Origin of the sequence: Sphingomonas sp. CFBP 8765, assembly GCF_014841445.1 — a bacterium.
Classification (GTDB): domain Bacteria; phylum Pseudomonadota; class Alphaproteobacteria; order Sphingomonadales; family Sphingomonadaceae; genus Sphingomonas; species Sphingomonas aerolata.
Genome location: NZ_JACYTY010000014.1, coordinates 1 through 40,849, shown reverse-complemented (window position 1 = coordinate 40,849; position 40,849 = coordinate 1). Strand labels below are relative to the sequence as shown.

Below are 40,849 nucleotides of genomic sequence, written 5' to 3'. Positions count from 1 at the left end.
GTGCGCTGGTTGTAGCAGGCTGTGCCGTCTGTTCGGGGGGAACCGGTCGCGGGGGCACCTGAGCAAGAGCCACGGAGGGCGCTGACACCGCCCATAGCGCTGCAACGCAGCAGAATGCGGTAGGATCGGACATACGCAACTCTCCAAATATCAGCGACGCGTCGCGCGCTCCGCCTGCGCCCAGGCCAGCGCCATCAACTCGGGCAGCACCGCGACGCGCTGGCGTGCCTCGGCAGACGCCGCCGTACCGTTCAGCACGCGGCCTTTTATTCCGTGGAAGATCGCGGCGAGGCGAAAGAAGTTGAACGCAATGTAGAAGTCGTATCCGGGCATCGAAGCCAAGCCACGCCGAGCACAATAGGCCTGCAGATACGTCTCTTCGGACGGGATCCGCAGCGAAGCTGGATCCACACCACCAAGCCCGGCGACGATATGTGCCGGCATCCGGTACATCATGGCATGATAGGCGAAATCCGCTCCCGGATGCCCGAGTGTCGACAATTCCCAATCGAGCACCGCCAATATCCTGGGTTCGCTGGGATGAAAGATCAGATTGTCGCAGCGAAAGTCGCCATGCACGATGGACGATGCATCGTCGTCGAGGGGAATGTTCGCCGGCAGCCATTCGACGAGCCGGTCCATATACGGGTCCCGCCCTGCGGCATCGTCGGACAGATACTGGCTCGACCAACGCGTGATCTGACGTTCGAAATAATTGCCGGGCCTGCCATAGTCGGCGAGTCCGATCGCGTCTGGATCGATCCCGTGGAGCTGCGCCATCGTCGCATTCATTGCATCGAAATACGCAGCCCGCTCTTCGGCAGGTACGTCAGGGAAGGTCGCGTCCCAGACGACGCGCCCTTCGACCATGTCCATGACGTAGAACATCGTGCCGATCACCGTGTCGTCCACCGACAATCCGTGCACGTGCGCTACTGGAAAGCCGGCACGATCGAGTGCGATCAGCACCCGGGCTTCGCGGTCGACGGCGTGAGCGCCCTTCAGCAACGGCCCGGGCGGCTTGCGACGCAGGACGTAACGTCGCTTCGGCGTGGCCAGATGGTAAGTCGGATTGGATTGCCCACCGCGAAACTGCGTGACGATCAGCGGCCCCTGATAGTCCGCAACATTCGCGCGCATCCACGTGTCCAACGAGGCTTCGTCAAGCTCGAAACCCGGGCGTACTGGCGTGGTCCCCAGATTGGCATCGGAGACCCTCGTCATGACGTGCTCGACCCGCAACTTGCCGCGCCGCGGTAGCGGTTCGCCGGGAAGACCAGCGTCAGTTCGGCGGCGCAACATGCGATCTGGCACCGACCAACCCTGGTATGCCAAACCTTCAAAGCGTCTGTCCGTCGTCGATCGTCATCACCGAACCGGTCAGGTTCCGGCTCGAATCGGACGAGAAATACAGGATCATCGCGTCAAGCGCGTCGCTGTCCATAACGCGCTTTCGCGGAAAGGACGCGAGCAGCCCCTGCCCCGCCGGCTGATCCCAAAGCGTTTCGTTCATTTCGGTGGAAATATAGCCGGGGCAAAGCACGTTGACGTTGATGCCCTTGCGTGCCCAATCCTTCGCCAGCGATCGCCCCATCTGGGCGACGGCAGCCTTTGTCGCGCTGTACGGGGCAATGCCCGCCCCCGGTTGATGCGCAGTGATTGACGATATTATCGTGATGCGACCATGTTCGCGGTCCTGCGATCCGGCTGCCACCATGCGCCGCGCACCTTCGCGTGCCGTCAGGAACACGCCCCGCAGATTGACCGCGACGATCCGGTCGAAGGCGTCGGCCTCCAGCCCGAGAGAACTGCCTGCTACGTTCAGTCCAGCGTTAGCAATGACCGTATCGACCGGGCCGAAGCGTGCTGCGGCTTCGTCATAGGCCGCGATGATCGAGGCCTCGTCGGTGACATCCATCGCCAGCGGCAGCGCTTCGCCGCCATTGTCCGCTATCTCCTGCGCAAGCGTGTCGAGCAGTTCGGCACGCCGCGCACCGATCACCACTTTCGCACCGCTCGCCGCCAATATGGTCGCAAACCGACGCCCCAGTCCCGATGAGGCCCCGGTGACCAGCGCGACCCGCCCGGTCAGGTCGAACGAAAATCCAATCATGCCGACACCAGTGCCGCAACCGCACGCGCGGCCATGGCCTTCTTATCGAGCTTTCCGGTCGCGCCGATCGCCATCTCATCGACCAGGACCAGATGTTCCGGCCATTTCTTACGCGACATTCCTTCGCGTTGGAGATGCGCGATCATCTCGTCGAAACTGATCGGCGACGCCCCATCGCGTATCCGACAGACTGCGCAAGCCTGCTCGCCAAGCTTGCGTTCGGGAACGCCGACCACTGCCACCTCGGCGAGCGCCGGGTGGCGCAGCAGTGCGGCTTCGATCTCGGCGGGGTCGATGTTCAGACCGCCGCGAATGATCTGGTCCTTGATCCGACCCACCACCCGGACATAGCCCTCATCGTCGCGCACGATCTCGTCGCCGGTCAGGTAATAGCCGTCGGGCGTCATCCGCTCCTGTCCGGCTCCCAGATCCTCGGCATAGCCCAGGAACAGCGACGGTCCGCGCACGCCCGCCTGTCCACGCTCACCGCGTGGCAGCGAGCGACCGTGCAGATCGAAGGCTTCCTCGAGCGTTCCCGGGAAGGGTCGCCCATCGGTCGATTGACGCCGCACGAGCGTGTCTGCCGGCACTGTCGAACAATGTCCCATGCATTCCGACATGCCGAACATACGCAGTGCTTTCAGGCCCAGCAGAGTATCGGCATCGGCGATCAATTCAGGCGTCATCGCACTACCGCCAACGGCCACCGCGCGTAGCGGCAATCGCCCCGACCACGCGCCCGTCTTCGTTGCTTCCACCATCGTATACAGGTGCGTCGGCACCATGATCGCCCAGCCGCAGCCATGAACGGTCGCACGTCGCATCGCTGTCACGGGATCCCATGGATCGATCAGCACGAGGTGGTGGCCAAGCGACAGGGCGAAATGCGCGGTGAACGTGAAGCCCGGCGCGCTGTCGAGCGGTACGATCCCCAGGATCGAGTCTCCTGGCTTCAGGCCGGCATTGGCAGCGCAGGCACGTGTCGCGTAGTTCAACGCCGTCGACCCGTGCATCACGCCCTTGGGCACGCCTGTCGTACCGGACGTGAACCCGATCAGCGCGGCGTCGCGGTTGCGAAAATCATTGGAGCGGACTGTCGAAGGAGCGGGATCGATGCGGATCGCGTCGTCGGTATCCACGACGATATGCGCGGCGTGGCCAAGCCGGCTCTCTAGCATCGTGCGGTCGGCTTCGGACAATTTTGGCGAATAGGGGCAGAAGATCGCCTCGCACGCCGATACGGCGAGCGCCACGACTAAGGTGCTCGCGCGCTTGTGCCCGGCGACCAGCACGCGCGATCCTGCGCCGACACCCGCTGCACACAGACGGACCTGCAGGGCTTCCGCCTCGGCACGAAGCTCACCCCGGGTCCATCGTCGATCATGGCACTCGACCAGAGCCGTCGCGGCTGGATCTTCGTCGGCCCTCGCCACGAACTGCGGCCACAGCCGGTCGTCCGACCAGACAAGTCCATCCGCGCTCAGGTCAGCCAAGGGATTGCCCTCCGTCCACGAGGAAAGTCTGGCCGGTAATGAAACTGCCGGCCTGGGAGGCAAGCAGGGCCAGCGTACCTGAGACTTCGTCGGGGCGTCCGAAGCGCCCCATCAGGATGCGTGCCCGGGTCTTGTCCTGAATCGCGGCATCAAGCGTCTCTGTCATTCCGGTCTCGATCGATCCGGGCGCGATCGCATTCACGCGTATGCCGTGTTCAGCCCATTGCGCAGCCAGATCACTCGTCAGGTGGACGATAGCCGCCTTGCTCGTGGTGTACGGCACGACCTGGCCATCCGCTGGGCGGTAGGAGATGAAGGCGCCGACCGAGGCGATGTTGACGATCGCACCACCGCCATGCGCGATCATGTGCCGTGCCGCATGCCGACAAGCGAGGAACGTGCCGGTGACGTTCACCTCCATGACCTTGCGCCAGCCCTTGAGCGGAATGTCCTGTGGGAGCCCCCACCACGAGGCACCGGCATTGTTGACGAGGATATCGAGACCGCCAAGTCGAGCGATCGTCTCGGTCACGGCGGCCTCGACGGAGTCCTCATCCGAGATATCGCAGGACAGTCCGATCGCCTGCGTGCCAAAGCGCTCGGTGATCGTGTCGGCTAACGCAACACATTCGTCGCCGTTGCGGGAGGCGAGTGCTACGGCGCAGCCCAGATCCGCCAAGGTCGCGGCCATCGCCTCTGCCAGTGCGCCGCGTCCGCCCGTGATGAGCGCACGCTGGCCGTCCAGTCGAAAGCCTTGAGCCAAAAAGCCAGGAGAGAGTTCACTCATCTCCATACTCCTTCGACTGAACCTGCGCTTCCAGCAGATCGACCTCCTCGGTGATCAGGATGATCCGCCGACCGCCCATCCCCCGGGTCTGGGCAGTCGCCGCCTTCCATTCGGGCGAGGCGAAGGCGACGTCGAGCGCCGCCTGATCAGCGAAGGTCAGCACGGCGTGCCCGTCCCATCCCGGCGTTTCGGGACTGTCATAGTCCTTCGTCACGACGCCGTGGCGATACGCGACGAGACCAGGCAGTACCCGGGCGGCACCGGCATGGGGCCCGCGCCACCACTCGGTGAAACGCGCCTGCGTCCAGTCCTCGGGACGGCTTGCGAGCACGACCATGCTGACCTTCGTCACCTTAGTTGCCCGTCCAGACCGGCTTGCGCTTCTCTAGGAACGCGGCGACGCCTTCCTTCGCATCGGCGGAATGGTGGACGACGTTGCAGGTCATCGTCTCAAGCGTGATGAGCGTGTTCGTGTCCGCGTCCATGCCGCGGTTCAGCGCCATCTTGGTCATCCACATGCAGAACGGGCTCTTGTCGATCAGCGGTGCGCAGAAGTCGGCGATCAGAGCATCGAACTTGTCGGCGGGTGCAGACGCGTTGCACAGGTTCCACTCGACCGTCTCGTCGCCGGTCAGCAGTTTGCCGGTCAGCATCAGTTCCTTGGACTTGCGCATGCCGATGTAGCGCGGCAGGCGATAAATCGGTCCGGCACCGCCGAACAGCGCGCGGCGGATATGGAAATCGCCGATCTTCGCTTCCGATGCAGCCAGTGCGAAATCGCACGAGATCATCAATTCGAAGCCACCCGCGACGGCATAGCCTTCGACTGCAGCGATGGTCGGCTTCGACATGTTGTAGATCTTGTCGTAGGTCCGCGCCGAATCGATCGCGAGCTGCAGCGAGACCGTGCTCTCGTGCAGCACCGGACCAACCAGCTGGTCCAGATCGGCACCAGAGCAGAACGTGTTGCCGCGTCCGCGAAACACCACGGCCAATGCCTTCTTGTCGGCAGCAGCGCGATCGACCGCGACCTCGAGTTCGCGCAGCAGCTGGGGGCTGACGCAGTTCCGCTTGTGAGGCCGGTTCAGCCAAATCGTGCAGATACCATTATCCGCCAGTTCATACTGGATGACGTCTTTTTCGAGTTCCATGTCGCTCTCCGTTTTTAGTGATGGAAATACTTCTAGAAAGTTCAGTCCGCTGCCGGTTCCAGCAGCGCGCCAACGGCCATCCAGGCGGCAACCCCTGCTGCGGGGATCGCGCAGAGCACCGCTTCGGCGATTTCCTCGTCGCTGGCGCCCGCCCGGCGGGCACCGCGAACATGCGTTGCCGCCATCGGGCTATACCCGGCCGCGAGGATCGCCAGCAGCAGCAGTTCGCCATACTTGGGCGACAGCGGGTTCGCGTGGATGCTGCCGCGACGCATGAGATAATATGCGTCCGCGGCCCGCGGCACGAGCCGCAGCAACTGGGCCAGCGGCGGCGGAATCGTCCCGAAATACGCCTCGAAATTGGCGACTGCTTCGCCAGGTGCGGCGTCGGGTAACGGTTGTGGTTTCGGTAACTCGCCCAACGCCATCGTCTTGGTCACTAGTTCGGCGAATTCCAGCGCCGCACCTTCACCGCGCAGGCTGCTCAAGACGATGATTCCGGCAGTCGCCTCCGTCACGGTGAGACCCAGACCCACGCCACGAACGAGTTCGCGGCGAGCAAGATCGGGATAGCGCCGATCGATCGCCGTGACCGCGACGAACAACGCCTTCAACCGCGCCGGAACGGCTCCGCCCCGATCGATGACGTCGCGAAAGGCCGCATACCCAGCCAGCGTGTAAGGGGCGTGAGACCGCAGCAATACCGCGTCTTCCAGCCCGTTCGACGAACTCATCAGCACTATCCTCTCTCGCCGCCAATTGTGTCGACCGTCCGGTCGGGCGTCAATCTTTTTTCTTGGTTGGCGGTCCGGTGGTCGCGATTACCATCCTGCCGAACCGATACTCCAACGTCAGTGTCTAAGCACCGTCCGACCGGACGGTCGCCTGTCTAATTGGTCAATGGATTTCACTAATCGATATCTGCCGAACCCGGCGATTTTGCGCGTCCATGTTCCGCCCCAGGCGCCACAAGACCGGTTGACAGCCGACCGGTCGGTCGAATAGCTTTATCAGTACACGACCGACCGGTCGATTGAGTGATGATTTAGTTGTTAGGCAGGGGTAGCCGCATGAATTTCGAGCATTCGGATCGATCGCAGGCCTGGATGGGCCGTGTCCGCGCATTCATGGACGAGCATATCATTCCTGCCGTTCCTGTTTATCACGAGCAAGCCGCGAAAATCGATCGCTGGAACGATATTCCGCCAATATTCGAAGAGCTTAAAGCCAAAGCCCGCGACGAAGGATTGTGGAATTTCTTTATGCCCCCTTCGGAGCATGACGACGAATTCTTCACCAGTCCCGGGCTGACGAACCTCGATTATGCCCCGATCGCGGAGCTGATGGGTCGCGTGTCATTCGCGAGCGAAGTCTTCAATTGCATGGCGCCCGACACCGGCAATTTCGAGGTGCTTCACCGGTATGGTACGCCTGCACAAAAGGCACGTTTCATGGTGCCGCTGCGTGACGGGATCACGCGGTCTGCGTTCCTGATGACCGAACCCGCCGTCGCCTCGTCCGACGCGCGCAACATACAGACCGCGATCCGCCGCGATGGCGATGAGTATGTCATCAACGGCCGTAAATGGTGGTCGTCCGGTGCGGGCCATCCCAAGTGCGACTTCTTCATTCTCATGGGCAAGACCGACCCCGACGCGGCGGCCTATAAACAGCAATCGATGATCCTGGTGCCGCGCGACACGCCGGGCGTGACCTTGCTGCGCCACCTGCCCGTATTCGGTTACGATCACGCGCCGCACGGCCATTTCGAGGTATTGCTCGAGGACGTTCGCGTGCCCGTCGACAACATGCTGCTCGGCGAGGGACGCGGCTTCGAGATCGCGCAGGGCCGCCTCGGGCCCGGCCGAATCCATCATACCATGCGCAACATTGCGACGATGGAGGTGGCGCTCGAAAAGATGTGCCGGCGACTCCTGACCCGCCATACGTTCGGCAAGGCTATCGCCGAACATTCGGTGTGGGAAGAGCGGATCGCGCGCGCGCGTTGCGAGATCGAGATGACGCGCCTCCTATGCCTGAAGGCGGCCGACATGATGGACACCGTGGGCAACAAGGCCGCCCGCGCGGAAATCGCGATGATCAAGATCGCCGCGCCCCGCATGGCGCAGCAAATCGTCGACGATGCCATTCAGGCGCATGGCGGTGGAGGCGTCAGTGACGATTTCGGATTGGCCGAGTTGTGGGCGAACACCCGCATCGTCCGTCTGACCGACGGCCCCGACGAAGTGCACGAACGTCAGCTCGCACGCATGGAATTCGACAAGTACCGTGGGGAGTTGGCGGCATGAGTGCTCCCGCTGCAACGATCGGCCAGACCGAAGCAGTCGTGCCTGGTACCCAGTTCGACGAGGCGACGCTGGAGCGTTACCTCGTTGGGGCAGTACCTGGGTTTTCTGGTCCCATGGCCGTCGATCAGTTTCAGGGCGGCCAGTCCAATCCGACATTCCTGCTGACGACTCCGGATGCCAAATATGTATTGCGCCGGAAGCCGGCTGGCGTCCTGCTCGCGTCGGCGCATGCGGTGGATCGCGAATATCGCATTACGCGCGCGCTGTTCGAAGCGGGGCTGCCCGTTCCCGAACCGCTGGTGCTGTGCGAGGACCTCGATGTCATCGGCACAATGTTCTACGTCATGCGACATGTACCCGGCCGCGGCTTCTGGGACCCCCGCATGCCGCAATTGTCCCCGGCCGAGCGCGCGGCGGTGTATGATTCCGCAAACGACACGCTCGCCCGACTTCATCGCGTTGATTATGCGGCGCTCGGTCTTGCCGACTATGGTCGCCCGGGAAATTATTTCGTCCGTCAAATCTCACGCTGGACGCGCCAATACGAGGCGTCACGGACGGTCGATATACCGGAAATGGACTGGCTGGCCGAGTGGCTGCCAGGGGCCATTCCGCCAAGCGACGAACGCACGACGATCATCCACGGCGACTATTCGTTCCACAATTTGCTGATCCACCCGACCGAACCCCGCGTCGCGGCGGTGATCGACTGGGAACTGTCGACGTTGGGGGATCCGCTCGGGGACCTGACCTATCACATGATGGAGTGGTTTCGCCCCGAGGGGGTTGATGTCCGCGGAACGTTGCGCGGCGCCGACCTGACGGCCCTCGGTATCCCGACGCCCGAGGCTTATGCCCGGACGTATTGCGAACGCACAGGGTTCGACGTCGACCCCACGCATCCCTTCTACACCGCGTTCAACCTGTTCCGGGTTGCGGCCATCTTGCAGGGCATCGCCGGGCGCGCGCGAGACGGTGTGCAGACCGCCGCCAATGCAGGCGAAATCATCCAGCGGATCCGTCCCCTCGCCTTGGCCGCATGGCACTCAGCGCGCGAGGCCGGCGCAGGCTGACCTTCCTTTCGCGGCCCGAAACCTACCGTCGGGTCACAGCGACCATCTGACTACGGAGCGAAACAAGCGACCATCAGATCCGACAACAGATCGGACGATATAAAGGAGAGGATTATATGACGCGATCGATGATTCCGTTGGCGCTAGGTGTTTCGACGCTGGCCCTGCTTACTCCGATGACGGCTTATTCCCAAGCCGCCGGCACCACGACGCCCGGGGAACAGGAACCCGTTATTCCGACTACGCCAGCCCCCCCGGCCGGCAGCGTGACGGACGCGGTACCGACGCCGCAGGCAACAGCGGCAACTGGCATCGCCGGCGACATCATCGTCACCGCGACGCGGCGGTCCGAACGTCTCCAGAATGTACCGATCGCCGTCAGCGCGCTGGGGGAAGAGCAAATTCAGGCTCGCAAGGTCGACAATTTCGCCGAGATCGTGAAGATCGCACCTGGCCCCACCTTCGTACCGGTCAAAGGTACATCGGTCGTTACGGTACAAATCCGAGGTCAGGGTACCATCAACGATTCACCCGGTCTGGAAAGTCCGGTCGGGGTGTATATCGACGACATATTCTACGGGACGCTCGCGTCGTTCGACGCCAATCTCTATGACGTCTCCCAGGTGTCGATACTTCGCGGACCGCAAGGAACGACCTTCGGTCGCAATGCCGTGGGCGGCGCACTCGTAGTCACCAACAACATGGCCGAGATTGGCGTCAGCAGCGGCCGCGCGACGTTGACTGGAGTGACCTATAAAGGCGGACGCGGCGGGTTGGAGGCTGACGGATTCATCAACGTACCGATATCGGAAACTCTCGCCGGACGTTTCGCTTACAGCGTGAAGTCGGTTGGCGGATATCAGCACAATTTGATCACCGACAACTACCTCGCGAATAACAAGGTATCTTCCTATCGGGCGTCTGTTCGCTGGCGGCCCAACGAGAAATGGAACATCGTCGCGAGCGGCTCCTACCTACGCCGCGTTGGGTCCGGCGATGGCCCTACCATAGTCGGCGACGGCGCCCTGACGGCATCGGTACAAGAACGAACGAACGGCAATCTTCACAAAGTGCTTCTCGATGACGATGGGTTCACGCGGCGTACGATCGGCACCGCGTTGCTCAATGCGAGTTACGAGACCGCCATCGGACAGATCAGTTCGATCACGGGATACCGATACCTGAAGTCGAGGCTTGCCGAAGACGCCGATGGAGGCCCGAACCCCGTCAACTTTCCTTCACTCAACACGAACGACGAGTGGCAGGTAAGTCAGGAATTCCGGGTCACATCAGACCTTGGCGGCCCCTTCGATTTCGTCGCGGGCGCATATTTCGGCTATGAGGACTTGAACCACAAAATCACGTTCGGTTTCGACGGTCGCGATCCGAACCTCTTCTTCTCGGTCCTCAATGCGGGTCGATATACGCCAGGTCAGACGTTCGAGGGACAGATCGAGAATCGCAGCTTCGGACCGTATGCCGAGGGAAAATACAAGTTCACGGACAAATTGTCGCTGACCGCCGGCCTTCGTTACAGCTACGAGCGCAAAACGGGCTACACGCAGCATATCGGATCGTCTCCGTTCCAGGGCGGTCCTTACTTCCAGCAACTGCCGGCCAATGACGATGCGGTCGACAGCTGGAAAGGTTGGACCCCGCGCGTCATCGCGGAGTATCACCCATTCCGTGGCAGCCTGTTTTACGCATCGGCGTCGCGGGGCTTTCAGGGTGGCGGCTGGTCGTTCAACGTCCGAACGCCGCTGGCTGCTGCTACTCCGCTGCGCGCCCAAACGACGTGGAGCTATGAGGTCGGCACAAAGACCGATCTCTTCAATCGTGCGCTCACCATCAATATCGCTGCCTTCCACGCCGACACGGCCAATCTCCAAGTGCGGTCACAGGTGGACGGCGTGTTTCAAGACTCGAATGCAGGGAAGCTTCGGTCTCGCGGCGTCGAGGTCGAGGCAGTGGTACGTCCGACGTCCAACCTGTCGATTGGCGCCAATTATGCTTACACCGACGCTTTTTATGCAAGTTTCGCCGGATGCACTGCAGCAGGTTTGAATTGTACCGGGAACCAGGCTCCATTCACGCCGAAGCATGATTTCACTGCCCTTCTCGATTATACTGCCGATCTTGCGAGCGGCGCTTCGGTGATCTTTCACTTTGATACGAAGTTCGCCAGCCCGTTTCAGGTTACCTCAACCGGACTTGGCCAGCCCGCAGTACGACTGACCGAGCGCAAGAATGTTGCCAATACTTCTTTGACTTTCAAACCGGCCGCCGCCGACTGGGATATCCGTGTCTGGGCGCGCAATCTGTTTGACAAGCAATATGCCACCAACGGTCTCCAGTATAACTTCTATCATGTGTCGCGCGCCGAAGTTGCCGCTGCAGGTGGCTTGGGCAACCTTGACGTTGAACGGATCACCGTCGGCGCACCGCGAACGATCGGTGCGACCCTGACGATACGATATGGGAAATGATATGATGGGACAGGCCGCAGATACCCCGACGACGGCATCACGACGGATCGCATTGTTGGTGCTGATCGTGGTGTCGGTGTTCAACTATCTCGATCGGACGGTGATCTCGATCTTGCAGGTGCCGATCAAGCGCGACCTGTCCCTCAGCGATGCTCAGCTCGGCGCGTTGACCGGGCTGACGTTCGCCCTGTTCTATTCCACGCTCGGCGTGCCGATCGCGCGGCTGGCCGATCGGTACAGTCGCAGGATCGTGATTGCGGGATCGTTGTTGCTGTGGAGCGCGATGACTGCGGTAAGCGGGTTCGCTGGCAGCTTTGCCATGCTAGTTTTCTTTCGCATTGGCGTGGCGCTGGGAGAGGCAGGCAGCATTCCCGCAAGCCATTCGATGATTGCCGACTATTATCCGCCGGAGCGCCGGGCGACGGCGCTCGGTATCTGGGGGCTCGCACTCCCGATTGGGGTCATGCTGGGGTATCTGTCGGGCGGCTGGCTCGCCCAGGCGATCGACTGGCGGGCCGCTTTGTGGATTATCGGAGGGATCGGCGTCGTGCTGGCACCGATCGTCCTGATGATGCTCCGGGAACCGGTTCGCGGGCGCTACGATGCCGGGCCCGCCCCCGACGCCATGCCGTGGCGCGACGGGCTGGCGCTGATGGCGCGACGGCCGAGCCTTTTGCTGCTGTTCGCCGGTGGCGCGCTGAACAACGTCGTGCTCAGTGTTGCGCTCAACTGGAATGCGCCATTCTATACGCGGCTGCACGGCATGGCGCTTGGTGACGTCGCAACTGCGCTGTCGCTGATGACAGGTCTTGGCGGCGCAATCGGTATTTTCCTGGGAGGGTGGCTGACCGATCGTATCGGGGCCGACAAGCCTCATCTCCGGCCGGTATTGACCGGGATTGCTCTGATCGCGGTCACGCCTGCCGCACTCGTCCAGCTGTTGTCGCCATCGACCACGGTATCGCTGATCGCGTGCGCGATGACGGTCATGCTGCTGTTCTTCTACTACGCGCCGATCATCGCGATGACCCAGACGCTGGTGCCGGCATCGATGCGGGCATTCACGTCGTCGATCCTGTTGCTGTCGGTCAATCTCATCGGGCTCGGTCTTGGACCATGGCTGACGGGCGTCCTGAGCGACGTCATCGGCATGGGCGACCAGTCGTTGCGCTATGCGATGGCGGCGATGTCCTTCGTCGGAATCTTCGCAGGGTCATGCTTCCTTCTCGCCGCCCGCTATTACAAAAAGGATTTGGCAAAATGAGCGATTGGTCGAACGGCTGTGCTGTCATTACGGGTGGCGGCAGCGGAATCGGCGCTGCACTTGCGCGCCATGCAGCGACATTGGGCATGAACGTCGTGCTCGCGGATATCGCGGTCGAAGAGGCGCAGGCGGTCGCCGACGAGATCGGAGTCGATCGTGCGATCGCGCTGCGTTGCGACGTGTCGTCCGAAGCCGACGTCACCGCGCTCGCCGATGCTGCGGAGGCCCGGTTCGGCCGTGTCGGCGTGCTCTGCAACAACGCCGGGATCGTGCCTGGTGGGCGTCATCGACGTGTGTGGGAATATACCGAAAACGACTGGCAATGGTCGCTCGGCGTTAATTTGGGGGGCGTATTGAACGGCATGCGCGTGTTCGTGCCCCGTCTATTGGCGGCGGAAGCGCCTGCGCATATCATGAACACGGCGTCGGTCGCCGGGCTGGTCAGCGGGTCGGGATCGGCCTGTTATGGCGCGGCGAAGCACGCCGTGGTCCGCGCGACCGAGGCCCTGTATGCGGGCTTGCAGGAAATGGAGGCTGCGATCGGTGTCACGCTGCTTCTGCCCGGCCTGGTAGCGACGCGGATCTACGATGCCGAGCGGTCTCGTCCGCAAGCGTTGGCGGGGCCAGATGGTCCGCCCAGCGAGTCCGCCGCTCTGGAAGCGATGCGCGACGATCTCTATCGCGGCGCACTTACTGCCGAACAGACCGCCACCATCGCCTTCGACGCGATCCGACAAAACCGCTTCTACGCGACGACGACCGACGCGTTCGATCCCGCAATCCGCGCGCGTGCCGATGCGATCCTGTCCCGGACGAACCCCCATTTCGAGAGCATCGTCGACATGAGCCGCAAGGATGCCGGATTGGCGGTCACGTCGGCGGGATGAGCTTCGTCGGCCGCTCTGTACTGATATCCGGTGCGGCAATGGGTATCGGCCTCGCTACCGCGGGTCGCTTCCTCGAGCACGGGGCCGATGTATGGCTCGCCGACCGAGACGAACGCGCGCTCGCGTCTGCGTGCGGTGATCTCCCCCTTGCCCGCCGCGATCGTGCCATCGTGCTCGACGTCACGAACGAAGATGACTGGGCGGACGCCGCCAGTCGCATCGCCACGGCCGGCGGGTTGGACGTCCTGATCAACAACGCCGGGCGGGGTCATTTCCGTATGCTCGCCGATACCAGCCTTGCCGAGTGGCGCGAGATCCGCGCGGTCAATGTCGACGCACTGTTCCTCGGCACGCGCGCGGTGCTGCCGATGCTTGCCGCGTCGGGATCCGGTGCGATCGTCAACGTCGCGTCGATCCGGGGCATGACTTCGGGGCCGGGATCGGGTTCGTATAGCGCGGCAAAAGGTGCGGCGCGCATGTTCGGCAAGGCGGCCGCGTTGGAGTTCGCGGCGCTCGGCAACGGCGTGCGCGTCAATACGGTCAATCCCGGCCTGATCGACACCCCGCTATCGCGTGCGGTATTCAACGATCCCGCTGCGTCTGCCAGGCGATTGGCGGACATCCCGCTCGGTCGCGCGGGGACTGCGGAGGAAGTCGCCGACGCTATCGTCTTTCTCGCAAGCGACGCCGCCGCCTATATCACGGGTGCGGAGGTGACGATCGACGGCGGCCAGACCGCGGGCTGACGCGTCACGCCGTGACCAGCAGCGTCCCGTCATTACCTCCGTCAAACAGTGCGACGAACGCTTCGGGCAGACGCTCGAACCCGGCGCGCTGGTCGACGCGGACGGTGAGCCGGCCCTCGTCAGCCCAATCCCGCAACTTCGCGCGCGCAACAGCAGCGCGACCGACGAAATCACCGACTACGAACCCTTCCATGCGAATGCGGCCATAGACCAGCTTCATCATGTCTCGCGGCCCTGGAGCGCCGCCCGCCCGGTCGTAGGATGATATTTGCCCACACAAGACGATACGGCCAAAATCGGCCATCGCGTTCGCCGCAGCCTCGAGTTGCTCGCCACCGACATTGTCGAAGAACACGTCGATGCCGCCGGGGCACAGTTCAGCCAAGCGGGCCGGAACGTCATCGTTGCGATAGTCGATCGCTGCCGTCGCACCGAGTTCTTCGACCAGCTTGCGACATTTGTCGGGACCCCCTGCGATACCGATCACGCGACAGCCTACTATCCCCGCGATCTGGCACACCAGCGAGCCAACCGATCCTGCCGCGCCTGACACGACGACGGTTTCGCCCGCCAGAGGCCGTCCGATGTCCAGCAACCCGAAATAGGCCGTCAGGCTGTTCGGTGAATACAGGCCAAGCGCCTCGATGAGTGTCACGTCGGCAGGTATCGGAAACGGCGGAACGGGCGCTGTATCCGGACGCAGCACGCTCCAGTCCTCCCACCGCGCCATCGCGACCATCCGGGTGCCAACGGGATGATCCGGATGGCTCGACTGCACGACCTCACAGGCTGTCATGCCGGCGATCGTGCCGCCGATCGGGATCGAGCCGCGATAGCTTGCGGGGCCGGCGTTCAGCCAGTTGCGGATCGTCGGAGCCACAGCGAAGATATGGTTGCGGACCAACACTTCGCCTTCGTCCAGCGCGGGAGGCGTGAACGGCTCGGTCAGCATGGCAAAATCGCTCGTCGCGACGCGCCCGTCGGGCCGCTTGGCCAAAGTCCATTTGCGGTTGAACGTCACGCCGCGAGCGCCACGCGCGCCTCACTGGCACTGCCGAATACACGTGCCAATAGAATGACCCGGCGCAGGCCGCGTCCGACTGGAAGTTCGTCGGTCACGCCCATGCCGCCGTGAAGGTGCACCGCCTCCTCGGCAAGCCGCTGTGCGGCGTCCGCGACATAGGCCTTGGCGCCCAGCACGCCACGCACGAACCCGGCATCATCGCGGTCGACGATCGCCGCTTTCAGCATGAGCGATCGCGCCTGTTCAAGCGCGACGAACATCCGCGCCAACTTGTGCTGAACGACCTGAAAGGTGCCGATCGCGACGCCGAACTGCTGGCGCTGGCGCACATACTCCACGGTCTGCTCGTACAGCGTGGACATTGCCCCCACCAATTCGGCGACGTGGCAAAGGCGAATCATTGCCAGGGTCGTATCGCCGTCCCCTTGCGTCAGGGCCAGAGCGGGCGTGCCGTCAAACCGCATCATGCCGGCAGCCGATCCGTCGATCAGCCGCACCGGGTCGATCGAAAGCCCCTCGGCGTCGCGTTCGACGAGCCAGGTCGCACCGTCGCCTATCACGACCAGTGCGGCTGCATCGACTGCGGACAATACAAAATCCGCACGTCCCGTCAGCCGCGGGCCATCGTTCGAGACATCGGCCACCGCGACGGCGAGCACGTGATCGCCCGTCATCGCCGGTGCTACCCATGTCTCGATCGCCGCGGCGTCGCCCCCACGGGCGATCGCATCCGCGGCGCCGACGATCCCCTCGGCTAGTGGCGTGATCGCAAGCGCGCGACCGAATTCTTCCGCAACGATCATCACGTCCTGCGGACCGCCGCCCAGGCCACCCGCTGCTTCGGGCAACAGGAAGCCGAACAGTCCCAGTTCGCCCAGCGCACGCCAGTCGTCCTGCAAGATCGGCCCCTCGCCCGCCGTCGCGGAGTCCGTCCGATCCGCCAGAAAACGGCCGACGGTATCGCGCAACAGGACCTGTTCCTCGCTGGGGGTGATGTTCATGTCACACCCGCTCCACGATCGTGACGTTGGCAATGCCCCCGCCCTCGCACATCGTCTGCAAACCGTACCGCCCACCGCGCGCATGCAGCGCATGAACGAGAGTCGCCATCAGCTTCGTGCCCGTCGCACCCAGCGGATGGCCAAGGGCGATGGCACCGCCATTCACGTTGAGCCGTGCTGGATCGGCACCGAGCGCGGACAGCCACGCCATCGGGATTGATGCGAATGCCTCGTTCACCTCGAACAGGTCGATCTGATCCAGCGTCATGCCCGCACGCTGCAGCGCACGACGGGTCGCGGAGATAGGCTCCTCCAGCATGATGACCGGATCGCCCGCCGTCACGGTGAGGTTGTGGATGCGCGCGAGCGGCGTCAGGCCATGCGTCCGAACCGCTTCGGCGGAGGCGACGAGGACACCGCTGGCACCGTCGCAGATCTGGCTGGCGGTCGCCGCGGACAAGGTGCCCTTCTCGCTCAAGAGCTTGACCGAACCGATCGACTCGAGCGACGCGTCGGCACGTACGCCCTCGTCATGATCATGCACGACCGATTTGCCATCCACATCGATCGTCGTGACCGGAACGATCTCGGCAGCGAAGGCGCCGGACGCGCGAGCGGCTACCGCCTTGCGGTGGCTTTCCAGCGCATAGGCGTCCATCGCAGCGCGGTCGAAACCGTATTTGTCGGCGATCATCTGTGCACCGGTGAACTGGCTGAAGCCCTCGACGCCGTAGCGTTCCAGGATCTTCGCCGAGAAGGGACTGCCACCCATGCCGGCCTTGGCGGCCAGCGCCACGGGCGATCCCATATGGACGCGGGACATGCTCTCGACGCCGCCGGCGATCACCAGATCCTGCGTGCCAGACATCACCGCTTGAGCCGCGAAGTGCAGCGCCTGCTGCGAGCTGCCGCATTGACGATCGATCGTAACGGCAGGCACGCTGTCGGGCAGTGACGACGCAAGGACGACGTTACGGCCAAGTGCGAAGGTCTGCTCGCCGATCTGGCTGACGCAGCCGATGATGACGTCGTCGATCGTCGCTGGATCGACACCGGTCTCGGCGATGATGGCGTCGAGTATCGTCGCACCCAGGTCGGCAGGGTGAATCCCTGCAAGCCTGCCATTGCGACGGCCACCGGGAGTACGTTTCGCGGATACGATGAAAGCTTCTGGCATGAAAATGGTCCTTCGATGGTCAGAGGCCGACGGCGGCCTTGGCAATGATGGTGAGCTGGATTTCGCTGGTGCCGCCGAAGATCGACCACGCCCGCGCATTGAGATAGCGTGCGGCGGCCAAGCTGGCCTCGGGCGGACCGACCAGTGCGGGCGCGTCGGCGGCGTGGAACGGGCGTTCGGCGGGGAGTTGCAAGCTCGCCATGCCGAACGCGTCGATCGCAAGACCCTCGATCCCCTGGCGCACTTCGGAGGCGATGAGTTTCACCGCGAGGCTACGCGCATGCGGTGGATTGCCCTGCTCGATCTCCAGCAACGTGCGCAACTCGGTCATCTCGAGCGCTTCCGCCTCCAGCCGCAGCCGTACGGCGCGATCCGCAAGTTCGCCGGTCAGCGTCGTGGCGCGTGTCAGACGGTCGAGATCGGCCAGCAGTTGCAGCGCATAGCCGGTACCACCGCGCTCGTTCTCGAGCAGGAACTTGGCGATCGTCCACCCCTGCCCTTCCTCGCCGACCAGGTTCGCGACGGGGACACGGACGTCTTCGAGAAAGACCTCGTTGAGTTCATGGTCTCCCGATGCGCTCAGGATCGGTCGGACGGTAACACCGGGCGATGCCATGTCGATCAGCAGGAACGAGATGCCGCGCTGCGCCTTGACGGTGGCGTCGGTGCGTACCAGCGCGAACATCCAGTTCGCGAATTGCGCCTGCGTGGTCCAGATCTTCTGACCCGAAACGACATAATCGTCGCCTTCGCGCACCGCGCGCGTGCGAAGCGAGGCGAGGTCCGAGCCTGACCCCGGTTCCGAAAAGCCCTGCGCCCAGATGTGCTCGCCGCTGCGCAATGCGGGCAGAAACCGCTCCTGCTGCTCATCGCTGCCATAGGTATACAGGACAGGCCCGACCAGCTTCAGTCCCATACCGGGCAGGATCGGTGCGCCCGCGGCCGTGCATTCGGTCTCGAATATCCAGCGGCGCACGGCATCCCATCCCGGACCACCCGCTGCCTTAGGCCAGAAATAGACAAGCCAGCCCTTGGCGTTCAACGCCGCCTGCCACGCGAGATACACATCGGGTTCGGCGAACACGCCCGACGTCAGGGTTGCGCCCTGCCGCATCGCCGGCGTCAGCGCGTCCTGCAGAAACGACCGCACCTCCGTACGGAAAGCCTGCTGTTCCGGGGATAGCGAAAGATCCATCACGCGCGCTCCACGATCGCGACGCCCGAGACGCCGGGGGCGCCATAGACGTGACTATAGCCCAACCGGGGGCTGCCCGGCACCTGCCGCGCGCCGGCCTGGCCGGTCAGCTGGCGGTAATTCTCGTACACCTGCCGCAACCCCGAGGCGCCGACCGGCTCCCCGCACGCGAGGCAACCGCCATCGGTGTTGACCGGCAGCGCACCGCCGATCCGCGTGCGTCCCTCGGCTAGCCATCGTTCCTGCTCGCCGTCGGCGCAGAAACCGTTCTCGGCCATGTGCATGATCTCTGCGCCGCTTTCGGTATCCTGCAACTGCGCGACGCTGATATCGGCAGGACCGACCCCGGCCATCTCATATGCGGCGCGCGAGGCGATCTCGGTGGGCGATGGCCCACGATCGATTGCCAGCGCCGGCGAAAAGACCTCGAACGACCCCGGCGGTCGGCTTCGGACCGCGGCCGCACGAAGCCGCACCATCGGCAATCCCAGTTCGCGTGCGCGCTTGCCACTGGCAAAGATCAGAGCGACCGCGCCTTCGCCGGGCGAGCAGAACATGAACTTGGTCAGTGGATCGCTCACCATCGTCGATTGCAGGATCATGTCCGCATCGACCGGTTCGCGCCGCCATGCATGCTCGGTCAGCGCACCATTTGCGAACGCCTTCTCGGCGACCGCCGCGAGCGTCGGTGGCGTAATGCCGTAAGCTGCCATGTACCGCTGGATCTTCATCGCGAAGAACTGCGTGGTCAGCATCAGGCCAGTCTCGCCATACCATTCGGGCAGGCCCCAATCGGCAGGCTTCGGATCGAAGGCACCGCGCGGATGCTTGTCGAAGCCGACGGCGATACCCAGGTCGAATTCGCCTGACTTGATCGTCGTATACGCGCCGAACATCGCCGAGCCGCCGGTCGCGCACCCGTTCGACACGTTGATGAACTGCAAGCCGGTCAGTCCCAGATCGGAGACCATCGTGTCGGCTTTGCCCGCAGCATCCGATCCACCATACGCGAACTGCACGTCGGGCCAGGCAAGACCCGCCTCGGCGAGTGCCGCGCGCACCGCGAACGCCCCCTGCTGCAAGCCGCTGCGCCCCGGCGTACGGCCGAACGGGTGGATGCCAGCACCGACGATGAAGACGTCGCTCATGCCGCGATCCCCGTTGGCGCGAAAGCGAAGGTCGTACGAACCTCGCCATCCATTCGCGTAAAGGCCTGCGCCACCAGCGTCATCGGCATGTCGATCGCGATCCGGTCGATCGGTGCGCCGGTCAACCGACCCTCGACGATCAATGCTTCACCCAGAGCCACATAGCCGACCGCATAGGGTTCGAACGCTTCGGGTCCCGCATAGGGCGGCGACTTGGGACGGAAGCGCTGCACCGTCCACGACCACAAACGGCCTTCGCGGGGCAAGGTTACCGTTTCAAAACGGTCCTCGTCATCGGGTAGCGGAAAGGCGATCGCGCCCGTCATGCGATCGCGACCCGCCAACAAGGCGACGTCGCCCTCTCGATCGCGGACAAGCAAGCGATCGTCGATCAGGGGCGCATCTTTCTGCGGTGCATCCAGCATATCTCTCTCCTTAGTTCGAGAGACTAGCGGCATTGCCTATGATACGCCGCTGACCTTTGTGTCAGCGCACCTTGCCGAGAAAGCCGAGCTGCGCCGCCTTGAACAGCGCCTGGTCGCGATTGACGGCATCGAGCTTCTGCGCGGCGGAGCGGATGTGAAAGCGGATGGTGGTGCGCTTCAGGCCAAGGATGATCGCGATATCGTCGTTGGTCTTGCCTGCCCCCGCCCAACGCAGACACTCTACCTCCCGCTTCGTCAGGGCCACTCCCGCTAGCTGCTCGCGTGGATGTTCTGTCGCCTTGACGTAGCTGGTGATGAAGATTCTCGCGAGCAGCGCCAGTGCCTCGTCATGCGCGCCGAAGATCGCGCTCAGGTCCTCCACGTCATGATCATGATGGACGAAGCTTGCAGCGCCGATCTGACCGAACGGGAGATGCACCGGCGCCACGATCGCCGCGCGCGTGAACGCCCGCGCCTCAAAATCGGAGAGGTCGAGCGCTTCCAGCGCACGATTGCGCGACCGCGAATAAATGCCGCTTCTGTTGCACCAGAACGGTTCCCCCTCCAGCCGACACGCCTTGGGCAAAGGCGACGTCAGTCCGAGCAGGGGTACTTCCCACCATAACGCCCCAGCCTCGCCCGGCGTGAAGACATCGCCGGCGAGTACGCGGCCGTCCACATCCTTCATCGGCGTCGAGGTGGCGATATTGTGCGTGATGTTGACGAGTAGCCCGGTGCGCTCGCTCACCGCATCGCGCAGCGCCTCGGCAGCCGGACGTATGTCTGCGGACGTCTGTATCCGTACCGCGTCGAGGATATTGTCGTCGATCAGCATGGCAGCGTGGAGGGACTCACCGTCCAAGCATAAACACGGTGAGGATCAGGTCGCGATCGGTCGTACATGGACGGGGTCTAACAGGATCGCCGCCGGCGCGTTACCCCTGCGATGGGTTGGTCTTGAGCCCGTCGAAGAAGGGTTGGCATAGCGCATCCGCGACTTGCTCCGGCGTCTGTGTCGGGGCCAGCGGCGGGTACCATTTATACGCCCAGTTGCACATGCCCAGGAAGCCGTAGGTCGTAATGGTCGAATTGACGCTGCGGAATTCGCCGCTCGCTATGCCGGCCTCGATCAAGCCCTTCACGCGGGCGAAATAATCGCGTCTTGCCTGGCGGATAGCATCGCGCATTTCCCCTTCCAGATCACCGTAATTGTCCATGAAAGCACGAACATAGCCCGGGTGGTTGGCGATCTGAGTCAGGATGCCGACGCACGCCGCGCGTAGCGACGGTACCGGATCGGAGCCCTCCTCCACCGTAAGCCCGGCAAGCAAGGCCTGGATATGCGTATCGTGGATCGCGTACAGAATGGAAATCTTGCTCGGGAAGTAATGGTACAGGGTCGGCTTTCCCATGCCGACCTCGTCCGCGAGCATCTGCATCGACGTATTGTGATACCCGACTTTGTCGAACAGGCCGGCGCAATGCTCGATGATCGCAATACGCTTCTCATCATGCGCTTCCGTGCGAACCTTGGTCGTCTTTGCCGGCATGCGGTGTCGTATCCTGTTGTCTATCAGTTGTCGTTCGTATGCCGTTCGAGCGCGTGCGTCCATGCATCCGAGCAGCCTTGGCCTGTTAACCGCCCTTTGGCGCTTCCATCGCGGTTGCGCCGATCACCCATGCCGACAACCCGGCGACCGGGACCGCGCAGAGGATGGCTTCGGCGATCTGGGCCTCGGTCGCGCCCGCCTTTCGTGCGCCATCGATGTGAACGGACGCCCAGTTACTATAGTCCGCGGCGAGCACGGTCACGAGCAGGAGTTCCGCATGAGCCGGCTCCAATGCGGTCCCCGACAGCGTCCCCTCACGCATGAGATAATAGGCGTCGGCGCCGGTGGGCACGAGATCAAGCAACAGCCGAAGCGATGGCGGCACCGTACCGAAATACTTGATGAAATTGCCTTCCGCGTCTCCCTCCTCGACCTCAACCGGCTGCTCATCGGCCTCGATCACGGCATCGTCGGGATAGGTCACGCTCAGCACTTCGGCGAAACGGAGCGCCGCCCCCTCGCCTCGCGAACTCGACAAAATCGTCATCGCCGCGGCGGCATGCTCGCTCGTCAGCCCAGCGGTCGCGGCCTGCGCCAATTCCCGTCGAGCCATCGCCTCATAGCCTTTCGTACAAGCGGCCGCGGCGACAAACAGACGCTTGAGCGAAGCCGGCAGCGCACCGTCCTCCTCGACCACCTTACGAAACCGCGCATAACCCGCGACGGTCTTCGGCGCGTTGGAGCGCAGTCGCCCGCTTGAAAGCAGCGGATTGTCTTCGGGGGCGTCGCGAGTCACGTCTTTCTCCTTCAAGCAGAAGCCGATGAGCCTTGGTGCGGCCTGTGTACCGCCCTTCTTAACGACCATCCGGACGCTGACAACAGTTGACGACCGACCGTACGGTCGATTATTCGTGACGGCGATAATCGAGAAGGATGTCAGGCTATGACGAACGACCGGCAATCGACGTGATGAGAGAATTGGAAAACCGCGTTGCCCTGGTCACCGGCGCAGCGTCGGGCATCGGGCGCGCTACCGCCCGTCGCATGGCCGAACACGGTGCGACCGTTATTCTCGTCGATCGAACAGCAGACGCCTTGCCTAGCGCGCTGGAAGACCTGCCGGCAGGTGCGCACCGCACCGTCACGCTCGACGTCACCGACGAAGCCGGATGGATCGACGTGGCGCGGACCATTGCCAATGAGATCGGGCATCTCGAAATCCTGGTGAACAACGCCGGCTTCGGGACCTTCCGTTCCATCGCCGATACGACGCTCGATCACTGGCGGATGGTCATGGCCGTCAACCTCGACAGTATCTTTCTCAGCACCAAATATCTTCTGCCCCTGCTTGCGAAGTCGCCGACGGGCGGTGCGATCGTCAATATGTCGTCGATCCGCGGCATCGCGGGCGCCGCCAACACCGGCGCTTACTGTGCGGCAAAGGGCGGCGTTCGCATGTTCACCAAGGCCACTGCACTCGAATGCGCGGCCTTGGGCAACGGGGTACGCGCCAACTCCATTCACCCCGGACACGTCGCCACGCCCCTGACAGCGGGAGCGCACGCGTCGGAGGAAGGACAGCGCGCGCTGCTGGCGGACACGCCGCTTGGGCGCAAGGCCTCGCCGGACGAGATAGCCGACGCCATTGTCTTCTTGGCCGGAGACGGATCGCGTTACATGACGGGCTCCGAACTGGTCGTCGATGGCGGATCCACCGCACAATAGGAGACAGTCTTGAAGATCAACGACATAGCCGCCATCGTCACCGGTGGCGCATCCGGACTAGGCGGCGCCACCGCTGCGATGCTCGCGGCCAGAGGGGCCAGGGTAACGATCGTAGATCGGGATCGTGACGCCGCAGAGTCTCACGCCACAGCAATCGGCGGGCGCGCCGAGATCGTCGACGTAACGGACGACGCCGCCATCGAAGCTGCACTCGCCGAGGCGGAGCAGGCCCACGGCGTCGCCCGGATATTGGTCAATTGTGCCGGCGTAGCGCCCGCGATCAAGACCGTCGGCAAAGAAAACGTTCCGCATCCGCTCGACGCCTTCCGCCGCGCCGTCGAGATCAACCTGATAGGCACCTTCGCTATGATTGCCCGCTTCTCGGCGAGACTGGTCGCGGCCGAGCCGATCGGTGAGGAACGCGGCGTGATCGTCAACACCGCTTCGGTGGCCGCCTATGACGGACAGGTAGGCCAGGCAGCCTATGCCGCCTCGAAGGGTGGCGTCGTCGGCATGACGCTCCCCATCGCTCGCGACCTTGCGCAGCATCGCATCCGGGTGATGACGATCGCCCCCGGGATCTTCCTGACGCCGATGCTCATGGGCCTGCCACAAGCGGCGCAGGATTCGCTGGGAACGCAGGTGCCGCACCCTAGCAGGCTCGGGAAACCAGACGAATATGCCGCGTTGGTCGAAGCGATCCTAACCAATCCCATGCTCAACGGCGACGTGATCCGCCTGGACGGTGCGATCCGGATGGCACCCCGATGAGCGGCACCACCATTGCCGCAGCCGTGGCAGGCTTCGTTCGCGACCAGGTGGTGCCGTACGAACACGATCCCCGGCGTAACGCGCACGGTCCTTCGGACGAACTCGTCCAGGAGTTGCGCAATCTGGCGCGTGCGGCCGGAGTCCTGACCCCGCATATTCTTTCCGACGGCAGCCACCTGTCGCATAGAGATACGGCTAAGGTGCTGCGCGCTTCCGGGTTGTCGCCACTCGGGCCATTGGCGGTCAACGTCATGGCACCCGACGAGGGCAACATGTATCTGCTCGGCAAGGTCGCCAGCACCGAGCAAAAGACGCGCTTCCTCTCGCCGCTGGTGGACGGAACGGCGCGATCCGCCTTCTTCATGACGGAGCCAGCGGCCGATGGTGGCGCCGGCTCGGATCCGTCGATGATGCTCACGACCGCAACGCGCGATGGAAACCACTGGGTCGTCAATGGTCGCAAGGCGTTCATCACGGGCGCCGACGGTGCCAAGGTCGGCATCGTGATGGCGAAAGCCGACGAAGGTGCGACGATGTTCCTGGTCGACCTGCCCGATCCTGCGATCACGATCGAACGCGTGCTCGATACGATCGACAGTTCCATGCCGGGCGGTCATTCGGTTGTCGCTGTCACAAACCTGCGCATCCCGGCCGACCAGATGCTTGGCAATCCGGGAGACGGCTTCAAGCTCGCGCAAGTTCGGCTGGCGCCCGCACGGCTTACCCATTGCATGCGGTGGCTGGGTGCCTGCGACCGCGCGAACGAGATCGCGACCGACTATGCCTGCCGCCGCCACGCGTTCGGCAAGCCGCTGGTCGATCACGAAGGGGTCGGCTTCATGCTTGCCGAGAATCTGATCGATCTGAGACAGGCCGAACTGATGATCGATTGGTGCGCCGACGTGCTCGATACGGGCGCGCTTGGTACCGTGGAAAGCTCGATGGCAAAGGTTTCGGTCAGCGAGGCGTTGATGCGCATCGCCGATCGTTGCGTGCAGGTCATGGGCGGCACCGGCGTGACCGACGACACGATCGTCGCGCAAGTCTTTCGCGAGGTACGCGCCTTTCGGATCTACGACGGTCCCACCGAGGTCCATAAGTGGAGCCTTGCCAAGAAGATCAAGCGCGACTGGCGCGACGCCCAAGGTCCGGTTCAAACATGAACGGCTTGCTGTTCGAGCGCGTTGGACCGGTGGCTTGGCTGACCCTCGATCGCCCTGACGCAGCCAACGCGATAGACGTGCTGATGGCGAAGGCGTTGATGGAGACTACGATCGAGTGTGACGAAGACCCGGCGATACGGTGCGTCATCTTGACCGGAAACGGCCGCATGTTCTGTGCCGGTGGGGACGTCGCCGGCTTTGCAAAAATGGGTGATGCGTTACCCGCGCACATCAAGCAGACGACTGCGTATCTGCATGCCGCCATCACTCGCTTGGCGCGAATGGACAAGCCGCTCATTACGGCAGTCAACGGTCCAGCGGCGGGTGCTGGTATCGGGCTTGCCGTCATCGGTGACATCGTGTTGGCAGCCCCCGAGGCCCATTTCACGATGGCGTATACCGCACTCGGAATGTCGCCAGATGGCGGTACAAGTTGGCTTGTTCCACGTCTCGTAGGATTGCGACGGGCACAGGAACTATTCTTTTGCAACACACGCGTCTTGGCGACCGAAGCCGCCAAGATGGGACTTGTGACGCGCGTCGTAGAAGGCGGCAGCCTCAGAGAAGAGGCAACGGCATTGGCCGAAAAGTTGGTGACCTCCGCCACATTGGCACTGGGCGCAACGCGGCGTCTGTTATTCGATAGTCTGGTCACGCCGCTCGAAACACATCTCGACGCCGAAGCACGCAGTATCGCAAGTCAATCGCGACGGTCTGAAGGCCGCGAAGGCATCGCGGCCTTCCTGAGCAAACGCAAACCGACATTCCAAGGTGCTTCTTAGCCCTGTCTACACCGCGTTGAACGACAGAAATTCTGGAGACTGTATGACTTCGCCGATCCGCTCCGAACGCCATGACGACGTGCTCGTCATCACCTCGAACAACCCGCCGGTCAACGCGCTCGGCGCCGCGGTCCGCCAAGGCCTTGAGGCGGCGATCAAGGAAGGCGTGAACGACGATAGCATCACCGCGATGGTGATCCGCTGCGACGGCCGTACGTTCTTTGCGGGTGCGGACATCACCGAGTTCGGCAAGGAGATGGTCGAGCCCGGCCTGCCCACCGTCGTCGACATGATCGAGGCGTCGTCGAAGCCCGTCGTCGCGGCGATCCACGGCACGGCGCTCGGCGGCGGCTGCGAAGTCATGCTCGGTTGCCATTACCGCGTTGCCGTCCCCTCGGCCAAGATCGGCACGCCCGAAGTGAAGCTCGGCCTGCTCCCCGGCGCGGGTGGCACGCAGCGTATTCCGCGCATCGCCGGCGTGAAGCTCGCGCTGGAGATGACCGCGAAGGGCGATCCGATCTCGGCGAAGAAGGCGCTCGACGCCGGCCTGATCGACAAGATCGTCGGCGAGGATTCGCTTGAGACCGACGCCGTTGCATTCGCGCGCGAGATCGCGACCAAGCGTCCCCTGCCCCGTGCGTCCGAGAAGACCGCGCAGGCCGATCCGGATGCCGTGGCTGCGTTCAAGAAGGAGAACGCCCGTCGTTTCCGGAACTTCGACGCGCCGGCTGCCAACATCGCCTGTGTCGAGAAGGCTGCGGACCGCTCCAGCTTCGCAGAGGGCATCGCCTTCGAGCGACAGGAGTTCATGAAGCTCATGATGGGCGTGCAATCCGCCGCACAACGCCACATCTTCTTCGCCGAGCGCCAGGCCGCCAAGATCGACGACGTCCCCGCCGACACCAAGCTGCGCGAGATCAAGCGCGTCGGCGTGATCGGCGCGGGCACGATGGGCGGCGGCATCTCGATGAACTTCCTGTCGGCGGGCATCCCCGTGACGATCGTCGAGATGCAACAGGACGCACTCGACCGCGGCACCGGCGTCGTGCGCAAGAACTACGAGGCGACCGCCGCGAAGGGCCGGATCAAGCCCGAGCAGGTCGAGCAGGCGATGGGCGCGCTGAAGCCGACGCTGGACTTTGCCGACCTGGCCGAGTGCGACCTGATCATCGAAGCCGTGTACGAGACGATGGAGGTGAAGAAGGAGATCTTCACCAAGCTCGACGCGATCGCCAAGCCGGGCGCGATCCTGGCGTCGAACACCTCGTATCTCGACATCGACGCGATCGCCGCGTGCACCAAGCGGCCTGAGGACGTCGTTGGGATGCACTTCTTCTCGCCGGCCAACGTGATGAAATTGCTGGAGGTGGTGCGCGGCGACAAGACCGCTGACGATGTGCTGGCGACGGTCATGGCGCTCGCGAAGAAGATCAAGAAGGTCGCTGTCGTTGCCGGCGTTACGTACGGGTTCATCGGCAACCGCATGCTGATGCCGCGGCAGGTCGAGGCGACCAAGTTGCTGCTGGAAGGCGCGAGCCCGGAGCAGATCGACAAGGTCCATGTCGCGTTCGGGATGCCGATGGGGCCGTTCCAGATGAGCGATTTGGCGGGCGTCGACATCGGCTGGCACCGGGATCCGAGCCGGATCGAGAACATCCGCGATGCGCTGGCGGCGGAGAACCGCTGGGGCCAGAAGACCAAGGCGGGCTTCTACGATTACGACGAGAAGCGGACGCCGTCGAACTCCGCGCGCGTCACCGAGATCATCGACGACTTCCGCAAGAAATCGGGCGTAACGCCGCGCGAGATCAGCGACGAGGAGATCGTCGTGCGGACGCTCTACACGATGGTGAACGAAGGCGCGCTGATCCTCGAAGAGGGCAAGGCGCAGCGCGCGTCGGACGTCGATGTGGTGTGGATCTATGGCTATGGCTGGCCGGTGTACCGCGGCGGGCCGATGTTCTGGGCGCAGTCCGAGGGGTTGCCGAAGGTCGTCGCGGGGCTCGAGAAATACGGGTTCCCGGTAGCGGAGTCGTTGAGAAATGGGATACGCTGATCTTAGCATGCGCTGCTGTGCGGCATGCCGATGTCGCCCCGTCCGCCCGCTCCCGTCCGTGATTAGGTGGTACAACACAGGCTGCGAAGCCCGATGATCCCGTCGCCGGCCCGACAAGTGAGCAGAACGCTGACCGGGCGGCTCGCGCTTGTCACGGGCGCGGGTGGTGGTCTCGGCCACGCAATCGCTCGGAGCCTCGCTGAGACTGGTGCGGAAGTGGTAGTTCACGGTCGTGACCGGGGGCGGTTGGAAGCGGTCGTAGCCGAATTGGTGGATGCGGGCGGCTATGCCAAGGCAATTGTCGTCGACCTAGAGGACGAGAGCGCCCTTCGCGATTCCGTAACAGCGCTCGGTCCGATCGACATACTCGTCAGTAATGCGGGTCTACGCGATCGACGTCCCCTCGCTGAACTCGACCGCGCCGCTTTCCGCCGGCTGCTCGAAGTAAACCTTGTCGCTCCGTTTGACCTCGTGCGAATGGTGGCACCGCAAATGCGAGAAGGTGGGCGGATTATTACGATCACATCAATTGCCGGACAGATCGCGCGCGCTGGTGACGCCGCTTATACCGCCACCAAGGGCGGGCTTGAAGCGCTGACCCGCGCGCTCGCTGCCGAACTGGGCCCACGTGGGATCACGGTCAACGCGGTCGCGCCGGGCTATTTTGCGACTAATGCCAATGCGCCGATGGTGGCCAGCGAGGAGATCGCGGCGCACCTTGCGAGGCGCACGTCACTCGGCCGCTGGGGCCATCCTGCCGAGATCGCCGGAGCGGTCGTGTTCCTCGCCTCGCCGGCAGCTTCCTACATTACGGGCCAGGTAATTGCCGTCGATGGCGGATACCTTGCCCACTTTTAGGCCGTAGCTTGGTCGGCGTCGAGCGTATCGACCCAAACTCGGTCATTCGTGCTGCTCTGCCTGCTCCCCGGAAACGGACGCTTGTTCATGTGTCAAACCGCCGGTTAAGCCCGAGGCGTGGCGTCTGAGCTTACGACACTCCCCGCGGATATGGGCCTTGTCAGGCCTATGCTGTGCAGCACTGCCGCCTGTGTAAGCATAATCGCCAACCACCAAGTCGCGTCGGCCAAGCTGATCGACCAGGGATGGCCACGTAGATTGAGCGCAATCGAAAGAGCAGGCAGCACGAAGCCGATCCAAATTATGAACGCGCTTCCTAAGGCAACTGTCCACGGCCCCGCGTCTACCGGGGCCAGGATAAGCGCGCCCGCCAGGATCGCCGCCAACCAGAATAGCGCCAGAGTTGCAGCTGCGATCGTTGCGCCTTTGAGTGAATACCGGAACCGGAAGAACAAGATGATCAATCCGGCAATCGTCGCCGCCCCAATCGGGAAAATGTTGCTAAGGATGTACTGCATCGACGTTAATCCTTCTTATATAGTTTTTCTTACTACGGCTAGATCAATGCCCGCCCAACTCTAGACAGTAAGTTGACTGTTCCTGTGCCTTCAGGCCCCCTGTGCACATGCCATTAGTACCGAACTCTAACCTCTTTATGGCACCAGCCCTGCCGGGGAAGCTGCCGAGGCAAGCAAACGGGTTTAATATTCTATCCTTGGCCATCTGTGCGGTTGGGCTAACGGATCCTCTGATCGGTGAGCCGCTCGACACGAAGCTGGTCAAACCTCGATGGATCCATAAGTCGCCGTTCAGGTGCCCTTCCCCGCCTCCCAACTTCCGCCGTTCATTCATCGGGTTCCACGGCATCGCTTGCCTTCCGTTTAAGCGGTCGTTCAAAATGACTGCCTGGAAATCGATGGCTTCCGAAAGTCATCCCGAACGATGCAAGATTGGCCGCCTTGCCTACACCCGCGCCCGGTACGACAATGCGCAGCCTTATATCGGTGTCCGCGCCTACCCTCCATCCCATGACGAACGACAGCTTCGAACTAATCGGGGCCGCCAGGCGCGCGGCTGAAAAGGCGTGGCGGGATGGTTACGCCTACACGAAGGCCGGCATCATGCTCGACGATCTGCTTCCTGAGGACGAACGGCCGCGCACGCTGTTCGAAGAGGATACGGCCAAGCGAGACCGGCTGATGGGCGCACTCGACGCAATCAATGGCACATTCGTGACGTGGACTGCGGTGACGGCGTCGCAGGGCTTCAAGCGCGAGAGGAAGATGCGGTCGGAGATGCGATCGCCGGCGTGGACGACGGACATTGCTGAAGCGCCAATTGTCTCTGCGCGATAGAGGATCAGATGGAGACTGCCGCGTGGCGTCGCTCGGCATTGCGGCTTCTGAAAGCTCAACCCTTCGGGGAGGCGGACACGAGCTTAAACATCGCTTCCCCAATATATGCCCTTAGCGCGCGCCGCGTTAAGCTGATCGTCTTGCCCTCACCGAGACATGACGCAATTGCCGGCTTCAATTGCTCGGTGGCACCGGTATCTTGCAAGCTCCATGGACGTGAAATTAGCAGAACGTGAGCAGCAACAGGTGACGATCGAGCGACGCAATCGCCGAGCGCACGTTCCGGGCGGTAACTGGCCGGCAGTGCTGCAACAGGACCATTAAACTCATCAGCTAACTTAAGGGGGGGAAGGTCTTTTATAAGGCCCAGATCTGGCGCCTTCCAGAATTGAAAGCGGTATAGTGCAGGATACAGGGCACCCCGAAAAACGTCCGGCTGGATTATCATTATCGTAACAGAGCCCGGTCTGCTAGCGCCAACCGAAAGGCATTTAGAATTTGACGCCTTTGACGCCAAATCAAAATATTCTGCCGTATTGGGTATTGATCTGACAAATTGGCTAGCTACCAGTCTAGTCTTTCTGTCTCGTATAATACAATCCGCATACCTCGCCACGAATATGTCAGCTTTGTCATGCCGCAAGTCGGCTCCCGACTGCGCGGCAACGGAAGAAGCTGAGAGGGTGATCGCGCATGCCGCGGAAAATCTAGCTACGCTCAACCGATTCATGACAATCCCCACCATCTATTATGCCATTATGTGATCGGTCTATTTGACCCTACTAATAATGGCATCAACTTCGCGCGTTGGAAACACCGGCTACCTCATTGTCATGCAGTCTGCCGGGTCCGGCCAATCACACCTCCGGGTGTATTGGCGCCACCAATTCGTTCGTGTCACAGGCGGCCAGCACGCACTGGCTTATGGTCAACCTTTCGCCCGAAACCAGCAATTGCTAACACAGCCTACTAGCTATTTCGTATCGCCTCCGGCTGGCGCATTGGTGACATAAGCTGTGAGTCTGAAGAGCATCAGGCCCCGCTTGTTCGTCACGTCGACGACAAAATCTCGACCGTCCCATAAGACAGCTGGTTCGCCGTGCATGATCTGGCCAGCAAAAATTATAGCATGCTTCCTCGCGGCCGCGTGATCAGCCAACTCGGTCCCCTCACTATCAGGCTCATGCCGGTTGTCAGCCGTATTGAAGAAGTATCGTGCCATCGTGATGTTCCTCTGGGCTCGCAAACGGGCACAGGGAGGTAAAGTTGCTACTTTTCACGTGAGATGTGCTGCCGTGGATCAGCATGCAGCTTATCGTGCATCGTCCCGCTCCGCGTCCGGCGGTGCGTTAATCAACGATCCCATACTCACGTAGATATGGTCCGTGGCGTTTGGGGATGAATTGCAGGGCACTGCGACACTATGCTCGCGACGCGGTCCGCGAATTGCTTGAGCGTCGGTACCATGTCCGCCCGCGCCAGCTTGCGCGGATGGGGATCGATCGCGCACAGCGTTCCAAAAAACGTGCCGTCCGAAAGGATGATCGGCAGCGACACATAGCTCTTGAAGCCATAGAGCGCGGGCGCCGGGTGGCTGTTCCAACGCGGATCGGCGGAGACGTCGTCGATCACTACCGCATTGCCGGACTCGCGGATGTCGTTGCAGATCGTCGTCGAGATGCGCAACTCATCTCCCGGCGACATACCGAAGTCGATTTGGTCGAGCACCTGGCACGCAATCCAACGCGCCTCCGTTACGCACGACCGCGACAAATCCCATTCTCGTGAGTGCCGCCACTTCCTCGAGAATGCGACGTATTTCGTCATCATCGCCAAAGCGCGCAGCATCCGCAGCCAGTTCGTCGATCATATGTGATCCCCCAACCCAGTCGTAGTCACATATGATAGGCCTGACGAATCCTACTTAGTCGGAAGCGTACTTAGCCGTTCTGCCCACAGCGAATTTTCACGTTTTGAGCTAGAAAATAGAAGATAGGCCACAGTTCTAACATGCCATCATTCGCAAGAATTACTCAGATCCGCGGCACCCCCAGCGGCCTGATCGGTCACGTGATCGGCGTGAACCCTCGAATCGTATAAATCAAGATTAAGAGTTGGGCAGGATGTCGATCGATAAGGGAACACTATGATCGACCGATCCCTTATCAACTTACGCAAATACAAGGCGTAGGAGAAGATTATGAAGCGGCTTATTCTCACGGCAGCGCTGATCGCTACCCCCACACTGGTAGCGGCACAAAGCGTGCCATCCCCTGCTACCTATGTCATGAAAGCTGGCGCGTCGGACCAATATGAGATCCAATCGAGCAATCTCGTAATGACCACTACGAAGAACGCCGAGCTTAAGCAGTTCGCCACGATGATGGTAAGCGACCACAACAAGAGCACTGCTGATGTGAAGGCCGCAGCTACGCAGTCCGGCCTGCCGCCAAAGCCCCCGATGCTCGACGCGATGGGCCGCAAGAATATTGCTGCGCTCAAGGCGTCCAAGGGACCAGCCCGTGATGCACTTTATATCAAGCAGCAGAAGACTGCTCACCAGCAGGCACTCGCCCTTCACCAGGGTTTTGCCACTTCCGGTTCGGCTCCCGCGCTAAAGCAGGTCGCGTCGACCATCGCGCCAACCGTTCAGCATCACATTGAGATGCTGGCGTCCATGTAAAGACAAACCTCGACCCGTTTCGGCGGGTCGAGATCTTTGGTGACGCCTAACTACAAAATTGCGCGACTGAGCTCTGAGCTCTGAGCTCTGAGCTTTGAGCTTTGAGCTTTGAGCTTTGAGATCTGAGCTCTGAGCTTTGAGCTCTGAGCTCTAAGCTTTGCCGTCGCTAGTCCCTAAGATACTGTCGGATAGCTATTTCTCAGGCCCGCTTCGCGACGTGTCGAGGTCAATGTCCTCACCCGGATTACCGCCACCTGCGCTGGCCCCACTGCCGTAAACTTCACCCGTTTTGTTGTCGATATATGCTCGCTTACCAGCCTCGCAAGGAATGTCCCTGCCGTCATCCCTTTCGACCGACCCGGCACCAGGCGCCCGGTCCCGGTTCTGTAGGTGACGCTCTGCGGCATGGTCCATGCTATCGTACTCGTCGCCCGAGTAACCATCACCTTTACCGAAACCGTCGTCGGCTGAGTTTGCGTCCTTGGATTTTACCCGGACATTTTCGTTAGGCTTCGGCGTGCTCTCGTCAGTCATGGCAACCTCTCATTGTTGTTGGTGACCAACGCACAACCGGCAGAAAGCTCCGCGAATGTGATGAAGGCTTTGTCAGTTGACCGATACCGCGGTCGGCATAGCATCGCCTTGCCCATCAAGGGCTTGGAGATTGGCCACATGCGTACCCTGCTCGTCGCTGCCGCGTCTTTGTCGTTAATTGCCGGTGGGGCGCCTGCATTCGCCGCACCGTGCAAAGACGCCAAGGGACGCTTCACGAAATGCCCGCCCAAAGCACCGGCCAAGCCGGCCCGTTGCAAGAGCGCGAATGGCAAGTTTGCAAAATGCGGCACGGCTGGCGCCTAGCCTGTCTGAGGTGAGACGAGCGCGGGTGATCACACCCGCGCTCGCTAGGTCAGTTTTTCGCCGGTATTTGACAACCATTGTCCGCGTGGTGGCGACATCAACGATCGGCAGTTCTCAGGATTAAGAATGTCGGCGGCGAACGACTGAAATTGGTGTGCGTTGCAGCCCGGAAGGGTGATGTCCGCCTAACGGCGGATCTTGGCACAAGCCGATGTTCCCGCACCTCCCAACGAACGGCGTATGTTGGTCGGGAGCCAACGCCAGCAGCCCGGCGGGGCTGACCCATATTGACGACCCACAAGCGGACACTCATGAGCCGTTTTCGCTTTCCCTACTTCTGCCATTCGTTCAGCTTCCAGCCTGCAAGACGGGGCGCCGATTCTCGATCTCAAGAGGCTTTGTACGCGCAAGCCATGCCGCCCAATAGCCATGCCTTAGTGAGACGAACTCGATCTCTCAGCGGAACGGAAGCCGATCAAAACGATTTAGTCCCGGAACGGAGTTCGGCTGGTCGGCACGCTCCACGGAGGCGTGATGAAGCAGCGGGACGATTGGCATCTGACGGAAGCGCTCGATTACGAGCACGGGCGAGCGGACCCTTTTGCCGCGGCTGTTCGGGCTACCCGAATGCCTATGGTCATCACGGACCCCGCGCAGACCAATAACCCGATCGTCTTCTGCAACGAAGCCTTTCAAACGCTGTCGGGCTATGATCGAAGTGAAATCATCGGCCGTAACTGCCGCTTCCTGCAAGGTCCCGACACCGACCAAGAGCAGGTGGCTAAAGTGCGTCGGGCAATCGACGCCCAGACCGACATTGCCGTGGACCTCCTAAACTATCGAAAGGATGGATCTGCGTTCTGGAACGCGTTGTATCTGAGCCCTGTACGCAACGACGCCGGTAAGGTTGTATTCTTCTTCGCCTCCCAGCTTGATGTTACTGAACGCGTCGAGGCGCAGACTATCATTTCAAAGCAAAAGTTATTGGTCGAACAGGAGGTCGAGGCGCGCACGTCAGACCTCGAGGCCGCGTTAGATGCAAAAACTCTGCTGCTTCACGAAGTCGACCACCGAGTAAAGAACAACCTTACGATGATCGGTTCGCTTCTGCGTTTGCAGGCGCGGAGCATATCTGACCCGGCCGTTTCATCAAAACTTGAAACCATGCTCGAACGGGTTGATGCGCTGGCGACAGTGCATCGCCGTCTTTATCAGTCGGACGACGTCACCCGGTTCGATGTCGGGGCGTTTACCGAAAATCTAATCAGCGACGTCGTTGGTGCCAGCCGACGCAACGACATCAAGCTTGTTTCGAACATTTCGCAAATAGAGGTGCCGTCCAGTAGAGCGGCATCGCTTGGGTTGATCCTCAACGAAATAGCGACCAACGCCATCAGGCATGCATTTGCCGACGGGCGAGCGGGTACGATTTCCGTCCGCACCGCCCTTGAAGGCAATAATGCCCTGATCGAAATCACCGATGATGGGCATGGGCTTGCCAGCAATGACGTTCAGCCGGACGGCATTGGCAAAATGCTTATTTCCCGCCTCGCCAAGCAAGTCAGGGCCGACGTCGTATGGTCCGACGCCGCCCCCGGTGTTCGTGTATCTCTCTCATTCCCGGTGGACGATTAATGAGTGGACGTGCCAAACCGCCGTTGAATGTGCTGATCGTCGAGGACGAAGCTCTTTTGGCGATGGATATTGAAGCGATGATCGAAGACGCCGGTCACCGTGTCGTCGGCGAGGCCGCGTCTCTCTACGAAGTTGAAGACCTGGCAGGCGATCTCCATCCGGACCTGGCTTTTGTCGACATACAGCTTGCGAAAGGCACCAGCGGCCTGGATGTCTGTGCACTGATCCGGAAGCGATGGGCGGACGCGATAGTCGTCTTCGTCACTGCAAACCCACTCAAGATCCCAGCCGACTTTGCCGGTGGCCATGGCGTCATACCCAAGCCCTTCTCCCGGAATGGTCTGATGTCCGCAATGCGCTACATTGAAGAGGGTGTCTGCGATCCGCCGCCCGTATCCCCGCAGCCAGCGAGCTTCATTGCAGCGCCCGCGTTTGCCGCAGAGTGGTCCGAGACCAGTCCCTGATTTCCGGGTTTAAGCGACAATCCACGGCCTCACGAAGTGGGACGACAGATGACAGAAGTTATGCATAATTTCGATTACGTTGATCCATCAACGTCTTACCGCTAGGACGTTCCCGCTTTGGACCGTCAGCCACTCCCGCCTTCGCCTATTCGACCGCACGATGCCTCAGGTGTCGTACGGGAGGCTGTCGACGCATTTGCGTCTCGCCTAAATGAGCATGACCCCTTCGTTGCGGCGTTCGATCACTGCATTACGCCGATGGTCGTCAGCGATCCAACGCTACCGGATAACCCGCTGGTTTACGTCAATCGGGCGTTCGAGGCTCTGACAGGGTTCTCGGCGGTCGAGGTCGTTGGCCGGAACTGCCGTTTCATGCAGGGACCGCTGACCGATCAGGCCGACGTCCGACGCATGAAGGACGCGATTGCTCGCCGTGAGCCGATCGATATCGACCTGCTGAATCACCGTCGTGATGGCACGCCGTTCTGGAACCGCCTCATGGTCGCGCCCGTGCATGACGCGACCGGCAGCCTACGTTACTTTGTGGCATCTCAGCTTGATGTCACACTCGAGCGGCACGGGCTGTTGCAGTTGGAACGCGACCGCGACACGCTGAGTGCCGAGCTTGCGAAGCGCGAAGTTGCGCTAGCCGAACGAGAGGCCCGCCTGGCACTTGCGCTCGATGCTGGCGGACTGGGCACTTGGACCATCGACCTGCCGGAATGGCGGCTCAGCTACTCGCCAAGTTGCCTGACGAACTTTGGCCGGCCTGTCGGCGAACAGTTGTCGATAGAAGGTATGTTGGCATGCGTTCATCCAGAGGATCGAGACCTCCTCACGAACTCGCTGAACAGCGCTATTGAACATGGCACGCGGTATAACGTCGAATACCGCATTCTAACACCTGAAGGCGAGCAACGCTGGATCCATTCCCAAGGCTCGCTGCAGCGCCGTGCGGATGGCACACCGTTGGCAGTTTCGGGCTTTTCGAGCAATGTTTCAGCGCGCAAATTCGCCGAGGAGCAACGTTCGGTTCTGGCCCATGAACTGACCCACCGCGTGAAGAACACACTTGCGACGGTCAGTGCCGTTGTCAGTCAGACGCTACGCGATGCTGGGTCCCTTGCTGAGGCTTGGGATGCGGTGTCGGGCCGCATCGCTAGCCTCGCGTCTGCGCACGAACTGCTGCTCAAGGACGAGATCGAAGGCGCGGCAATCGGTGAGATTGTCGAGCGGGTGCTGGCGCCGTTCATGGATAGCAACGGTCGACGGTTTTCCGCTGTCGGCCCGACGATACGGCTGACCCCGGAAGTGACACTCGCGTTGTCTATGGCACTGCACGAGCTGGCGACCAATGCGATCAAATATGGGGCGCTCTCGGTACCGGAGGGTCAGGTGAGCATACGCTGGGACCTGAACGGCAATGCAACCGAACGCCGACTTACCTTCTCCTGGGCGGAGCGGGATGGACCTATCGTTGCTATGCCAACACGTGTTGGATTTGGTACGAGAATGATTGAGCGCGTCCTATCACGCCACATCCGCGGCAAGGCGGAAATCCAATATTTGCCGGAAGGTGTTCGCTTCGCAATCGAAGCGCCGATCTGAGCTCTCGACCTTGTCTGACATTTATTAACGCCGTGGCGGGCCCATTGCGTGACCACATTGGTTAAGAGCTCAGCTTATCGGGATCTGTCATATGTGCCATGTGCTCGTCATCGAGGATGATTTCCTCATCGCCGATCACATCATCCAGCTGATCGAGCGGGCTGGCGGCACATCCTTTGATCAGGCTGCCTCGCAAGATGAGGCAATCGATGCTGCGAGATTGAGGCCTCCCTCCATCATCATGTCCGACGTCAATCTCTCAGCCGGTACCGGCCCTGCCGCGGTGGAAGCCATCATCTTGGAGCATGGGCCGACGCCCGTGATCTTCGTGACCGGCACGCGCGAAGCATGCCATGTAAGTCGGCCATCGATGATCGTTCTCGACAAACCGATCAACGAACAGGCTCTTATCGCGGCGTTCCAAAGTCTGGCGCCCGCCTGAGTCAGCAATCGCCGACGGTCAGTGAAGCAGTCGCCCCATCGGCCTTACCGGTAAGACCGGGTACTTCATCAAGTTGTCTCAGGTCACTGAACCCGCCACGTTCCTCACGATAGCGGACGATCTCGAACCCGTGCCCCGCTAGCGCCGGGATGGTGTCCAACTCCGCCGCACTCGCCGCGTTGACGTTGATCGGCATCTCGTTCCTCATAGCTCTTCCTCTTTCGTACCCTTGGTGACGGAATGTTGGAAAGGGCTTTGCTATCGATGAGCGCCCTAGCCAGCTAGGCGGAAGGTTTGATCCATGTCCGCCTTCGGCGGATAACTGCTTGTTTGATAAAGAAGATCAACCATCGTGGAGGGGCTTTCCAGTATCCGTGCGTTTCACCCATTCGATCAGGAGAGGGTTCGGCATGGATCAGAAGAGTGCGCCGTTGACCGATGCGTTGGCGGCGATCGAGAAGAGGCCGGTCATCGGATTTGGAGCGCCGGGCCACAACCAGGGTGCAGTCATTCCTGGCGGGATGAAGGCACTGCTCGGCAAGCGCGTTTTCCACGCCGACGTGCTGACGCCGAAGGGGCTCGACGACCGTACCGAAGGCAAGCTGGCCCTCAACGTGCGCACGAGATCGCGGCGGAGGCCTGGAATGCCGACTTCTGCCGGTTTGTAACCGGCGGATCCACCCAGAGTCTTCACACGGTTATGGCCTCGGTCGCCGGACCAGGTGACACCATTCTGGTCGCGGCGAATGCCCACAAGGCTGAGCGTGCCTACGCGCTCGCGACGGGGCTCAATGCCGCCATCGTGCCGGTCCAGATCGACGGGGAATGGGACATTGAGCATGGTGTTGAGCCGCAGGCGCTGAACGCCGCCTTGGCGGCCAATCCAACCGCCAAGGCGTTCATCGTCGTCAGCCCAACCTATTACGGCGTGACGAGCGATATCGCGGCACTCGCCACTGTCTGTCACGATCACGGTATTCCCATGATCGTCGATGCCGCTTGGGGTGGTGCGTTCGCATTTTGTGAAGGACTGCCTGACGATCCGCTGACCAAGGGGGCGGATGCCGCCGTCTACAGCGCCCATAAGACGATGGGGGCTCTCGCGCAGGGATCGGTGATCGTCGCCAAGGGCGACCTGATCGATCGCCAGCGATTGTGGATGGCCTATGAGCTGTTCGAGACCACCAGCCCATCGGTACCGATCCTAGCAACGCTTGACGCGACCCGGCGAGATCACGCGTTGAACGGGGAGCAGATGTGGAACGGCGTCATTGCGCTGGCGGAGAAGGTCCGCAGAAAGATTGCCGGTATTGCCCCGTTGCGAGTGTTAGGTTGCGATCATCTGCCGCCCGATGCCGATCTGGACGTCACCAAGGTGCTGATCGACGTCTCGGTGCTGGGCGTATCGGGGTATGCTATCGATGACTGGCTCTACAAGCATCACCGGATCAGTATGGGGCTATCCGACGCCCGGCATATCCTGGCCGTTCTGTCGCTGGGCACAACCAGGTCCGATCTCCGCAAGCTCGTCCGCGGCTTGCAGGATCTCGTGAATCAGCTCGGTTCCGATCCCTCCATCCTGCCGGCAATTTCGCCTATGCCCGGGATCGGTACCCTGTCCGTCGACATGGCGATGCCCGGGCCTGCGGCACTCTACGGCCCAGCCGAAATGGTGGCCTACGAGGCGGCTGAGGGAAGGATCGCAGCAGAGATGATCGCGCCCGCACCGCCGGGCGTCCCTCGACTGGTGCCGGGCCAGCGCATCTCTGCCGCGCACGTCGCATGGCTTGTCGCGAACCGTGATGCGGGGGTTTTCGTGATGGATCCGGTCGATCCCACGGAAGCGACCGTCAGGGTGGTTCAAAGCTGACGCCGCAACCGGATCGACACGCCAAATCTTACAGCAACTGCAATTAGATGGATACGCAATGCAGACCGATACCGACGAACATTGGATGCAAATGGCGATAGACGTCGCACGCTCCAAAGGGTCCGATCCCTCAACCTCCCCGCTTGGATGCGTCATCGTGCTAGACGGGAAGGTGATTGCAGCCGAACGTAATCAGACCAAGGAGTTGCCTGACGCAACGGCCCATGCCGAGATGATGGCTATCCGTCGGGCTTGTGAGCAAACCGGAGAACTGGAGCGGCGCGGGGCGACGTTATACTCGACACTCCAGCCCTGCGGCATGTGCACGATGGCATCGATCTGGTCGAAAGTCGGCCGCGTCGTTTACGGTGCTGGTCGCAACGATGTGCATCCGATGTATTTCGAGGCAAAGCACGTCGACACTCTCGGCTTCATCGGGGACGCCTATCGGGACGATATCGAGATCGAGGGTGGCTGCCTGCGCGACGCGTGCGCTGAACTCTATTACGGTCCCGATGCTGACTTAAACAAAGAGGAACAGGCCAACCTATAAGCACCCAGCATGTCATAGACGACGACTGTTTGCGGCTGTGAGCGCGAGGGTAACGCAAAGCCTCCTCGAGCAGCCCCGACGACCCATAGCACGAAGCCGCTGCGCGGCAGTGGTGGTGGTGGTGGCGGTTAAGGTAGCGCAGCGGCTCTGAGGTTTGGTTCTGCGGCAGCGGCGGGAGACGATGGATTTCCTTCAAC

Annotated in this window: 42 protein-coding genes; 21 read left to right on the top strand and 21 right to left on the bottom strand. The window is 61.9% G+C overall.

Annotated elements, in window-relative coordinates:
* Positions 1–150 precede the first annotated feature (150 nt).
* The 7 genes from IFT87_RS19550 to IFT87_RS19520 all read right to left on the bottom strand — a co-directional run bounded on the left by IFT87_RS19550 (position 151) and on the right by IFT87_RS19520 (position 6,278).
* Positions 151–1,224 (bottom strand): phosphotransferase, encoded by a 1,074-nt coding sequence (locus IFT87_RS19550; RefSeq protein ID WP_192191666.1) that lies wholly within the window; start codon positions 1,222–1,224, stop codon positions 151–153.
* A gap of 115 nt (positions 1,225–1,339) precedes the next feature.
* Complete coding sequence (locus tag IFT87_RS19545) at positions 1,340–2,113, bottom strand: SDR family NAD(P)-dependent oxidoreductase (RefSeq protein WP_192191665.1); 774 nt, start codon at positions 2,111–2,113, stop codon at positions 1,340–1,342.
* On the bottom strand, positions 2,110–3,606 hold the full coding sequence (locus IFT87_RS19540) for a class I adenylate-forming enzyme family protein (RefSeq protein ID WP_192191664.1): 1,497 nt from the start codon (positions 3,604–3,606) through the stop codon (positions 2,110–2,112). The genes IFT87_RS19545 and IFT87_RS19540 overlap by 4 nt, the downstream gene beginning before the upstream one ends.
* A complete protein-coding gene (locus IFT87_RS19535) occupies positions 3,599–4,393 on the bottom strand; it encodes an SDR family NAD(P)-dependent oxidoreductase (protein WP_192191663.1) in 795 nt (264 codons plus the stop codon). Before IFT87_RS19535 ends, IFT87_RS19540 begins: the two co-directional genes overlap by 8 nt.
* Entirely contained in the window at positions 4,386–4,730 is a 345-nt protein-coding gene (locus tag IFT87_RS19530) for an EthD family reductase (protein ID WP_192191671.1), read from the bottom strand. The genes IFT87_RS19535 and IFT87_RS19530 overlap by 8 nt, the downstream gene beginning before the upstream one ends.
* 16 nt (positions 4,731–4,746) lie before the next feature.
* Entirely contained in the window at positions 4,747–5,544 is a 798-nt protein-coding gene (locus IFT87_RS19525; RefSeq protein WP_056485440.1) for an enoyl-CoA hydratase/isomerase family protein, read from the bottom strand.
* Positions 5,545–5,585: 41 nt separating this feature from the next.
* On the bottom strand, positions 5,586–6,278 hold the full coding sequence (locus IFT87_RS19520; RefSeq protein ID WP_192191662.1) for a carboxymuconolactone decarboxylase family protein: 693 nt from the start codon (positions 6,276–6,278) through the stop codon (positions 5,586–5,588).
* A 336-nt stretch (positions 6,279–6,614) separates the two neighbouring features.
* Between IFT87_RS19520 and IFT87_RS19515 the strand changes: the two genes are divergently transcribed.
* From IFT87_RS19515 to IFT87_RS19490, 6 genes are all read left to right on the top strand, one after another.
* Complete coding sequence (locus IFT87_RS19515) at positions 6,615–7,853, top strand: acyl-CoA dehydrogenase family protein (RefSeq protein ID WP_082453020.1); 1,239 nt, start codon at positions 6,615–6,617, stop codon at positions 7,851–7,853.
* The gene (locus tag IFT87_RS19510; RefSeq protein WP_056485444.1) at positions 7,850–8,926 is read left to right on the top strand and encodes a phosphotransferase family protein; all 1,077 of its coding nucleotides are present in this window, start codon (positions 7,850–7,852) and stop codon (positions 8,924–8,926) included. Before IFT87_RS19515 ends, IFT87_RS19510 begins: the two co-directional genes overlap by 4 nt.
* Positions 8,927–9,042: 116 nt before the next feature.
* The gene (locus IFT87_RS19505; RefSeq protein WP_192191661.1) at positions 9,043–11,412 is read left to right on the top strand and encodes a TonB-dependent receptor; all 2,370 of its coding nucleotides are present in this window, start codon (positions 9,043–9,045) and stop codon (positions 11,410–11,412) included.
* A 1-nt stretch (position 11,413) separates the two neighbouring features.
* Positions 11,414–12,676 (top strand): spinster family MFS transporter, encoded by a 1,263-nt coding sequence (locus IFT87_RS19500; protein ID WP_249403471.1) that lies wholly within the window; start codon positions 11,414–11,416, stop codon positions 12,674–12,676.
* Positions 12,673–13,563, top strand: coding sequence for an SDR family NAD(P)-dependent oxidoreductase (locus IFT87_RS19495; protein ID WP_056485447.1), 891 nt, complete (start codon positions 12,673–12,675; stop codon positions 13,561–13,563). The genes IFT87_RS19500 and IFT87_RS19495 overlap by 4 nt, the downstream gene beginning before the upstream one ends.
* Positions 13,560–14,309 carry an SDR family NAD(P)-dependent oxidoreductase gene (locus tag IFT87_RS19490; RefSeq protein ID WP_192191660.1) on the top strand — a complete coding sequence of 250 codons (750 nt, stop codon included), beginning with the start codon at positions 13,560–13,562 and terminating at the stop codon, positions 14,307–14,309. Before IFT87_RS19495 ends, IFT87_RS19490 begins: the two co-directional genes overlap by 4 nt.
* A gap of 4 nt (positions 14,310–14,313) precedes the next feature.
* Here IFT87_RS19490 and IFT87_RS19485 read toward each other — a convergent pair whose 3' ends face one another.
* The 9 genes from IFT87_RS19485 to IFT87_RS19445 all read right to left on the bottom strand — a co-directional run bounded on the left by IFT87_RS19485 (position 14,314) and on the right by IFT87_RS19445 (position 22,625).
* On the bottom strand, positions 14,314–15,330 hold the full coding sequence (locus IFT87_RS19485; RefSeq protein WP_192191659.1) for a zinc-binding dehydrogenase: 1,017 nt from the start codon (positions 15,328–15,330) through the stop codon (positions 14,314–14,316).
* Positions 15,327–16,334: an acyl-CoA dehydrogenase family protein gene (locus tag IFT87_RS19480; RefSeq protein WP_192191658.1), complete on the bottom strand. Its 1,008-nt coding sequence runs from the start codon at positions 16,332–16,334 to the stop codon at positions 15,327–15,329. The genes IFT87_RS19485 and IFT87_RS19480 overlap by 4 nt, the downstream gene beginning before the upstream one ends.
* Before the next feature lies 1 nt (position 16,335).
* A complete protein-coding gene (locus IFT87_RS19475; RefSeq protein WP_192191657.1) occupies positions 16,336–17,511 on the bottom strand; it encodes an acetyl-CoA C-acetyltransferase in 1,176 nt (391 codons plus the stop codon).
* A gap of 19 nt (positions 17,512–17,530) precedes the next feature.
* A complete protein-coding gene (locus IFT87_RS19470; protein WP_192191656.1) occupies positions 17,531–18,706 on the bottom strand; it encodes an acyl-CoA dehydrogenase family protein in 1,176 nt (391 codons plus the stop codon).
* The gene (locus IFT87_RS19465; RefSeq protein ID WP_132898212.1) at positions 18,706–19,854 is read right to left on the bottom strand and encodes a thiolase family protein; all 1,149 of its coding nucleotides are present in this window, start codon (positions 19,852–19,854) and stop codon (positions 18,706–18,708) included. The genes IFT87_RS19470 and IFT87_RS19465 overlap by 1 nt, the downstream gene beginning before the upstream one ends.
* On the bottom strand, positions 19,851–20,279 hold the full coding sequence (locus IFT87_RS19460) for a Zn-ribbon domain-containing OB-fold protein (RefSeq protein WP_192191655.1): 429 nt from the start codon (positions 20,277–20,279) through the stop codon (positions 19,851–19,853). The genes IFT87_RS19465 and IFT87_RS19460 overlap by 4 nt, the downstream gene beginning before the upstream one ends.
* Before the next feature lie 61 nt (positions 20,280–20,340).
* Positions 20,341–21,114, bottom strand: coding sequence for a helix-turn-helix transcriptional regulator (locus IFT87_RS19455; protein WP_192191654.1), 774 nt, complete (start codon positions 21,112–21,114; stop codon positions 20,341–20,343).
* Between the two features lie 100 nt (positions 21,115–21,214).
* On the bottom strand, positions 21,215–21,829 hold the full coding sequence (locus IFT87_RS19450; protein WP_192191653.1) for a TetR/AcrR family transcriptional regulator: 615 nt from the start codon (positions 21,827–21,829) through the stop codon (positions 21,215–21,217).
* Positions 21,830–21,914: 85 nt separating this feature from the next.
* Positions 21,915–22,625 carry a carboxymuconolactone decarboxylase family protein gene (locus IFT87_RS19445; protein WP_342211210.1) on the bottom strand — a complete coding sequence of 237 codons (711 nt, stop codon included), beginning with the start codon at positions 22,623–22,625 and terminating at the stop codon, positions 21,915–21,917.
* A 173-nt stretch (positions 22,626–22,798) separates the two neighbouring features.
* On the opposite strand from IFT87_RS19445, the gene IFT87_RS19440 reads away from it, so the two are divergent.
* The 6 genes from IFT87_RS19440 (at position 22,799) to IFT87_RS19415 (ending at position 29,184) form a co-directional block, all read left to right on the top strand.
* Positions 22,799–23,554, top strand: coding sequence for an SDR family NAD(P)-dependent oxidoreductase (locus IFT87_RS19440; protein ID WP_192191668.1), 756 nt, complete (start codon positions 22,799–22,801; stop codon positions 23,552–23,554).
* Between the two features lie 9 nt (positions 23,555–23,563).
* On the top strand, positions 23,564–24,325 hold the full coding sequence (locus tag IFT87_RS19435; protein ID WP_192191652.1) for an SDR family NAD(P)-dependent oxidoreductase: 762 nt from the start codon (positions 23,564–23,566) through the stop codon (positions 24,323–24,325).
* Positions 24,322–25,488: an acyl-CoA dehydrogenase family protein gene (locus IFT87_RS19430; protein WP_192191651.1), complete on the top strand. Its 1,167-nt coding sequence runs from the start codon at positions 24,322–24,324 to the stop codon at positions 25,486–25,488. The genes IFT87_RS19435 and IFT87_RS19430 overlap by 4 nt, the downstream gene beginning before the upstream one ends.
* Positions 25,485–26,270 carry an enoyl-CoA hydratase/isomerase family protein gene (locus IFT87_RS19425; RefSeq protein WP_192191650.1) on the top strand — a complete coding sequence of 262 codons (786 nt, stop codon included), beginning with the start codon at positions 25,485–25,487 and terminating at the stop codon, positions 26,268–26,270. The genes IFT87_RS19430 and IFT87_RS19425 overlap by 4 nt, the downstream gene beginning before the upstream one ends.
* Before the next feature lie 43 nt (positions 26,271–26,313).
* Positions 26,314–28,326 carry a 3-hydroxyacyl-CoA dehydrogenase NAD-binding domain-containing protein gene (locus tag IFT87_RS19420; RefSeq protein WP_192191649.1) on the top strand — a complete coding sequence of 671 codons (2,013 nt, stop codon included), beginning with the start codon at positions 26,314–26,316 and terminating at the stop codon, positions 28,324–28,326.
* Positions 28,327–28,419: 93 nt separating this feature from the next.
* On the top strand, positions 28,420–29,184 hold the full coding sequence (locus IFT87_RS19415; protein WP_192191648.1) for an SDR family oxidoreductase: 765 nt from the start codon (positions 28,420–28,422) through the stop codon (positions 29,182–29,184).
* Positions 29,185–29,288: 104 nt separating this feature from the next.
* On the opposite strand, the gene IFT87_RS19410 is transcribed toward IFT87_RS19415, so the two are convergent.
* Positions 29,289–29,702 carry a hypothetical protein gene (locus IFT87_RS19410; RefSeq protein WP_192191647.1) on the bottom strand — a complete coding sequence of 138 codons (414 nt, stop codon included), beginning with the start codon at positions 29,700–29,702 and terminating at the stop codon, positions 29,289–29,291.
* A gap of 510 nt (positions 29,703–30,212) precedes the next feature.
* Here IFT87_RS19410 and IFT87_RS19405 point away from each other — a divergent pair.
* Positions 30,213–30,539 (top strand): DUF4113 domain-containing protein, encoded by a 327-nt coding sequence (locus IFT87_RS19405; RefSeq protein ID WP_249403469.1) that lies wholly within the window; start codon positions 30,213–30,215, stop codon positions 30,537–30,539.
* 973 nt (positions 30,540–31,512) lie between these two features.
* Here IFT87_RS19405 and IFT87_RS20215 read toward each other — a convergent pair.
* Together IFT87_RS20215 and IFT87_RS19400 are read right to left on the bottom strand one after the other, a co-directional pair.
* Entirely contained in the window at positions 31,513–31,761 is a 249-nt protein-coding gene (locus IFT87_RS20215; RefSeq protein WP_206757240.1) for a DUF6894 family protein, read from the bottom strand.
* A 146-nt stretch (positions 31,762–31,907) separates the two neighbouring features.
* Complete coding sequence (locus IFT87_RS19400; RefSeq protein ID WP_249403468.1) at positions 31,908–32,387, bottom strand: GAF domain-containing protein; 480 nt, start codon at positions 32,385–32,387, stop codon at positions 31,908–31,910.
* Positions 32,388–32,739: 352 nt separating this feature from the next.
* On the opposite strand from IFT87_RS19400, the gene IFT87_RS19395 reads away from it, so the two are divergent.
* Positions 32,740–33,222, top strand: coding sequence for a DUF4142 domain-containing protein (locus tag IFT87_RS19395; RefSeq protein ID WP_192191646.1), 483 nt, complete (start codon positions 32,740–32,742; stop codon positions 33,220–33,222).
* A 192-nt stretch (positions 33,223–33,414) separates the two neighbouring features.
* Here the strand turns inward: IFT87_RS19395 and IFT87_RS19390 are convergent, their stop codons facing one another.
* Positions 33,415–33,756, bottom strand: a complete 342-nt coding sequence (locus IFT87_RS19390) for a hypothetical protein (RefSeq protein ID WP_192191645.1) — start codon at positions 33,754–33,756, stop codon at positions 33,415–33,417.
* A gap of 858 nt (positions 33,757–34,614) precedes the next feature.
* Between IFT87_RS19390 and IFT87_RS19385 the strand changes: the two genes are divergently transcribed.
* The 4 genes from IFT87_RS19385 to IFT87_RS19370 all read left to right on the top strand — a co-directional run bounded on the left by IFT87_RS19385 (position 34,615) and on the right by IFT87_RS19370 (position 38,229).
* Entirely contained in the window at positions 34,615–35,715 is a 1,101-nt protein-coding gene (locus IFT87_RS19385) for a histidine kinase dimerization/phosphoacceptor domain -containing protein (protein WP_192191644.1), read from the top strand.
* Positions 35,715–36,179, top strand: coding sequence for a response regulator (locus IFT87_RS19380; RefSeq protein WP_192191643.1), 465 nt, complete (start codon positions 35,715–35,717; stop codon positions 36,177–36,179). The genes IFT87_RS19385 and IFT87_RS19380 overlap by 1 nt, the downstream gene beginning before the upstream one ends.
* A gap of 258 nt (positions 36,180–36,437) precedes the next feature.
* Complete coding sequence (locus IFT87_RS19375) at positions 36,438–37,787, top strand: HWE histidine kinase domain-containing protein (RefSeq protein ID WP_249403467.1); 1,350 nt, start codon at positions 36,438–36,440, stop codon at positions 37,785–37,787.
* 91 nt (positions 37,788–37,878) lie between these two features.
* The gene (locus IFT87_RS19370; RefSeq protein ID WP_093401120.1) at positions 37,879–38,229 is read left to right on the top strand and encodes a response regulator; all 351 of its coding nucleotides are present in this window, start codon (positions 37,879–37,881) and stop codon (positions 38,227–38,229) included.
* Position 38,230: 1 nt separating this feature from the next.
* Here IFT87_RS19370 and IFT87_RS19365 read toward each other — a convergent pair whose 3' ends face one another.
* On the bottom strand, positions 38,231–38,425 hold the full coding sequence (locus IFT87_RS19365; RefSeq protein ID WP_192191641.1) for a ComEA family DNA-binding protein: 195 nt from the start codon (positions 38,423–38,425) through the stop codon (positions 38,231–38,233).
* A gap of 214 nt (positions 38,426–38,639) precedes the next feature.
* Between IFT87_RS19365 and IFT87_RS20620 the strand changes: the two genes are divergently transcribed.
* The 3 genes from IFT87_RS20620 to IFT87_RS19355 are packed head-to-tail and all read left to right on the top strand — an operon-like array spanning position 38,640 to position 40,652.
* A complete protein-coding gene (locus IFT87_RS20620; protein ID WP_249403475.1) occupies positions 38,640–38,897 on the top strand; it encodes a hypothetical protein in 258 nt (85 codons plus the stop codon).
* Entirely contained in the window at positions 38,855–40,099 is a 1,245-nt protein-coding gene (locus tag IFT87_RS20965; RefSeq protein WP_342211211.1) for an aminotransferase class I/II-fold pyridoxal phosphate-dependent enzyme, read from the top strand. Before IFT87_RS20620 ends, IFT87_RS20965 begins: the two co-directional genes overlap by 43 nt.
* Positions 40,100–40,157: 58 nt before the next feature.
* The gene (locus tag IFT87_RS19355; RefSeq protein WP_192191640.1) at positions 40,158–40,652 is read left to right on the top strand and encodes a nucleoside deaminase; all 495 of its coding nucleotides are present in this window, start codon (positions 40,158–40,160) and stop codon (positions 40,650–40,652) included.
* The last annotated feature ends 197 nt before the right edge of the window (positions 40,653–40,849 follow it).

What these genes read in the sequence shown, in the direction of transcription:
- IFT87_RS19550 (WP_192191666.1), bottom strand. Translation starts at nt 1,224, where the DNA reads ATGACGAGGGTCTCCGATGCCAATCTGGGGACCACGCCAGTACGCCCG.
- IFT87_RS19545 (WP_192191665.1), bottom strand. Translation starts at nt 2,113, where the DNA reads ATGATTGGATTTTCGTTCGACCTGACCGGGCGGGTCGCGCTGGTCACC.
- IFT87_RS19535 (WP_192191663.1), bottom strand. Translation starts at nt 4,393, where the DNA reads ATGAGTGAACTCTCTCCTGGCTTTTTGGCTCAAGGCTTTCGACTGGAC.
- IFT87_RS19530 (WP_192191671.1), bottom strand. Translation starts at nt 4,730, where the DNA reads ATGGTCGTGCTCGCAAGCCGTCCCGAGGACTGGACGCAGGCGCGTTTC.
- IFT87_RS19525 (WP_056485440.1), bottom strand. Translation starts at nt 5,544, where the DNA reads ATGGAACTCGAAAAAGACGTCATCCAGTATGAACTGGCGGATAATGGT.
- IFT87_RS19520 (WP_192191662.1), bottom strand. Translation starts at nt 6,278, where the DNA reads ATGAGTTCGTCGAACGGGCTGGAAGACGCGGTATTGCTGCGGTCTCAC.
- IFT87_RS19515 (WP_082453020.1), top strand. Translation starts at nt 6,615, where the DNA reads ATGAATTTCGAGCATTCGGATCGATCGCAGGCCTGGATGGGCCGTGTC.
- IFT87_RS19510 (WP_056485444.1), top strand. Translation starts at nt 7,850, where the DNA reads ATGAGTGCTCCCGCTGCAACGATCGGCCAGACCGAAGCAGTCGTGCCT.
- IFT87_RS19505 (WP_192191661.1), top strand. Translation starts at nt 9,043, where the DNA reads ATGACGCGATCGATGATTCCGTTGGCGCTAGGTGTTTCGACGCTGGCC.
- IFT87_RS19500 (WP_249403471.1), top strand. Translation starts at nt 11,414, where the DNA reads ATGATGGGACAGGCCGCAGATACCCCGACGACGGCATCACGACGGATC.
- IFT87_RS19495 (WP_056485447.1), top strand. Translation starts at nt 12,673, where the DNA reads ATGAGCGATTGGTCGAACGGCTGTGCTGTCATTACGGGTGGCGGCAGC.
- IFT87_RS19490 (WP_192191660.1), top strand. Translation starts at nt 13,560, where the DNA reads ATGAGCTTCGTCGGCCGCTCTGTACTGATATCCGGTGCGGCAATGGGT.
- IFT87_RS19480 (WP_192191658.1), bottom strand. Translation starts at nt 16,334, where the DNA reads ATGAACATCACCCCCAGCGAGGAACAGGTCCTGTTGCGCGATACCGTC.
- IFT87_RS19475 (WP_192191657.1), bottom strand. Translation starts at nt 17,511, where the DNA reads ATGCCAGAAGCTTTCATCGTATCCGCGAAACGTACTCCCGGTGGCCGT.
- IFT87_RS19470 (WP_192191656.1), bottom strand. Translation starts at nt 18,706, where the DNA reads ATGGATCTTTCGCTATCCCCGGAACAGCAGGCTTTCCGTACGGAGGTG.
- IFT87_RS19465 (WP_132898212.1), bottom strand. Translation starts at nt 19,854, where the DNA reads ATGAGCGACGTCTTCATCGTCGGTGCTGGCATCCACCCGTTCGGCCGT.
- IFT87_RS19460 (WP_192191655.1), bottom strand. Translation starts at nt 20,279, where the DNA reads ATGCTGGATGCACCGCAGAAAGATGCGCCCCTGATCGACGATCGCTTG.
- IFT87_RS19455 (WP_192191654.1), bottom strand. Translation starts at nt 21,114, where the DNA reads ATGCTGATCGACGACAATATCCTCGACGCGGTACGGATACAGACGTCC.
- IFT87_RS19450 (WP_192191653.1), bottom strand. Translation starts at nt 21,829, where the DNA reads ATGCCGGCAAAGACGACCAAGGTTCGCACGGAAGCGCATGATGAGAAG.
- IFT87_RS19440 (WP_192191668.1), top strand. Translation starts at nt 22,799, where the DNA reads ATGAGAGAATTGGAAAACCGCGTTGCCCTGGTCACCGGCGCAGCGTCG.
- IFT87_RS19430 (WP_192191651.1), top strand. Translation starts at nt 24,322, where the DNA reads ATGAGCGGCACCACCATTGCCGCAGCCGTGGCAGGCTTCGTTCGCGAC.
- IFT87_RS19425 (WP_192191650.1), top strand. Translation starts at nt 25,485, where the DNA reads ATGAACGGCTTGCTGTTCGAGCGCGTTGGACCGGTGGCTTGGCTGACC.
- IFT87_RS19420 (WP_192191649.1), top strand. Translation starts at nt 26,314, where the DNA reads ATGACTTCGCCGATCCGCTCCGAACGCCATGACGACGTGCTCGTCATC.
- IFT87_RS19415 (WP_192191648.1), top strand. Translation starts at nt 28,420, where the DNA reads ATGATCCCGTCGCCGGCCCGACAAGTGAGCAGAACGCTGACCGGGCGG.
- IFT87_RS19410 (WP_192191647.1), bottom strand. Translation starts at nt 29,702, where the DNA reads ATGCAGTACATCCTTAGCAACATTTTCCCGATTGGGGCGGCGACGATT.
- IFT87_RS19405 (WP_249403469.1), top strand. Translation starts at nt 30,213, where the DNA reads ATGACGAACGACAGCTTCGAACTAATCGGGGCCGCCAGGCGCGCGGCT.
- IFT87_RS20215 (WP_206757240.1), bottom strand. Translation starts at nt 31,761, where the DNA reads ATGGCACGATACTTCTTCAATACGGCTGACAACCGGCATGAGCCTGAT.
- IFT87_RS19400 (WP_249403468.1), bottom strand. Translation starts at nt 32,387, where the DNA reads ATGCTGCGCGCTTTGGCGATGATGACGAAATACGTCGCATTCTCGAGG.
- IFT87_RS19395 (WP_192191646.1), top strand. Translation starts at nt 32,740, where the DNA reads ATGAAGCGGCTTATTCTCACGGCAGCGCTGATCGCTACCCCCACACTG.
- IFT87_RS19390 (WP_192191645.1), bottom strand. Translation starts at nt 33,756, where the DNA reads ATGACTGACGAGAGCACGCCGAAGCCTAACGAAAATGTCCGGGTAAAA.
- IFT87_RS19385 (WP_192191644.1), top strand. Translation starts at nt 34,615, where the DNA reads ATGAAGCAGCGGGACGATTGGCATCTGACGGAAGCGCTCGATTACGAG.
- IFT87_RS19380 (WP_192191643.1), top strand. Translation starts at nt 35,715, where the DNA reads ATGAGTGGACGTGCCAAACCGCCGTTGAATGTGCTGATCGTCGAGGAC.
- IFT87_RS19375 (WP_249403467.1), top strand. Translation starts at nt 36,438, where the DNA reads ATGGTCGTCAGCGATCCAACGCTACCGGATAACCCGCTGGTTTACGTC.
- IFT87_RS19370 (WP_093401120.1), top strand. Translation starts at nt 37,879, where the DNA reads ATGTGCCATGTGCTCGTCATCGAGGATGATTTCCTCATCGCCGATCAC.
- IFT87_RS19365 (WP_192191641.1), bottom strand. Translation starts at nt 38,425, where the DNA reads ATGCCGATCAACGTCAACGCGGCGAGTGCGGCGGAGTTGGACACCATC.
- IFT87_RS20620 (WP_249403475.1), top strand. Translation starts at nt 38,640, where the DNA reads ATGGATCAGAAGAGTGCGCCGTTGACCGATGCGTTGGCGGCGATCGAG.
- IFT87_RS19355 (WP_192191640.1), top strand. Translation starts at nt 40,158, where the DNA reads ATGCAGACCGATACCGACGAACATTGGATGCAAATGGCGATAGACGTC.